Below are 57671 nucleotides of genomic sequence, written 5' to 3' on the forward strand. Positions count from 1 at the left end.
CTTCTGATCACCGCAACGCTCACCTGTCTCTCTGGCTTCGTCACTACAACTTCCACCGCCCACATGCTAGCCTCAATAACGCTCCGCCAATCTCCCGCTCCCCGCTTCCGGGGTACAACCTCCTGACACACCACAGATAACGCGCAGCGAAAGCGCGCTTTTCTCGACGTAAATTCCTGGATCTAAAAGGAGAGTTGATATTTTCAGATTTAAATTCTTTCCTTTGAGCGCGCTGGAAGGAAAATTTCCGTAAGTAGCGGAAAACAGGCCCCACGGAGAGGTAGGGGGTAGGGGGTACTCAAACCAACTCCGCTGAGAACGGAGAGATGCTACCTCCATCCTCCGCACTTTTCCCTGCAGAGATTCAGTACTGGATTGTTCTGGAGCTAAACCGCACGCTTGACGGAGTCGCTCTTCTTTCCGTTCTCGATGTTCGCGACCTTGCGACCGTCCTTCACCTTGTGATCCTGGTGCGAGATCAGGAGCGCCTCGATTTGCCGAAGCAGTTCCTGGGTGTTCATCGGCTTCACCAGGAGAGACTGCGCGCCGGAATTCTTCCAGTCGCTGCCCAGCGCGGGATACGCGGTGAGGATCGCCGTGGCGGGATCGTACTCCTGCTTGCGTGCGGCGCGGATCACGTCATAACCGGCAGTCTCGGTCTCCATGCGCATGTCGGTGATGATCATGTCGAAGCGACCCATATCGAGCTTTTGGATGGCCTCGCGCGCCGAGGCCGCGGTTTCGACCTCAAAACCGTTCATCTCGAGGATAGCTTTCAGTGTCAGTAGAATCGCCAATTCATCGTCAGCGAGAAGGATGCGGCGTGTCATAGAGTCTCCCAGGGGATTTCCGGTGACTGCCGACGTATGATGCCGGCAGATATCAGGAAAGTTGCTGAATAGCGCTGAAACTCAGCAGGCCGCGTTAGCGGCGCACTCCCCACCCGTATAATTGTAACCGTGGATCGCAGTTTTTATCTGGAGAATTTTGGCTGTCGCGCGACGCAGGCCGATGGAGCCGCCATTGAGCGTCAGCTACTTGACAAAGGACTGGCGCGCGCGGAGGACTCCGCGGATGCCGATGTCGTTGTGCTCAATACCTGCACGGTAACGTCCTCGGCCGACCAGGACGCCCGCGCTACCATCCGCCGCATCCACCGGGAGAACCCCGGCGCCACGATCCTCGTCACTGGCTGTTACGCCCAGCGCGCACCCGAGGAAATTGCCCAGATTCCGGGCGTTTCCGTGGTCGTAGGGAATTCCCACAAGGGTCAACTGGCTGACATTGCGGGACGGCAGGGCTTTGTCTCGCTGCAAAGCGTCGGTTCCGCAGCAGGCGAAATCGTCGTGGGCGATATATTCGCCCACACCGAACTGATGGCCGCTCCGGTCTTCGACGCCGATACCGCCAGCGAAAAGACCCGCCCTAACTTGAAGGTCCAGGACGGCTGTAATAACCGCTGCTCGTTCTGCATTATTCCGTATGTTCGTGGCAAGAGCCGGTCGCTAAGACTCGATGAAGTGATTCGAGAGACACGGGCCTTGGTTGAGCTCAAGTACAAAGAGATCGTGCTGTCGGGGATCAACCTCGGACGTTGGGGGCGCGACCTCGAAGGACACTCGCGTTTCGCCGATCTCCTGCGCTCTATGCTCGGCGAAACCGACGTCGAGAAGATTCGGATCAGCTCGGTCGAACCCATGGACTGGTCCGACGATTTGATCGAACTGGTCGCCTCGTCGCCGCGCATCTGCAAGCACGCGCACGTACCGCTGCAATCCGGGAGCGATCGCATTCTACGCAAGATGCACCGCAAATATCGTCCATGGCATTACGCCGATCGCATCCAGAAGATCCGCGCCGCCATGCCGACCGCGGCGATCGGCGCCGACGTCATGGTCGGCTTTCCGGGCGAGACCGACGCCGATTTCGAAGAGACCCGCGCGTTCATCGAATCGCTCCCCTTCACTTATTTGCACGTCTTCACTTATTCTTCGCGTCCCGGAACGCCCTCGGCCGCAATGCCGAACCAGGTTCGCGGCGACGTCACCCGCGAGCGCAACCGAATCCTGCGCGAGCTCGCCGTACGCAAGAAGCGCGAATTCCAGGAGCAGTTCATCGGGCGCGAGTTGCAGGCCATCACGCTGACGAATTTCGAGAACGGGCGAACCGAAGCGCTGACCGATAATTACCAGAAGACGTGGATTGAGGGTCGACACGAGTCGAATCAGTCGAAAATCATCTGTATCAACGGTATCGAGGGGGAAGCCTTCGTTGGAAATATCCTCTTTTAGATACTTGTGTCCCTTCGTGACCTTCGTGATTTTCCGTCCGATGGCGCGATGCACGATCTCAGCCCCCTCGACCGATGGCACTATGGCGTCATGCTATAATTTTTAGGTTTATCAGGATCTTCGGAGGACCGTATCGACAAGCGTTTTATCCGCACGAATGAGCGTATCCGCGCCAGAGAACTGCGCGTGATCGACGATCAAGGGGGACAGTTGGGCATCCTCGCACCCTTTGAAGCGCTCAAAATTGCCAGGGAAAAGGGTCTGGATCTGGTCGAAGTTTCACCCACCGCGCAACCTCCTGTCTGCCGCATCATGGACTTTGGAAAGTACATGTATGAACAGGAGAAGAAGGAGCGGCAGGCCAAGAAGAACCAGAAGACCTTTGTCGTCAAGGAAGTCAAGTTCCGCATCAACGTCGACGAACACGACTACCAGACGAAGAAGAATCACGTTCTGCGATTCCTGGAAGAGGGCGACAAGGTGAAGGCCACCATCTTCTTCCGCGGACGCGAAATGACGCGACAGATGCTGGGACGCGAGATTCTGCAGCGGCTGATCAAAGACATTTCCGATAAGGGGATCGTAGAGAACATGCCGCGGCAGGAAGGCAACACGCTGCACTTGATCCTGGCGCCTCCGAAGAAGTAGTACCCGCTGGCCGCGTCCAGCGGCCGGAGATCCGGAACAAGTTTCAATTGTTTGAATAAGAAGTGAGTACACGACTATGCCAAAACTAAAGACGCACTCCGGCGCCGCCAAGCGCTTCAAGAAGACGGGAACGGGCAAGGTGAAGCGCGGACGCGCTTTCCAGCGCCACATCCTGACTTCGAAGGACACGAAGCGGAAGCGCCAGATGGATATGGGCTCGATGGTGGACAAGGCTGACCTCCCCAAGGTCAAGCGGATGATCCCGTACTAGATCGCACCTCGGCGGATAAAGCCGCTGTGGGCGATGATCCCGGCGGCACGCCTAAAGGCGTGCCCTGATACGAACCGGGCTGGTACAATTGAGCAAGCTGTTACCGCGGACTCCAGGTCCGCCCTAGCCCCGGCCCCTCGGAAGACCCGAGAGACGGTTGGGCTCGCGAGTGAAGAGGCCATAGTCCTGTGACTCCTGCCTCCAGCCGCGAAACAAAGAACGCAAAAAAGGAGCTAAGCAATGCCTCGCGTAAAACGTGGTACCAAGCGCCGCCAGCGTCGCAGAAAGATATTGAAGCAGGCGGAAGGCTATTTCCTTACAAAATCAAAGCTCTACCAGGCAGCGCAGGAGTCGGTGCAGCGCGGCTTGAAGTTTGCCTATGCCGGCCGCAAGCAGAAAAAGCGCCAGTACCGCTCCATCTGGATCGTGCGAATCGGCGCAGCGCTGCAGGACCAGGGCATCAGCTACAGCCGATTTATCAGCGGCCTGAAGAAGGCCGGGTTCGAACTCGACCGCAAAATCCTCGCGGATATCGCGGTCAACGATCCCGCCGGCTTCAAGGCACTGGCCGATAAGGCCAAGGCCGCCGCAGCCACGGCGTAGCAAAAGTTCGCTACGAAAAGCTGAATCGAGGGGCGGCCGAGAGGCCGCCTTTTGTGCTTGGAAGTTCCCGGCTCTCGGTTAAAGCTGATACATTTCGCTTTTACTGGCAACCGACAGCCGGCGACAATTCGACACAGTGCGCGAAGCGCACGGAAGATGATAGCCCCGGGCGTAAGCCCGGGGTTAGGCGCCCGATAATTTTCCAGAGCCGGCTTTAGCCGGCGACACAAACCAGCGAGGGCGTAAGCCCAAGCGAACTTTGGGAACATGACTACCACATATACTGTTCCAAAACTCGAAACCTTCACACCCGACACACTCGACCGAGCGACCGCCGAACTTTTAGCAGCGCTCGAAGCCGAAGCTGCTTCCGTAGCAAACGAATCCGACTGGCGCGCTTTCCGCGATCGTTGGATGTCGCGCAAGAGCGGCGTGCTCGCGCAGGTGAACGATTGGCTAAAGGCCGCGCCCGGCCCGTCGAAGCGTGATGTTGGCCAGCGCGTGAATCAGTTGAAAGCGAAGGTCGAGGAGACCGTTGCTGCCGCGGAACAGCGCATCGCCGGCGGTGCCGCGACCGCGAAACTTGAAACCGAGCGCGTCGACGTCACTCTGCCCGGCATTCGCAAGCAGCTCGGCCTTAAGCACCCGGTGCTGCGCACGCTCGACGAACTCGTCGACGTCTTCGTGAAGATGGGCTACTCGATCGCCGAAGGACCCGAGGTCGAGAGCGATTACTACAATTTCGAGGCGCTCAACTTCCCGCCGAACCACCCGGCGCGCGACACGCAGGACACGCTCTTCATCGCCGACCAGCAGAAGAAGGCGCAGCGCGACCGTCTCGTCCTGCGCACGCACACATCGCCGGTGCAAATCCGCGCCATGGAGAAGATGCGGCCGCCCGTGCGCGTCATCTGCCCCGGCAAGGTTCATCGCTATGACACAGTGGACGCCACGCACTATCCGGTCTTCCACCAGATCGAGGGTCTCTGCGTCGACACTAACATCACCTTTGGCGACCTCAAGGGCACGCTCGACCACGCCATGAAAGCCATGTTCGGCTCCTCGGTGAAGACCGCCTTCCGCCCATCGTTCTTCCCGTTCACCGAACCGAGCGCCGAAGTCATGATCAGTTGCCCCTTCTGCGGCGGCAAAGGCTGCCGTCCGTGCAAGCAGAGCGGCTGGATCGAACTGCTGGGCGCAGGCATGGTCGATCCCAACGTCTTCAACTTCGTCGACTACGACCCGAAGAAGTACTCGGGATTCGCCTTCGGCATGGGCATCGAGCGCGTCGCCATGATGAAGTACGGGGTCGACGACATTCAGCAGTTCTATCTGGGAGATGTAAGGTTCTTGGAGCAGTTTGGGTAAGGAAGGATCAACGGAGAGGACGCTGAATGAGCGACAGAGAAAATCCCGAAGAGCTAAGAGTTCCTGGGATCATTTTTCTCGGAGAACAAGACGGGGGGCCAGAACGAGAACTCAAGAGCGCTCTCCAAAACGTTTTCTCCAGCTTACCAGTAACTGAAGCATTTCTGGCAGACATTAGATACGAGAACGAATCGGAGAGTCGCGTTGCGCTCTGTCTAGTTGCGACCGAGGATGAAAAGATCGTCGAGGCTATATCTCGGGTTTTCTGGAACATGTTTCGGTCGGACGTTAGCTTGGACCTTGTGTTCCTTGATGAGAAACAAAGGGAAGCAATAGAACAAGTGTGTCGCTGTTTCTATCAGGTTGAAAAGGCTTAATGAAAATTCTTGCCAACTGGATTCGCGATTTCGTGACCATTTCTGACGACGATCGCCGTCTTGCCGAGCGCCTGACCGAATCGGGCGTTGCGGTTGAGGGCTTCTACAACGATGGTCACGACCTCGCCTACGAGGCCGAGATCACGACCAACCGCCCCGACGCGATGAACCATTACGGTGTTGCACGCGATGCCTCGGCGGTGTACGACGTTGACCTGAAACCGATCACGCCGAAGTTCTCTGAGAAGAAGGGACCCGACTTCCCGATCCTCATCGAAGATGCCGAGGGCTGTGCGCGATACACGGCCCGCGTCGTTCGTGGCGTGAAGATTGCGCCGTCGCCGGCGAACATCGCTCGTCGGCTGGAGTTGATCGATCAGCGGCCCATCAACAACGTTGCCGACGCCAGCAACTACACGCTGAACGAAATGGGGCACCCGACGCACGCCTTCGATCTCGACACACTCGAGGGCGACAAGATCGTTGTGCGCCGCGCACGCGCGGGCGAGACCATCGAAACTCTCGACGGAGAGACCCGCAAACTCTCGCCGGAAGACCTCGTCATAGCCGATGCCGTGAAGCCCGTTGCAATCGCCGGCGTCATGGGCGGCCATGACACCATGATTACGGATCGCACCCGGAATGTGCTCATCGAATCCGCCTGGTTCGATCCCGCTTCCGTCCGCCGCACCTCGAAGCGTCTCGGCATGCACACCGACGCCTCGCACCGTTTCGAGCGTGGCGCCGACTACGGCGCTACTCCACTCGCCTGCGCTCGTGTCGCCGAGCTAATCGTCCAGACCGCCGGTGGCCAAGTCGAACAGGAGATCGATGCCGTCGCAGCCAAGGTCCCGCGCCCCGAACTCACGATGCATGTCTCGGAGGTCAAGCGTCATCTCGGAACGGACATTCCGTCACAGGAAATCGCGCGTATCCTGACGAAGCTCGGTTTCGGAATAAAGACGACCTCGGATAACACCTTCGCCGTTCAGGTCCCCACCTGGCGTCTCGATGTAGATCGCGAAATCGATCTCATCGAAGAAGTCGCACGCATCTACGGTTATAACAAATTCCCGAACACGCTCCCTGCATTCGCCGGCGCGGTCGTAGAACTTCCGAACGCGCGAAAGCAGGCGCGCCTGCGCCAGACGCTGCTCGCTCTCGGCTACAACGAAACTCTCTCGTCGACCTTCATCCCGATCGATGAAGGCAAGCAGTTCGGCGCGCCCAATGCCGTTCGCCTGGAGAACCCTCTGAGCGAGGAAGCCGCTTACATGCGCACTTCCCTGCTGCCCGGGCTCGTCGACCAGGTCGGCTACAACTTGAATCGTGGCAACAGCGACGTTCGGCTGTTCGAACAGGGACACATCTTCGAGAGTTCGGGCGACAAGGTGGATGAGCGTTCGTCAGTCGCATTCGTTGCCACCGGAACTGCCGAGCCGTTCTCCGTGGAGAAGAAGGCCCGCACTTATTCCTTTTTCGACATCAAGGGCGACATTGAGGATTTAGTCGGACAGTTCGAAGCAAAGAACGTCTACTTCGATTCGCATACCACGCCGTGGCTGCATCCCGGTCGTTCTGCGCGTGTCGTGGTGGACGGAACAACCGTCGCCCGTTTCGGACAGTTGCATCCTGAACTCGCTGCGGAGCGCAAGCTGAAGCAGGAAGTGTATGTCGGCGAAATCCTGCTCGAGCGGCTTTATCAGCGCGGCCTGCGCGAACCGCATTACAAGCCCATCCCACGCTTCCCCGCCGTCGAGCGTGACTTCTCGTTCGTATTCGACGACAAGGTCGTATTCGAGCGCATGCGCGCGGCGGTCGAGGGGCTCGAAATCGCAGAGTTGCAGAGCTTCCAGCCGGCCGAGATTTTCCGCGGTGGCAAACTCGCGGCGGGAACGTACTCAGTGCTCCTCCGGGCCGAATTCCAGGCGCCGGATCGCACGCTCACCGACGATCAAGTCGCAGGATGGTCGCAGCGGGTGATTGAAACACTCACGAAACTCGGTGGGACGCTCAGGGCGTAGTACGCCGAATCAGTCACAGGTTACAGTCACAGGTCACAAGAGAGTGGCTTTGCGACCTGTGACCTGTGACCTGCAATGCCATGATCCACGCTTTTCCACCCCTTTCCACAACTTCGTGCGCTATACTCGCGCCAGAAACACACTTCTCCCTCGAGGTTGAGAGCCAGATGTCTGTCAAGGCGGAACAGGTTGTCATGGAAGGTACCGGCGGCGAATTTCTTTCGCTGGAAGAGAAAGTCTATCGCACAATCGAATTACTCAAGAGCGCGCGCGAAGCCAAAGTTGCGGCCGAAAAGGTCGCGGAGCGTCTGCGCGAGCAGCTTGAGACCGTGGAAGAGGAGTTGGCGTCCGCGAAGTCGCAGCTCATCTCGCTGAAGAAGGAACGCGAAGAGGTTCGCGGCCGGATCGAGAAGATGCTGGGCCAGATGGATGCGCTGGTCGCCGAGGGAGAATAGCACCAGAGCGGGCCCACATGTGTTAACTGCGACAGATGTGGGGCACCGGATGTATCAAGGAGATACTGAGTGGAACAGGCGAATTCCAGCATTCGCGTTGAGATTTACGACCAGACCTATCACCTGCGTGGTTCGGACCGCGAGTACGTACAGAGGTTGGCCGAGTACGTTGACGGCAAGATGAGACAGGTTGCCGCCCAGACTTCGACGGTCGATTCGTTGCGGCTGGCCGTTCTGGCGGCCCTGAACATTGCCGACGAGCTACAGCTCATTCGCGGCAAGTACGACAACGTCGCAACCGAGTACACGCAGCGCGCGTCACACCTCCAGTCGGCGCTGGATTCGGCCCTCGACGAAGTGCTGGCGGACGCGCGAAAAGCAGGATAGATTCCGCGGTCGGCAAAATTTTGCGGCGGCATCGCACAAGCGGTGCCGCTTTGCTTTTTGGGTCCTGGGCACAGGGTACTGGCACCTGCAAGGCATGCTCCCAGTACCAAGAACCTGGTACCGAGCACCTGCGTAGCATTTCATCTTCCAACAATTTTCGCTGGGTCTCTTGCGCTACTTTGGTCTCCTGCGTAGCATCTAACTCACCATAGCCGACCTGCAAAGTTGGTGATGGGGTAATAAACGCTGCTGAACCTGTTTCTTGTGAAAGGGAGCTTGACTCGAAGATTGGTCTGGTGTGCCAGTGCCCAGTCGCATAGGCCTAAAGGACCACGGCGGGCGCCCACCTTGTTGAAAGGTTCACAAGCGACCTACCCCACACGGCCCCGCGGGTCGGCATTAATGCGCCCGGCAACTTCGGACCCACCTTTGGGTTAACCTAAAGGAACTTCCATCCAGATAGAATAGTACCGTGCATCCCAACCTGATTAGCCTCGGACACTTCCACATAGCCACTTACGGCTTTCTCGTCGCCCTGGGCATGTTGCTCGGGCTGACAATCGTGCTGCACCTCTCGAAAAAGCAACACCTTGATCCTGACGAAATGTGGAATCTCTGCGGGCTCGTGATCCTTGCCGGGATCATCGGCTCTAAGGCCCTCTACATCATCACCGACTGGGGTTATTACTCGGCTCATCCCGGCGAAATTTTCAGCCTTGGCACGCTTCAGGCCGGCGGAGTGTTCTCCGGTGGTCTGGTGCTCGCTCTTGGCACGGCAATCTGGTATCTCCGCAAGCACCAGATTTCGTTCCTGAAGGCCGCTGACGTAATTGCTCCCGGACTAGCATTGGGCCACGCTGTTGGACGTCTTGGCTGTTTCTCGGCCGGTTGCTGCTACGGCAAGCCGACGAATGAGCCTTGGGGCGTCGTCTTCACCAATCCCCTGGCGAACGCAATTGTGGGGACGCCGCTGGGGGTCCGTCTGCATCCGACGCAGCTTTATGAAGCCTTCGCCGAGTTGGTTAATTTCTTCGTTCTGTACTGGGTTGTTACGAAGAAGAAGAAGTTCGAGGGTCAGGCGATCGGGCTTTACATGGTCATGTATGGGATCGAACGTTACGTGATCGAATTCTTCCGTGGCGATCCCGGCCGCGGAAACATTTGGGGCGTTATGAGCGGCACACAGTTGATCTCCATCTTCCTCGTAATCGCCGGCGCTATCATCTGGATGGTCCGGATACCAATGCGCGCGCCAGTGAAGGCCGCGGCACACTGAGAATCATCTCGGTTCCGGCAAAAATAATGGCGAACCGCCCAGGCGGTTCGCCATCTTAACTTCTTGCCTTAATCCACTCAGTCCCCATCATCGCGTCGCTGCCACACGAACGAATCGACCTCGCGGTGGCTCGCGTCGAACAGTATCACACGCGCATCCAGGATCACTCGCTCCCATCCCCTTGGAATGGGCGAGAGTTCGGCTGTGCAGGCGTACGGGATGGGTGCGTACCCGGCTTCTGCCATCTTTCTTGCGTGTCCCGGCGGAACCTTTCCCTTCTTTGCCAATCCCGGGGGCAAGCGGTAATTCGAGACCAGGCAACGGCTCAGATAAGCTCGGTCGTGATCCGTGAATCGAACGTTGCGATAGCCGCGGTCATCGCTACGATAACGGTCATCGTCATCGCGATAGCGATCCTCCTCACGGCGGTCGCGATCGCGGTAGTCGTCGTCACGGCGCTCGGCCATTTCATCGCGATAGGACGACCTCTCCTCTACGCGGTTGTCGCGTGCCTGTCTTGCGGTGTTCAGCCGCACGTTCCAGGCGATCACGGCTTCAGGCTCAATCACAGCTTCGTGGCGTCCGGTGGCAGCGGCACCCACCGTGCCTGCTCCAGCACCAACCAAGGCGCCAATCGCAGCGCCCTTTCCACCCCCGGCAATGCCGCCGAGAATGGCGCCCGCACCTGCGCCGCCACCAATCAGTACGGCATTCTTCTTCGTGTGCGAGCGGCCCTCGAGCACGATTGGGTCAGCAGAAACACCAACTCTGCGACCGTGGCACGAAATCCAGGTTGGCTGCAGTACCAATTTCCCTGAGCTGCTCAATCGTCCCGAGCGCTTGGACTCGCTCACGACGCCACCCACTGGACTGCCTTTCGCGCAGTTCTGTCCACCAATGCGCACCGAATTCATTAGGACGCCATCGAACGCGGCTCCAGATGGAGTGCTCTCGCTCGAAAGCCGCGAGTTGATCCGGACTTGGATCTGCTGTGCGGAGAGTAACCCTGCGAACAGCAGCATAGGAAGTAAACGAACGGCAGATTTCATCGTGGCTAACCTCATACTTTCATGGACCATGATGGTATCGCCCGCGGGTCGAGACGGCAGCTTACGACCGGGCAGCGACAAACGTAACGATCCCGGCTGCAGCACAGGAGAATGCGACTGGTGCTCAGGCGCGTGCTCAAGGAAGCCGGAAGCCCCCGATTGCTCCCCCATTCTGCAAAACGCGCAAAATTATTTTACGGTGAGATTACCCCCCTGTGCGATGGGCTTTCGTACGCTCACTTCCGTTGTACGAGCACGAACTTTCTACTGTCGGTTTTTTGCCAATGCGCGTACCCGCATAAACACTGGGGCAAACACAGTCAGACCCGAAATTAATAATATCGATATATGTCTAAGTTAAGTTTGCGCCCTCGTTCTCTTCTTCGGGAGAGTCTACGTGGTGCTCGTGAGCGCGGCAGGAAAACGATTTTTTCGCTTGACTTGAAAATTCAATCACCGTATACAACTTACAAAATCGTAACTTTTATAGTTGCGATGATTGAGTCATAACTCAAAAGGGAGAATAGTAATGGCAACCAAAAAGGCAGCTAAGAAGAAACCGGCCAAGAAGGCCGCGAAGAAAAAGAAGTAACTGCAAGTACCGCACGGGGGACGCGGCTAGCGTCCCCTAAACTTTTACGGGGGACGCGCGAGCGTCCCTTTTCATTTGTCACGCCGGGGTTGCGCTGCACGTTTTAGTTGCCGGTATTTTGTATGATGGCGAGAGCGGCGATGGCCGCTGTCTCCGCACGAAGGATGGTTGGCCCCAGAGATGCATTTTGCCAAGCCGCCTCGGCGAATAATTTCAGTTCATCCGTGGCCCAACCGCCTTCAGGGCCAACCGCCAGGGCGATGTCATCGCCTCCGTCACAGATATCGCGCAGTTGAACCTCCGTTTCGTTCTCCGCGAGGACGATTTTCTTCGCGGCCTGCTCTCTCGCGACGTATTCGCGCAGCTTCACGGGGATGAGAATCTCCGGCACGGCAAGCCGCCGTGATTGTTCCGAAGCTTCTTGCGCGATGCGGCGCCAGCGTTCTGTCCGCTTCTCCGCCGCTTTCGCGAGATGCGCATCGGTCCGGCGCGTTATTACTGGGGCAATACGCAACACGCCCAGTTCTGTACACTTCTCGACCGCCCATTCGAACCGCTCGAACCTGAATACAGCCAGCGCAATCGTTATCGGCCGCTGCGAATGGGTTTCCACGGCCTCTCCTAATTCGAAGATAACCCGGTCATCCTCGACGCTCACGATGGTTCCTCGGCGCACCGCTTCGCCCAAGGCGATGTCGAACTCCTGTCCGATCCGCGCTCGCAAAACGCGGGAGAGATGCGCAGCGTGCGCCCCGGTCAGTGCGGCGCGATTGGACTCAACTTCGTCGGCAATGAAACGGCGACGGGTCATTTGATGAAGTACAAGGTACAAGGTGGAAGATATCAGCAGCAAGTCTCATCCATATCGCAAAACAAAAGGCCGCAAATGCGGCCTCTTGCGCCCTGAACCGTGCACCTACTGGAAGATTTCCTTCACCCTGCTCATCAAACTTCGCCGTTCGGGCTTGTTGTCGATCTTGCCGATACCGTCGAGTTCCTCGAGCAGTTCACGCTGCCGCTTGGAAAGCTTGGTTGGAGTTTGCACCTTGATTTCGACGAACAGATCCCCGCGGCCACGACCATTTAATACCGGTACGCCCTTCTGCCGCAGGCGGAAGCTTGTGCCGGTCTGTGTTCCTTCAGGAACCTTCAGGAGCGTTTCGCCCTCAAGCGTCGGGATATGGATCTCCGAGCCAAGCGCTGCCTGCGAGTACGAAATGGGAACGACACAGTAGAGATCTTTGCCTTCCCGCTCGAAGAATGGGTGCTCTTTCACGTGGAGAACCACGTACACGTCGCCGGCAGGGCCGCCATGCACTCCGGCGTCACCATGCCCGTTGTAGAGAATGCGTGTGCCTTCTTCCACGCCCGCGGGAACCTTCACGTCGAGCGGTGTCTCCGTCGCGACCGTCTGCTCGCCGCGGCACTTCGGGCACGGGTGTTCGATTACCACTCCGGCGCCGTGGCACACGGGACAGCCGCGCGCGATGCTGAAGAAACCCTGTTGATAGCGGACCTGGCCGCGCCCATTGCACTGCTTGCAGGTAACTGGCGATTTCCCGGGTGCCGCGCCAGTACCCCGACACTGCGGACACATTTCGCGGTGACGAACCACGACCTTCTTCGTAACGCCGAACACGGCTTCTTCAAACGTGAGAGTCAGGTCCTCGCGCAGATCGTTACCACGCTGCGCGCGCGAGCGGCGGCGACCGGTGCCAAAGACGTCGCCGAAGCCGAACAGGTCCCCGAAGATATCGGAGAAATCCTGGAAGTTCGAAGGATCGAATCCGCCAAATCCGCCCGGACCGCCAACGCCTGCATGTCCGAACTGGTCGTAGCGCGAACGCTTCTCGCTGTCGCTGAGGACGGCGTAGGCCTCGCTGCATTCTTTGAACCGCTCCTCGGCATCTGGATTGTCGGGATTGCGATCCGGATGATACTGCATCGCTAGCTTGCGGTAGGCGCTCTTGATCTCGACCTCAGTCGCGGTGCGACTTACGCCAAGAACCTCGTAATAATCTCGTTTCGTGTTCGTCGCCAGGGGGACTTCTCCTAAAGCTGCTCAGCTTCTCAGCAAAGAAAGTCATTCACAAGCGAAGTTGCTTTGCTGAGGAGCCAACTGGCTGAGCAGCTGAGTCGCTATTTGTTCTGCGCCACTCGCACCATTGCGGGCCGCAGCAGCCGATCTTTAATCTTGTAGCCACGCTGCAATTCGTCGATCACGTGGTTGTCCTCAACCTCATGCGTCTCGACCATCTGGATGGCCTGGTGGAGATTGGGATCGAATGGCTGGCCCGCAGCCGCGATCGGCTCGACGCCCAGGCGCGACAGCACGTCGTGGAACTGACGGTCGATCAGTTCTATGCCTGACCGGAAGTCTTCTGCAGACGCGTTCTCCGTCTTCAGGGCGCGATCGAGGCTATCGAGAATAGGCAGGACCTGTTTCAGCGCGTCAGCGAGCGCGTAATCGCGAAATTCCTGCTGTTCACGCGTGCTCCGCTTGCGGTAGTTGTCGAACTCAGCCTGCAGACGCGCCAGACGGTCCAGATACGATGCCTTTTCTGTTTTCAGGTGCTCAATCTCCGCTACCGCGGAAGAAGCCTGAGCGTTCTGTGTCGTGCCTTCCGCTTGCTCTTCCTCTGCCTGTGGCAACTCGTGTTCGAGGTCGAGGCGGCTGGCGTCGCCATTTCCTTTGTTGTTTTTCACCATGGAAACTTCCTACTCCGAATCATTCAAAAGGCGGTCGAACAGCCGGGCGATGTAGGACACAGCGGTGATAGTGTGCTGATAGTCCATGCGGGTTGGCCCAATCACAGCAAGCCGGCCCAGAACTTCGTCCCCGGAGCGCGCCGGAGCGCCAATCAGAACGAAGTTGCTCAGGTCCGGCATGGCCTCCTCGAGACCGATGACCACGCGTACCGCTTCCTGGCGGGTATCGAGATAAGCGGAAAGCAGTTCAATAATCCGCTGCTTCTCTTCAAGGGTCTTCAAAAGCTGCCGCAGGCGCTCCGAATCCTGGTCATCGATGACCAGGTTCGCAGTGCCTTCCACAAAGACGTCCGGCGCCGCGGCGTCCTCAAGCGCGCCCTGCTTATACAGATGCTCGAGCGAAGCCATCAGCTTGTCATATTCGCTGCGTTCCTGCTCGATACGCCGGGCCAGTTCGCGCTGGATCGACTCCATCGTCCAGCCGCGGAAATTGTCGTTCAGGTATCGTGCGGCCAAGTCGAGTTCGGGTTGAGAAATATCTCGCACCACTCGCACCACGCGATCACGTACCAAGCCGCTGCGCGTGACGACCACCGCGAGAATCTTGTAATCGCCCAGTCGCTGGAAATGCACATGTTCCAGCGCGTTCCTAGGCCCATTCGCAGCTACCGCTACTCCCACGCCGTGCGACACCAGCGAGAGAACATGCGAAGTGCGCTCGAGAAAGTCCTGCACGTCGGCAGTTCCATGGAACACCTGTTGAATGCTCTGTTCCTGCTCGGGACTGAGCTTGGTCTCGCCTGTCATCTTCTCAACGTAGTAGCGGTAACCCTCAATACTGGGGATCCGTCCCGCAGAAGTATGCGGCTGCTCCAACAACCCGGCCTCGGCCAGATCGGCCATCACGTTGCGGATGGTGGCTGCGCTCAAACCTTCACGGTTCGCGCGCGAAAGCGTACGAGACCCCACCGGCTCGCCTGTCGAAATATAGGTCTCGACAATGGCGGTCAAAATCTCCTGTTCGCGACGTCCAATGAGGGAGCGATTGGCCATACTGCCTCGCTAAGTCCGGCACCCGAGAATCGAGCCCGGTCTCCACATCTCCTTTAGATGCAGAAACTTAGACCAAGGACTCCTAAGTAGTTGCCCGGCTAGATTTTAGGAAGCCGGATTCTCACTGTCAATATTAGCACTCTCGGCACGAGACTGCTAAGTGAGCGGGAAGAGGGAGCGTCGATAGCTGAAAGTCGAAAGCTCAAAGTCGAAAGTCTGAAACAGGTTCCGATTCATGATTTTCAGTTTCGACTTTCGACTTTTGACTGATTTTCGGTTTTCGACATTCGACTTTCAGTCGATGGTTATTACGCTCTCGCCTTCGCTCGCGGTCAGTTCCTTCACTCGCTCCTCAACCTTGTGCGCAAACGCGAACATCGACTTCGCATGTTCCGAACTCTCACCTTCCAGTGTGACCGGATGACCACTGTCGCCCCCCTCGCGAATGCGCGGGTCGAGTTCGATCCGGCCGAGGAAGGGCACTCCGAACTGGCTCGCCATCTTCTCCCCACCGCCCTTGCTGAAAATATCGATCTCCTGGTGGCAATGTGGACAGACGAAATGGCTCATGTTTTCGACAATGCCAACGAGTTCGACCTTCACCTGCCGGAACATCTCGATTGCCTTGCGTGCATCCTGCAGCGCGACATCGGAAGGCGTGGTGACGACAACAGCGCCAGTCAAGGGAACCGTCTGAGTCAACGAGATCGCGACATCGCCGGTACCCGGCGGCAGATCGATAACGAGGTAGTCGAGTTCGCCCCATTCGACCTGTCCAAGGAACTGTCCCATGATCGAGTGCAGCATCGGGCCGCGCCAGATCAGCGGCTTGTCCCCGGGGTTCAGGAACCCGACCGACAATACACGCAGTCCAAAACGCTCCACTGGGAGAATGCGATTTTCGCCGACCACGTGCGGAGCTTCGTTGGTCCCGAGCATCAGCGGAACGTTAGGTCCGTAAACATCGGCATCAAGGAGTCCGACCTTGTGGCCCAATCGCGCGAGCGAAAGAGCAAGATTGACGGCGATCGTGGTTTTTCCCACACCGCCTTTGCCGGAACCGACGGCGACAATGGCTTTTACGCCCGGAATAGGCTGAGGTCCCTGCTGCTGCCCTGGATGCGGATGCTGATGATGAGCCACGAGAGTTCCTTATTGGTTCAGAAGGTCTGGTGCAATCTTTGATTATATAAAAAAAGCACCCGGCATCCCGACTGAATGCTGAGTGCTGATTGCTGAATGCTGCTTTTAGTATCCGTGCTCTCCCGTCCCGGACAGATCCACTTTTCCCCGGAACATCCGGTAGAGAAACACGAAGTACCCGATGGCGATGATGATCCCGAAACTCCACCACACCAGCGCGACCTTCATCGCGTACTCGCTCGTCACCGAATTCGCGATGGTCAGGTTGAACTCTGAACCGGTGCTCGCCGGAAGAATAATCGGGTAGAGCGCGAACGCTACACCCACCAGCATCATCGTCAGGTACGCTGAGGACGCCAGGAACGCGGCTTTCTCGTTTCCCTTGCGCCCGAACAGGAACATCAGGACGATGCTGCCAAAGACAACCAGAGGAATGATGTAACCGACCGGCGCCAGATTGAAGTTGTTCAGCACCTCCGGACGGATCGAGAGGGTTGCGATGAGGCTGACAAGGGTGAGCACGAAGAGCGCCGGCGAAAGCGTCACGCCGATATTGCGCGCCCGCTGCTGAAGAGGTCCATCGGTCTTCAGCGCGACCCAGTGCGCGCCGTGAACCGCAAGCGCCACCAGCGCCACTACACCGCTCAGCACGGTGTACCAGTCGAGGATGCCGGGATGCGGACCCACGCGCCAGTTTGTCCACAGCGGCAAGAAGAAGTAGTGATCGGCGCCGAGCGGCACGCCACGAACCACGTTGCCCAAGGCCGCTCCGTAGAAGATGGCCAGCAGAATGCTGGAGATCGCGAAGACGGAGTCGCACAACTTCTTCCACACGCCGCCTTCGATGTGTGATCGGAATTCCAGTCCGATCGCGCGTCCCATCAGCATCCACAACACCATGATCAGCGGCAGGTAAAATCCGCTGAAACTTGAAGCGTAGAGTTGCGGAAACGCAAAATAAAGCGCGCCGCCGGCTGCCAGGAGCCAGACTTCGTTTCCATCCCAGACCGGACCGATCGAGCGAATAACCTTGCGCCGCTCCGTATCATCTTTCGCTACGAAGAGGTGAAGGGCGCCTGCGCCAATATCAAAGCCGTCGAGAATGACATACGCCGCCAGCATTACGGCAACAATACAGAACCAGAGTGTCGCCATGACTATTTCACCTCCCCGACGAGAATCTTCGGCTCGGGCGCAACGACCTTGGCCGGAACCATTTCAGGTCCATGCGCGATTTCGCGCGTGATGAGGAAGAAGAACAGCCCCGAAAGGATGGTGTACATTCCAAAGAAACCCAGCAGCGTGAACCACCCATTGCCGGCCGAAACCGTCTTCGAATAGCCCTCCACGGTCCGCATCAGCCCGTACACGAGATATGGCTGGCGCCCGATCTCCGCCGTCATCCATCCCGCCGTATTAGCAATGTATGGGAACGGGAAGCTCAGCATGAGAATCCAGAGCATCCATCGCGCGTTCCACAGCTTCTTGCGCCACAGCAGCAGCGCCGAAACAGTCATGATCGCCATGAAAATAGTCCCGAGGCCGACCATGATGTGGTAGCTGTAGTAGAGCAGCGGAATGTTCTGCGGCCACTCCGACTTAGGAAAGGCATCCAGGCCCTTCACCTCTGCGCTCCATGAGCGATAGCTGAGCAGACTGAGAACTTTTGGCACCTCGATCGGATTGTCGATTTTCGCGTTATCCACATCCGGCTGTCCGATGATCACCAGCGGTGCTCCGGGCTGCGTCTGGAAGAGTGCCTCCATTGCTGCCAGCGTCGCCGGTTGATACTTCACCAGGTTGCGTCCCTGCCCGTCGCCGGTTGGCCCGATCAGCAGGATCGCCGAAATCAACCCGGCCACGATTCCCGTCCGCACGAAGATCTGCCCGTGCTCTTCATGACGATGGCTGAGCAGGTAGAACGCTCCCACCGCTGCCATCACGAACGCTCCCGTCAGTACCGCGCCAGCCATGTTGTGCGCGTACTGCCACAAGGCCCAGGGATTGAGGACCAGCGCCCAGAAACTCGTCAGCGCAACCGAACTGTCAGCCAGTTTCGTGTAGCCCTGCGGGTGCTGCATCCAGGCGTTGGTCGCGACAATGAAATACCCCGAAATCCACGCGCCGGCGAACACCGCAAAAGCCGACCACCAGTGCGCCTTCGGGCTCAGCCGCTTCTCTCCATAAAGAAACAGCCCGAGAAACGCGGATTCGAGGAAGAAGGCAAACACGCCTTCCATCGCCAGCGTCTGGCCGATCACTCCGCCGGCAAAGCGCGAAAAATGTGACCAGTTGGTTCCGAACTGGAATTCCATCGGAATACCGGTAATTACTCCGATGACGAAGTTGATCCCGAAAATTTTCGCCCAGAAACGGGCCGATTCGTTGTAGCGCTCATTGCCGGTGCGGAGAGCGAGAGTCTTCAGAGCCACGATCAGGGGCGCCAGCCCCATCGTTAACTGCGGAAACAAGTAGTGATAGGTGACGGTAAACGCAAATTGCAGGCGGTGAACTAAAAGTGCACTGTCCATAAGGTCCTCGTGATGGGTAGCGCAGAACGCTCCGGACGCTGTATCGCGCCCTGGCCTGCTGAGCCGTCCTTTTGCGCTGGATGGTTACCCGTCACGATTCTCAGGGTTGGCCGTCAATTGACGCTGTGATTTGGATCACATCGAAATGGTTATTCAGCGGGAGGCTTGAGGCACCAACATTCTCTGAGCCTGACGGTACTGAACTAGTCACGATACACGACCGTGATCCGATCAGCCTCTACCCTTCCGGAGCGCCATCTCCTTGCGTCGGTTCTCCCTTCTCCGCAGCGCGCCCTCGTAGCGTCGCTTCTCATCTTCGGTCTCGGGGATTACTGGGGGTACGTGACGATGACGCCCGTGCCGGTCGACGGCTACAAATGTGAGGTACGCCGTACTGACGTGCCGACGCTCACCCGTAATGTAGCTTTCCACCCAGACCTTCACTCCTGTCTCCATCGAGGTATTGAAGGCGCGGTTCACCGACGATCGCAGGATAACGAAATCACCCACATGCACCGGGACAAGAAAATCGAGATGATCAATCGATGCTGTCACTACGTAGCTCTTCGAGTGACGATGAGCGGCAAGAGCGCCGGCTACGTCGATCCAGTGCATCAAGCGTCCGCCAAGGAGGGCGCCTAAGGGGTTAGCGTCGTTCGGCAGAACGATCTCGATCATTTCCGATTGGCTCTCGCGAACCGGACGGGGAGCTAAATTTGCAGCGGACTCTTCCATGGCCGCCATTATATTTGTGAGTTGCCAATCCGTGCACCCGCACCAGCGGTTTACGGATGGCGGACCAAGCGGTACTGTTGTTCGCCCTTGCTGGCTGCTAATGGCTAATGACTGTCTTTTTGAATAGCGTACAATCACGGCATTTGAGCAACCATGACCTCTGAATCCGCCGCGAACCTGCAATCTTCCTCCGGCCTGACCCGGCGCCAGGCCTGGCACGCCATGGCTGCCAGCTATCTGGGCTGGACGATGGACGCCTTCGATTTCTTCGTCATCGTCTTCGTCGTCGACCGCCTCGCGCACGATTTCCAAGTCGCAAAATCGCTCATCATCCTGACCTTCACGGCGACGCTCGCCATGCGGCCTCTCGGTGCCTTTATCTTCGGCATACTCGCGGATCGTTATGGCCGCCGCAAGCCGCTGATGGCGAATGTCATCTTCTTCTCCGTAATCGAACTCCTGTGCGGCTTCGCTCCGAACTACACGGTATTCCTGATTCTGCGGACGATCTATGGCATCGGCATGGGAGGCGAATGGGGAGTGGGCGCATCGCTCGCCATGGAAAGCTCTCCGAAGCGCTGGCGCGGAATCCTCTCAGGCATCCTCCAGAGTGGATACTCCACCGGGTATCTGCTGGCTGCGCTGGCAGCACGCTTCGTGCTCCCCGCCTGGGGCTGGCGACCGATGTTCTGGCTCGGCGGCGTTCCCGCGCTGCTCGCTTTCTACATCCGACTGCATGTGGTCGAGCCTCGGGCATGGAAGCAAAATCGCCTTGGAAGCGTCCGTGACATCTTGCGAACGGTTGGCAGTCACTGGAAGTTGTTCGCCTATCTCACCGTTCTGATGACGCTGTTCATGTTTCTCTCTCATGGAACGCAAGATCTCTACCCTGATTTTCTGAAGACCGAGGCCGGCATTTCGGCGGCCCACGTTTCCTACCTCGCGATCCTCTACAACGTGGGCGCGATCATCGGAGCAGTGATCTTCGGATTGTGGTCGGAGAAGTTGGGTCGCCGCCGCGCGATCGTCGCCGCAATCTTTCTCTCTATTCTCGTCATTCCGGCCTGGGCGTTCGGAAATTCGCTGATGACCCTCGCGGTCGGTGCCTTCCTGATGCAAACCGGCGTGCAGGGGGCCTGGGGAATCGTTCCCGCCCACCTCAACGAACTCTCTCCCAATGCTGTCCGCGGACTGGTCCCCGGGCTCTCCTACCAGTTGGGAATTCTCTTTGCCGCCCCGACGAACTCGATCGAATACGCATTACGGAACTGGCTCGGCTATCGCTGGGCGCTGGCTTCGTTTGAAATTGCGACGATTGTGCTCCTGGCTATCGTCATCATGCTCGGGCAGGAGCATCACGGAAAGGATTTTGCCGCGACAGCCGACTAGCATTTAGTTCGCGGTGAGCGTCTCGGTTCGGTGCGACTCGCCCCTTTTCGCGAAATAAGCCTCCAGGAAACGCTCTGCCATCTGCTGCAATACCGGCTCCGGATGCTGTGCACGCCAGCCGAAAGATCGCGCAAATTCCAGCGTCCCGTGCGCAGCGTGCGCGTGGTCTTTCACCAGCAGCCAGGAGACCCGAACGACTCCGTCACTGTCGCCACTGACACAGAAGTGCACGGCGTCGGCCGCACGATCCTGCGGCAGATGCGGACAATCCCGCGCGTAGCCAAGATTGCAGTACTGGCCGAGTTCCTGGTCCGAGGGCCTCGCGCTCTCATGTCCCGGCGCGGTGCAGTGCCCGGCAAAGCCGTCGCCCAGCGGAAGCCGGCGGCGGTGCGGCCACAGTTCGGCATCGTGCCGAACAGTCGGAAAGAAGTATGGACAAGCCAAGAAACTTCGCAATGATCGGAATGCGCGGTCATTGTAGACCGGATTGCCCTGTTGAAATCCGCGGAAATTGCAGGGTTGAAGCCGGGACCACATCTCCTGCTACTATCTTCGTCATGGCCGATGACCGAATGGCGATGCTGCAGCAAATCCTCGCGCAGGATCCGGGCAACAAACTCGCAAGGTATGGCTTGGCAATGGAACTCTCGAACGCGGGCCAAACCGATGCAGCAGTCGCGGAATTCCAGACCCTGATCACGCAGGACCCGACTTACGCCAACGCGTACTTCATGGCCGCCCAGGCACTGCAGAAGGCCGAACGCGCCGACGAAGCCAAAACCATGCTGGCTCAGGGCATCGCGGCCGCCCAGAAGACCGGGAACCGTCACGCCGAGAGCGAAATGCAGGCAATGCTGGATGAACTGGAGATCGGCTACTAGCAGCGCCTCAGGACAAGTCCTTCATCTTTGCTCGCATCGCGTTCTCAATCACCCTGGGAAACATGCGATAGGCGAGGATCACCAGGTTGTAGAACCACGGAACGACGATTTCTCTTTTATTGCCGACATAGCCATAAAGTGTCGCACGAGCCACCTGTTCCGCCGAAATTCCCCGCTGGTTCGCTGCACGCATCTTCTTGCGGTCCGTTCCGCGGATGGCGTTCGCCGAGAACTGCGTCTCTACGAATCCGGGGCAAACGTTGAGGATGCGGACGCCTGTTCCCTGGAGTTCGACCCGCGTCGCTCGCGAGACACAGTTTAGTGCGTGCTTGGTCGCGCCATAAGCTGCCATGTAGGGAACGCCGATGAACCCCGCGACACTGGAAACGTTGATGATGCAACCGCTTCCCTGCTGCCGCATGACCGGGATGACATGCTGAATGCACTGGATGGTGCCGAAGAGGTTTGTATCGAACATCTTGCGACACGCACTCATATCCATTCGCTGGATCGAGTCCACCAGTCCGAAACCGGCGTTGTTCACCCACACATCAACGCGTCCGAAGCGATCGAGCGTCGCACGCAACAAGCCCTCGCTCTGCGCCGGGTCGGAAACGTCGCATTCGACCGCCAGTGTGCCCGCCAAGTTCCCGATGCGAGAACGCGCAGCCTCGACCCGCTCTAAACTCCGTGAGGAGAGGACAACCTGCGCGCCCTCTTCGGCAAACACCTTCGCGATCGCCTCGCCGATGCCCATGGAGGCGCCCGTGACCACCACAACCTGCCCGTTCAATCGCATGTCGTTGCTTCTACTTTCCGGAGAGGGCAAAGTCAAGTTGCCACCCGAAGCCTTACAGATCGCGCAACGCTGAAGCGGTTTTGCTCGTCCAATCGTAGTATCCGCGCTCATCACAGGTAACTGTGACGTAATCGGCGTAAAATCAGTCCCAAGGATGGCAGCGCCGCGGGATTATGCCTGCGGCGCGGAGGTTCCCCGTGAGCAATGTTCCCCGAACACTTGGCGAGTTGAGAAAAAGCCCGTTTTCCGAGCAGCGACTGCGGAGCCGTCGCGTGAAGGACGAGATGCGCCAGAACCTTGTGGCGCGCTTGCGCCAGGGCAGCCCCATCTTCCCCGGCATCATTGGCTACGAAGACACCGTGACGCCGCAGATCGTGAACGCGATTCTCTCCCGCCACAATTTTATCCTGCTCGGCCTGCGCGGACAGGCCAAGAGCCGCATCCTGCGCGCTCTGACGACGCTTCTCGATGAGCAGATGCCCTATGTAGCCGGCTGCGAAATTCGCGACAATCCCTACGATCCTTTGTGCCGGCGGTGCAAGGAACTCGTCGCACGCGAAGGCGACGCGACTCCGATCGCTTACATTGCAGCCGACGATCGTTACGTCGAAAAGCTCGCGACCCCCGACGTCACCATCGCCGACCTGATCGGCGATATCGATCCCATCAAGGCAGCGAAAGGCGGGCACGAACTCGGGAGCGAATACACCGTCCACTACGGGCTGCTTCCGCGCGCCAACCGAGGAATCTTCGCCATCAACGAACTGCCCGACCTCGCCGGGAAAATCCAGGTTGGCCTGTTCAACATCATGCAGGAAGGCGACGTCCAGATTAAGGGATACCCGGTCCGGCTGCCGCTCGATGTTGCACTCGTCTTCAGCGCGAATCCTGAAGACTACACCGCCCGCGGGAAGATCATCACGCCGTTGAAGGATCGTATCGGCTCGGAAATACGCACGCATTATCCGGCCACAGTGGAAGAGGGTATCTCGATTACCTCGCAGGAAGCCTGGACGCGCCGCGATGGCGACCGATTGCAGGTACCCGGATTCATGAACGAACTGATCGAGCAGATCGCCTTCGTGGCGCGCGAGGACAAGCGCATCGACAAACGCTCCGGAGTTTCGCAGCGGCTGCCGATCAGCGTCATGGAGAACGTCGTGTCCAACGCGGAGCGTCGCAGTATCAGGGAAGGGTCGAATTTCGTCGTCCCCCGCGTGGCGGACGTTTACGCGGCAATGCCGTCGATCACCGGCAAACTCGAACTCGAATACGAAGGCGAGATCAAGGGTGCCGACACCGTCGCGCGAGAAATCATCCGTACGGCCATAGCCCAGGCCTTCGACAAGCATTTCGGAAACGGCGACCTGAAGCAGGTCGTGCAGTGGTTCGAACTTGGCGGCGAAATCCAACTCGCCGAAACCGCTGCCGATGCGGAGGTCCTGAAAGGGCTAAAGAATATTCAGGGCCTGATGGAGAAAACGTCGGTGCTGAAGTTGGAGAACGCCAATGCACCCGAAGTGCAGATCTCGGCCGCGGAGTTCATCCTCGAAGGCCTGCACGCACACAAGCGCATAGGTCGCACCGAAGAGCGCGTCTTCACCGCAGGTGAGAAGACGCCCAAGCGCCCGACCGAGCGCGATTTCCGCCGCGATGACCTCGATGAGGAGATGGAGTTCCGGAAAAAGAACCGACGACCGTTTAACTAGTTACGAATGCCAAATGCGGTTAACTGGGAACTGAGAACGGGCAACTGAGAACTGCTTTTTCATGAAACGTGTTCGCTATTCCAAATACGTCCCTTCTCTCGCTGATGAACTCAGCATGGAAGACCTGATGGGGGCCCTCTCCGATTTCCTGCTGGAAAGCGGATTCCAGGACATGTATTCGCGCTTCTACCAGATGGGCGACGAAGATCGCTCAATGGAGGCGCTGAAGGAAGCCATCCGGAACGCGCTGCTCAATGGCGACCTGTTCGACGAGGAAATGCGCGAGCAACTCGAGCAAATGCAGACCGAGGGCCGCATGGAGGAGTTGATCGAGCAGATCATCGAGCGCATGCAGCAGGAAGACTACGTCTCGATCACCGAGCCTCCCGATCCCTCGAAGCCGTCAACAACTCCCGGCCAGGTCGGGCAGCAGCAGGGGGAAGTTAAATTCGAGGTCACCGACAAGGGGCTGGATTTCCTGGGCTACCGCACGTTGCGCGACCTGCTGGGATCACTCGGCAAGTCAAACTTCGGTCGTCATGATACGCGCGATCTCGCCACCGGCATCGAAGCGTCGGGTGCGAGTAAACAATACGAATTCGGCGACACGCTAAACCTGGACATTACGGCAACACTTTCGAACGCCATTCAGCGCGAGGGGCTCGGCCTACCTCTGAACATCGAGTACAGCGACCTGCAGGTACACCAGTGCGAGTACCAATCCTCATGCGCGACCGTCCTGATGCTCGACTGCTCGCACTCGATGATTCTTTATGGCGAGGACCGTTTCACGCCCGCGAAGAAAGTCGCAATGGCTCTCTCGCAACTCATCCGCACGCAATATCCGGGTGATTCGCTCTCGTTGGTACTGTTTCATGATTCCGCGGAGGAGTTGCCACTGTCGCAACTTGCGCGGGTTAAGGTCGGGCCCTATTACACGAATACGCGTGAGGGTCTTCGTCTGGCACAGCGAATCCTGCAGCGCCAGCGCAAGGACATGAAGCAGATCGTCATGATCACGGACGGCAAGCCTTCGGCCCTGACACTCGAAGACGGCCGTATCTACAAGAACGCCTTCGGGCTGGATCCGCTGGTCGTCAGCAAAACGCTCGAAGAAGTTTCAAAGTGCAAGCGCGCTGGCGTCATGATCAACACGTTCATGCTCGCCAGCGATTACGGCCTTGTTCAGTTCGTCCAGAAGGTGACCGAGATGTGCCGCGGCAAAGCCTACTTCACGACACCCTACACCCTCGGCGAATACCTGCTGATGGACTACATGAGCCGAAAGATGAAGACCATCCACTAGTTCGGCCCTAAGTCCTGCGAAATGAATAGCGCGCCGGTTGTGGCGCGCTGTTCACTTCGGCGGCAATTTGTTTCAACCTTTGGCGGGACTGCTTGCGGTGGGGTTGTTCTCCACTGGCTTGGGCTTTTCGTGGACAACTGCTGCTTCGGCCGCCTGGAAACCGATCTTCGAGTGCGTGCCGTCACAAAACGGCTTATTGATGCTGCCGCCGCAACGGCAGAGCGAGAACGCCCGTTTGCCTGTCAGGTCATACTTGTTGCCATTGGCGTCGAACAGCTCGATTTCGCCCTCTTCACACTCCAGGCGATAGGGCCCATTCGGGCGTATTGTGATCTTTACCGCCATGACGTCCTCCGTGTCCTACTCAGTTCGATGCTCAACAGCTGGGCAGAGAAACACGCTAGTATTCTTCAATACACGCTTCGTGAGAAGCCCCTGTCAAGTCTGCAGTGCTAATTGGCTTCTCACAAAGCCTCAACTTTTGTTTGAGCAGCGTCCAGATTGAGGATACAGATGACCAAAGCTACGGTCCGTTTCGGAATCATCGCAGTCGTTCTTTTCAGCGCCATGGCAGCTCTGCCGCAACGGTCATGGCTGAATTCGTCGCAAAAGGCTATCGCTGACATCGAAGAACGCTGGTTGCAACACATTGACGACCCTGCTGTCCTGGAATCTATCCTGGCCGACGATTTCGTGCATGTGCTGCCGTCGGGGTTCATCACCAAGCAGCAGCATATTGACTATGTCAAGACGCATCCCAGGTCGCCGCAAGAGACTCGCCAGTTCGAAACTCTCACAATTCGTGTTTACGGGGATACCGGGATTGCAGACGGAATCGTATCCGTGAGTAATGCGACGGGCACGCACAAGAGCGTATTCAGCGATGTATTCGTGAAACGCAACGGCCATTGGCAGGCAGTGAACGCCCAGGAGACTCCTCAGCAACCGCAGCACTAATTCTTTCGGAATGCCACATTGACAGCCAGTTTGTCGCCTTCTACGTCTACGACGTTGCAGTAGGTTCGATGTCCCCGGCGCGTGAAATCCAGTCCTACGCGCGAATTCCCGACGCGCAGGTTGCGAAGGTGCAGCCAGTCGAGCCACTCCGGCAATTGCGGATTAATGATGTTCAGCTCTTTGCGCGGTGCCGATGGCCGAATTCCAAGGACTGATGTCAGGATCAGGAACATTGCTCCCGAGGCCCATGCCTGTGGTGAGCACGAGACAGGATAATGCACCGGTTCGTCGTTCTCGCGGCGGTGAACCCCGCAAAAGAGTTCCGGCAACCTGCAATCGCGGAAATTCAATGCAGCCTCGAACAGCGTAGTCAGGATTTGAATGGCAGGCTGACGGAGTTCATGCAATGCCATCCCATGCGCGATCAGTGAATTGTCGTGCGGCCACACCGATCCGCGGTGGTAGCTGAGAGGATTGAAGACGAGTTCGTCGGCCGACATGGTTCGCCATCCCCAACCGCTGAACATGTCCTGGCGCATCATTCGCTCGGTGACGGCACGCGCTCGGTCGCGGCTAATGATGCGGCTGAACAGCAGTTGGCCCGCGTTGGAGGCGATCACCTCCATCGGCTTCTTGGCAGAATCCAGGCCCATGGCGTAAAAACAACGTTCCGGCATCCAGAAGGTGCGCTCGAATCGCCGCGCCAGTTCGTGAGCCTCGCGACGCAACTTGTCGGCCCGTTGAGAGTCTCCAAAAACCTTCAGGAGCGACGCCATCCGATACTTCGCGTCGTAAACGTACCCCTGTACCTCGGCGAGCGCGATCGGCGGTTCGGCGATTTTGCCATCTCGGTGAATGTTGGCGTCCCAGGAATCTTTCCATCCCTCGTTGACGAGACCCTTGGGAGAGCGGCGCTTGTACTCGACGAATCCATCGCCATCGAGATCGGCGTATTTGTCGATCCATTCCAATGCCTTATATGCGGTCGGCAACAGTTCGCGAACGAGGGCATCATCCGCCGTCCAGTTGTAAGTTTCGCTGAAAAGTATCAGCCACAGCGGCGTTGAGTCGATCGAACCGTAGTAGGGACCGAACGGCATCTCGCCGCAAAGCGTCATCTCCCCTTCGCGAAGCTCATGCAGTATCTTGCCCGGCTCTTCGTCCTGCCAGTCGTTGTACTGCGTCCCCTGGTAGCGCGCGAGGACACGCAGGGTATCGATCGCGAGTTCCGGATTCAGTGAAAGTGTCTGGTAAGCGGCAATAATCGAATCGCGCCCGAAAATGGTCGCGAACCACGGGATCCCTGCCGCAATAATGTGCTCCTCGCCTTCGGGAATCCGCAGGGCGTGGAAGTCTTCCGTCGCAGTATGAACGGCGGTATCGAATACTCCGTGGCTGGTGTGGAGATGGGTCGAACGCGACTCCCATTCGCGAAACGCCTCGCGCCGATACCGCAGATTCTTTGCAAAATCCAGCTCGCCGGTGCGTTGGGGACGGTTTTCCTGCGAAGGAATCACCCTCACGTCAATATGAAATTTCTTCAGCGGCTCAAGGTGCAATTCCCACCGTGCGCGCCGGACTTCAATGCTGACGGGCGCTGGCTCGACCTCAATCACAGTCTGTCGAAAGATATTATCCAGGCCGCGATAGCAGAAGATCAGCCGGTTGTCCTGAATGATGGGTTCGTAATACTGACCATGGACGCTTCGCGCCACACCACGCACCTGGAAGACATCGACAAAGTCCGCGTCAAAGATAATCTCAGCGGTGACCGTAACCGGCTTAAGGTTGAAATTCTCGAAACTAAAGTAGTCGTAGAAGATATCGCGCGAGAGTAACTGTTCACGGCGGATGTGAACCGTATTCTCCGGCAGATCGAAGGAGTCTCGTAGGGTGATATTGCCGGTCGTCAGCTCGACTTGCGACGCAAACGTTTTTTCCGTACTGGACGAGAGAACGACAGCGCGATGATTGTCGATTCGCAGTTCGAGGTGACTCAGGAACCTGGTGTCGAGGTGAAAGAAACCGACGTCGGGCGCGCTCGGCGGATAGATGTCGCCCGCGACCGATGTGGACAAGAAGGTCTTGCCATCGATCAGCGTAAGGTTGTTGACCTTGCGCGGCTCGAACTGCTGGTATGCAATCCGCGGCTCGAGGTGCGGAGACTCGATGGGCACCAGGGCCTGTTCTGGAACCACCAGTTTCGTACTCATGCCACCGCCCGAGGCTCCTCGGGTTCATTATCAGGTTCTGCCGCTTCCCTGGCGATCAATTCCCTTTCCAGGGCGATGTCAGGAATAAATTCAATCTCGGAATCGGCTGTAACTCCTGCAGGTTTGCGCGACGGATACGCGATTTCATTGTAGAGATCCGCATAGTGCCCGGCCATGCGTTCCACCGAGAAGTTTTCTTCCGCATAACGCCGCACTTCCGCGGGAGAGAATTTTCCCTCGATCCCCTTCACGGTGGCAACCATATCGTCAATTGACGTGCAGACATGGCCCGAGACTTTTTCTTTAACCACTTCCGCGACCGAGCCGCCCGCGAATGCCAGGACTGGTGTCCCGGTGGCCATCGCTTCAACCATCACGAGGCCAAAGGGCTCATTCCACTGAATTGGGAAAAGCAGAGCCGCCGCATTACCAAGCAGGTCGTTTTTTGCGTCGAGGTCGGCCTCGCCCACGTATTCGATGAATTTGCCGTCAATATGTGGCTTGATGCGACTCTCGAAATAGTCGCGATAAAGCGGCTGAACCTCGCCGGCGATTTTCAATGACATGCCGCTCTTCTTCGCGATCTCAATTGCGACGTGAGTTCCTTTCAGTGGGGCAATTCTGCCGAGGAAAGCGAGGTACGGTTTCTTCTGTTCCTGGAGTTTATAGGGCGACATCTCGACGCCGTGGTGAATAGTGCGAATGAGCGGCTGCCTCTCCAGCGCCTGCTGAAATCGGCTTATGCAGACGAAATTGACTTGCGGATGGTGCGAGTAGAATTCGCTCAACCCGTCGTGATGGGGGTGGTGGATCGTGTACACGAACTCCGGGCCATCGAACCGAGAGAATGCCAGCCCTGAAGCACTGTTGAGATGAATGATATCGGCGTCATTCCAGGCATCGCGGATCGCCCAGGCGCAATGATTCATGTCTTTCAGGTTTGAGTAAATTTCACCATCGATCGGCCACTGATTCTCCGCATAGAGCCAGCGCAGCTCTGTGTTGACGCACGATTGCCCATTGGCATAGACCACAACGTCGAAGCCAAGTTTTTTAAGCGCCTCTGCGAGCTGCGCAACGAATAATTCCGTTCCGCCGTATCTGGTGGGGGGAACACTGATGAAAGGTGAGGCAATCAACGCGATCCGCATGAGACCTCTGTGCCGCAACTGGATTTGATAATTCGGAGGATCGTCCGCCCAAAAGGATAGGATGCGATGCTTGGAACTGAGGTTTGCGAAGGAGAGCTCAAATCGAGAGCTGGCGCCTATTTGCGCTAACGCAGGGCCAACTGCTGCGGTGGATTCCGCAGAACCCCAGAGTTCTCCTTTCTCCCGTTTTCAACAGCACGCTCGAACTCCCGCGCGCGGATAGCACTCGTATGCTCCGCGAGTACCCTTTCCTGGGCTGCCCGCCCGATGCTGTAGAGTTCGCCAGCCGAAAGCTCACGAAGATACCGGACCATCTCGGCGGAAGATACCGGCAAAAGAATTTCGCGACCCGGTGTGAAGAACGTATCGAGCCCGGGCCAGTTGTCGGAAGCGATCGTAGCGCCGCACGCGGCGGCTTCAAAAAGCCGCACCGATGGCGAATATCCGGCCTGCACCATGTCTCGGCGGGTAACGTTGAGAGTGATCCGCGACGACGAATAAAAGTGCGGATGCCATCGGGGGTTCAAATGCATGATCCGCCGCACGTTGGAAGGCCAGCGGACCTCGCGCGGATACTGCGGTCCCGCGACGAGGAACTTCGACGCCGGTAACTGGCGCGCGGGTTCACACAGCAACTCTTCCAGCTTCGGCTGGCGATCGGGCGCGTACGTTCCCATGTAGCTGAGATCGCACGCAAAACGCTTCGCAACCGGGTACGTGTGATAACGCTCAGGATCGAAGCTGCAATACAGCGGAACCGCACGCGGTGCTCCGAATTTTTCTTCCAGGATGCGCAGCGCCGGCCCGCCCGTGAAACTGAAGTAGACATCCAGACCGGCGATCTGGCTGGCAAGCAGGTAAGCGGTTGTTCCCGTCTCGTTGAGTTTGGCGAGGGTGATCGGCGTATCGATGTCGTAGTAGGTCTTTACCCGCGCCCCCGAGTCGAGCATTTCCTGAACCGCCGCAACCCCATCCGGGAAATACGACCCAACCATCGCCACGTCAGCGCGGTTCAGTTCGGCACGCAGTCTCCGAAGGATGCTCTTCCATTCTCGGAAGAGGACGACACGGCAGAACGTCGGTTCGGGCAAGTCGCGGTTCGAGGCGTACCACTCGACATCGCGCTCGAAGAAAACGATCTCCCACCCGCGCTCGTACAAGGCTCGCGTGAGGGCGCGGAAAGTGGTCGCATGGCCGTTCCCCCACGATGACGTAATCGATAGCCCACAGATGACCAGTTTCACCCGTGCATCCTCCCTACGCAGTCCGCTCCACCGGGAAATCTGCCGTTTGCAGATGCGGCGCGCTCACACGCGCATGTCGCGCCTCCATCAAAATTGCGTCGACCTCCCTTGCGCGCGAAGCATAGGCATGTTCCTGCAGAGCGCGCTGGCGCATGCGAGTCCCGATTGCGTCCCGTTGGGCGGAAGAGGTTTCACGAAGGTAGCTCACGATTTCCTGTGCGTCATGCGCCACCAGGATTTCCTCTCCGGGCTCAAAGAATGTTTCGATGCCTCGCCAGTAGTCTGTGATCAAACACGCGCCCGCGCCAGCAGCCTCAAAGATGCGCGTCGGCGGCGAGAACCCAACGTCGGCCATCGAATCGCGATTGATGTTTAGCACCATCCGCGCCGAGCAGTTCAGTCGGTTGTGCATATTCGTGCCAACGTGACCGATCCACAGAACATTGGACGGCAGACGCTTGGATCCCCACCCTTCCCCACCCAGGATGAACTTCATCTCCGGGGCGAGCTCGGCGGCTCGCACGAAGAATTCCTCGACGCGACTCTCGCGGTCAGGTAGTCGATTGCCTACGAAAACAAGGTCGCAGGCCAGGGACGGGTCCGCTGCTATGGGAAAGTGCATCTCCGGATCAAGTGCGTTATAAATCGGGTAGCAGTTCTGTGCGCCCAACTCCAGATAGTGCTCCACGACCGGCGCCCCGCCGCCGTAGGTGAAGACGAAATCGTATTGCGGGATCAGCATGCGAAAGGGATTCGTAGGATCAGCTTCAACACTGGCAAGAGTCGCCGGAGCATCGACATCCCAGAACGCCACCATTCTTCCGCGCGAGCGTATCTCGAGTACACGCCGTTCCAGCACGGCGTCATCGGCGCCTATCCCACTGTGCTTAATGATGAGATCTGCCGTAGCTGCCAGTCCGAGAAGGTCGTCGAGGTCTCTCGGTGTCTGGTAGACAATCACTTTTGCGTACTCCACCTCGCTCAGATCGCGGTTCTGCTGGCGATTGTAGATATCGGGTTCCGCAAACGTGATGTCGTGCTCGAGCGCAGCCAGATTCCGATAAATCCCGCGATAATATGTTGCTGCTCCGTTCCAGTAAGAGGACGTTATGCTGGAACCGAAGACGAAAATTCTCATCGACCTAGCTCCTCGGAGATTTCGAGCAACTGCTGCGCACGGTGATGACATGTATGACGTTTGCGGATGGTCTCCAACCCGCTCCGCGCGATCTGCGCACGTGCCGATTGGTCCCGCGATAACTCTTCAATTGTCGCCGTCATGCGATCGCTGTTGCTGGCGATGACGTAGTCCTCGCCGGGCCGGAAGAGACCTTCGGCATCGTTCCATGGAGCGCAAACCAATGTAGCTCCGCAAGCCAGCGCCTCGAATACACGAATCGTCGGAATCCCGCTCAGACCGTTTGTATATTGCCGGCGAGGCACATGTAGCGCCAGGCGCGAATGGGCGTAGGCCACCGGCGCCGACAAATTAGGCAGATAACCTCGGTACTCAATGCCCGCCTCTTTCAAGACCCGAACGCCGGCGTCCGGATAACGAACACCATGCACGAGGATCTTCCGGTGCGGCAGGTTATGCGCAGGACCCACAAGGTATTCCATTAGTTCCCGGGTTCGCTCCTCGTCACCCCAGTTTCCGATCCACAAGAGGTCCCATTCCTTCTCAAGATCAAGAGGCTTAAACACCGATGTATCCGCCGCTTCATGGAACGTCCAGACGTTGGGAATTCCAAACCCATCCTGGTAGATCCTGCGAATCGCATCTCCGAAAGCGAGCACGCCATCAACTCGGTGCAGTTGAAATTGCAGAATTTGCCCTGCCGCGGTATAGGCCCTGTGATGCGTATCGTGCAGCAACACGCGAAATCCGAACCGATCTTTCCGCTCGAGCACGGCATTCACCACTTTCGGATCGTTCCACTCGTGCAAGATGACGATATCGGCTCCGCGAAGTTCGGCATCGAGGAAATGATCGAGCGTGTCATCCTGCTGATAGAAGTGAACGTCGAGTTCGGGATAGGTTTGGCGGAAGGTATCGATGGCTTCAACTGCCAGATCTTTTTCATTGCTGACCAGGCTCTTCAGAGACCACGCCCCGAGTTCCTCGTAACAGCGTACTTCGTGACCCAACTTGATAAGCTCGCGCACGAGTCCACGCAGGAAATGCGCATTACCGTGATTCCAGTCGCTCACCCACGAATGTGCAAAGAATCGGAAATGCAGGCGTTGTTTCATGCCGCGTGTGCCTCCACTCCCGCGAGCGTTCGGTAGAGATCCAGATAGTCGTTCACCATTCGGTCGGCTGTGTACCGGGCACGCGCGCGGTTGTATGCAAGATTGGCATAACGAAGTCTCAACTCGCGGTTGCCCTGTAACCGCTCAAGTTGCCGTTGCAAACTCACCGGATCGTTCGTCCGGAAATAACATACCGTCTCTCCCCAGATTTCGCGGAAGCTCGGAATGTCGTTGGCGACGATTGCACAACGGGAGAACGCGGCCTCCAGCGGTGCCAGCCCAAATGGTTCGTACACCGACGTGGCAGCATACAGGGCTGCGCGCCCAAACCAGTGCCGCAACTGTCCTTCGCTCTGCGACCCCTTCAACCGCACCGCCGCCGGCGCATTTCCGACCGCCGAAACGCCTCTTAGCGCAGCGTCCGCGTGCTCTTCAGCACCGACAATGAACACCGGCGACGGTGGCGCGATTCTCGTCAGCAGCACAGCCTGTTTGCCACCGTCCCACAACCTGCCTACGGATAGAATGTAATCGTCCTTGCTGATATGGGGATTAAACAACGTTGGCGTTCGCCCGTTATAAATCACCCGGCCGCGTTTCATCGGCGAATACCATGTGTAGATTTGCCGCAACATCCAATTGCTCGGCGCAATAACCGCTGTTGCTCCGGCAAGCCCCTCTGATACTGCGCGACGATACCATCGGATCCACTCGAAATCTTCGGGCTCTTCGTTCTTGACCGTGGCCCACCAGCTGACGACATCGCTATGTGCGACGACAATCTTCGGAATGCTGACCGGGAGGTTGCCGTAGCAGTACTGGTTGAGGTGCAGCACGTCGGGCCTCGTCTCTTCTATGATTGACATCAGGAAGTCGCGCGAGGCCTCGACATCGCCCTCGGCTTCCTGCATCCACTCCAGGCGAAACGCGGTCGGGCGGAAATCAACCAGCCGCAGCGGTTCAATCCAGTCAGCCTGCGCCGGGGGGGGAATATTACCGAAACTCACAAGCGTGACACGGACGCCCCGGCGCACCAGTCCTGTCACCAGTTCCTTGGCGTAGCTCCAGACGCCGCCCACCGTGTCTGCGGTTACCAGTACGTGCATGCTGCCTCAAGCAGTCAAACCATAGGACGCCAACTGTCGCGATGCCTCGCCGACGCGATCGGTCGCGGTTTGCGAACGAAGCCACGACACCAACTCACCCACACCATCGCGGAAACCGAACTTCGGTGCGTAGCCCAGAACTTCGCGAGCACGGGAGATGTCCGCATAACAGTGACGAATGTCGCCCACCCGATACTTCCCCGTGATCTCGATAGGCACGTTCCCCAACGCTTCGCTCAGACTCGACGCGACTTCACGGATCGTGATTGGCTTCCCGCTACCGATGTTCAGCGCTTCGCCATTTGCCTCTTCACTCTTAAGGGCCAGCAAATTCGCCTGTACGACGTCGTGAACACTGACAAAATCGCGCATCTGGCTGCCATCCTCAAAAATCATCGGCGCACGATCGTTCAACAGCCTCGAGCCGAAAATCGCCGCAACCCCCGTATACGGATTCGAGAGTGCCTGCCGTGTGCCGTAAATATTGAAATACCGCAGCGCTACCACCGGCATGTCGTAAGTGCGACCGAAGAGCAGCACCATCTCTTCCTGGTCCTTTTTTGAGAGCGCGTAATACGACGTGTATTGCAACGGCTTCTCTTCACTCGTCGGCAGCGGGCTCAAGGCGCGTGCACATTCTGGACAACGCACCTCCCAGTGTTTCTCGCGGAGTTGCTGCATAGGCCTCGGTGGCGGAGCGACCTTGCGGTGTTCCGGACACTCATATTGCCCTTCGCCATAAATCGACATCGAGGATGCGACGATCAGTTTCTCGTATTCGAGTTTGCAATCCAGCACGGCCTGAAGCAGGTTCGCGGTGCCTTGCGTGTTCACTTCCATGTACCGCGCAATCTCGTACATCGATTGACCGACACCTACAGCAGCGGCGAAATGGTAGACCACGTCCACACCGCGAACGGCCCTTATCACCGCCTCGATATTCCGCATATCGCCCCGCTGGAACTCGACTTCCTTCGCGAGATAAGGCGGTACGCCGTCACCGTGGACCTGCGGGTCGAGATTGTCGAAGACGCGAACGGAATGGCCCTCGCGCAGCAGTGCATCCACTGTATGCGAGCCCACAAAGCCCGCGCCGCCAGTGACCAGCACACGCTTCCCGCTCATTGTCGCGCCCCCACGACCGCTCCGTCTCTGGGCGAGGATGACGGACTCTTTCTCATCGGGACATATCGTTCTACCGCCCATGCAGCGAACTGGGCAAAATCGTTCGGATCCTTCGGAGGGCTGGTGTAGTGCGGCGAAATGCCGAGGTGTTCGGGCGTGAAGCAAAGTGTCAAGGTAGTCTCGAACTCCTCCAGCGCCGACATCTGCCGGTCGAACCACGGTTCCGCGTTCGGACGAAATGAATCCGCCCAACTGATCCCGGTTCGCAGGTAATTCACGCCCAACTTCCGGAGCCACTCAACGCCGAGGTCAAGCCGGTGATCTTCGAAGTGGAACCACTGGCAAATTCCCAGGCCGGAAGCGAAGTGATCCGCCGCCGCTTTCGGGGAGCCGTCCTCGCGCAACAATCCCATGTAATAGTGCCGGTAATACGCGCTTCCTTCTGCTTCCTTGTGGCGGGTTGTTGCCGTCCATGTCTTCGGCAGGTCGAAAAGGCTGTACCAGTGCGCGCGTTCGACGATAGGTAGTAGCAACTCAGCGGTCCGCTCCAACCCGAAAACCTGGACCTCTTCGGCACCAAATGAAGACGCGCCGACCTCTGAGACCCAAATAGGCTTGCCCTTTGCAACTGCCTTGATTTCTTCAATCTTGTTCGGCCACTCGTTGATGTTCCAGTGGTTCCAGTCCAGCGGAAATCCGTGCACGGCGACGATGTCGACGACGTCGAGCACACCGTGCGAATCGAGCAGCTTTATAAAATTCGGATCAATCGGGGAGATTCCGCCCAAAACCAGTTTCACTGTGGGATTCACGCGCCGGATGGCATGAGCCGCTGCCAGCACATTGCCGGCGAACATCTTCCAGTCGGGATCCATCTTGAAATCCCAATGGGAGAGGTTGTTGGGCTCATTCCAGAGCATGACTGCTTCGACCATGAACTAGTCCCTTCCAATTCAAATTCTTCTCTCTACAACTTGCCCGTAAGTTCTAGATCGACGATGTACTGCTCGTTCCGCTGCACCTCACGAGGCTCACATATCCATGTCTCAGGCTCTGGGTGGGCGACAACCTCCAGCCCTGAACTGCGCACCATCGCCTCGGCGCAAGCGCGATTGGGGATCCACCAGTTCGTGTAATCGTTGGCATAGCGGTTCTCGATGAAGTGCATGCGCGGGAACTCAGGGCTTTCGAAGATTTCCTTATTCCAGAAGTGATAGTTCTCTTCCCACTCGCGCGTCTCTTCCGAGCCTCTCAGCATGGTCTGGAAGAGCAACTTCCCGCCGACTTTCTTCACCACCTTGTCCAGTGCATACAGCGGGTACCTCAAGTGGTAAAGCACTCCCATGAAGATGACCCAGTCGAACTGTCCGGCGATTTCGGCGACCTCGTACACCGAGCGCCGTTCGAATTCAATATCGAGCCCCAGCGTCTTTGCCGCGTAACGTCCCTGATTGAGGTATCGATCGTCAATGTCGATCCCGAGCACTCGCGACGCCCCGCGACGCTTCATCTGGATGGAATAAAATCCGCCGTTGCAGCCGATATCGAGTACCGTCGCACCCGACAGGTCATTCGGGATCACCTTCTCGATATGCTTCCACTTGACGTTCGGAAAATCGCCCAGGAAGTGATCGGGTGCAGTTGGGACCCCGAACAGATCGATGTTGTGAAACCAATCTCCAAGCTGAGAAATCTCACGGGCGAGCACCTCCCGGTCGGGGGGATGTGATTCGACAGATATGCTTCGCGGTATGTTTTGGGTTCTGCTGGACATGTCAGGGCACGGACTCTAAGGTCCGTTCAGCGCAGATTAGATGCGGCGGAGGTACTTGGGTTGGCCCGAACCCCAGCAGAACCAAGGTTTGGCGGGAATCGGCGTGCACGTGCAGAGGAACATCCGCCAGAATTCTTCAGTCGTGGGTAAATACAAATATGCCCCGCTGTTGCTGGGGCATGCTGGTCGTAGACTTCTTCGGGTGCTAGGCCGTGCGGCGGCCCGTCACCAGGCTGATGATAGCCACAATGATCGCCAGCACCAGCAGAAGGTGGATCAAACTCCCTGCAACGTGAAATCCCCACCCAAGAAGCCAAAGAATGAGCAAGATCGCAAAAATGGTCCAGAGCACGGAAATCTCCTGACGGCCGCAAGGATCACGGGCCGTGAACTTTGAGAAGCGGAGAGCGTCTGCAAGGGTTGCCGCACAAAAACGGCAGCCGCGGGCTTTCCGGGCACAAATACCTTCACTGTTCGGTCGACGAGTCGAGGCACATGGCCGGAAATCGCGCTCAGGAGGGACGCGATACCCGGCCATCGGCCACATCAGCTTACTGTACTGTCTCTAGCCTCGATCGAATCTCCGCTGCAAGCTGACATACCGAACGCATCTTGTCCGCGGCTTCGCCCGGCAAGTCAGGCGTACGCAGTGCGAGTTCGGTCGAGAGCAAGATTCCCGTCACTGCGCCGCGCAGCTCCGTTCTTAACAGAGATTCCGCGGCCCGAATCGCAATCAGGCGCGACTCTTCCTGTCTGCGCAGCGTGAGCTTGACCTCGCGCACAACTCGCTGCGGACCGCTGATGGCCAGGTTCACATAAACCGGAACTGCCATTCCTGCGTGTCGCAACAACATCTCGATCGCTTCCGGTTCTGATTCGACGAAGGCTTCGTCGATCACAACGGTCGAGTACTCGCCATTGCGTAATTGCGCCAGTGCTCGCTTCGTCGTATCCGCAATCTCCGCTTCTTCTCCAACTTCATGTTCAAGGGTTACCACGTACTCTGGCGCCCGCTTCGATGACGTAATCAGCAGAATCATGTTTCGTCTCCCGGAGAGGTTCGGTCCTTCTTGGACACACGTCTCCTGTTTGCGCTCCAACCGCTGAAGCACGCTTCTGAATTCAGGCGCCGCTAAAACGCGGCGCCGTATTCTTTCAGTTTTCGATACAGGGTAGTTTTGCCGATTCCGAGGACCTTGGCCGCTTCCATCTTGTCTCCATGCAACTGGTCGATAGTCTGCAGAATGGCATTCTTTTCGATTTCGGCAAGGGTCAGTGCTCGCCCACCGAGATCTTCACCCGAAATATTGGGTTGCGTCTGCGCCTTCCATGTCTGGATCGATGTCGGCAGATCAGAAACGTGAACCGTCGGACCCGAAGTCAGCGCGCAGGCTCGTTCAAGGCAGTTCTCCAACTCGCGGATATTGCCTGGCCACTCGTAGGCAAGCAGCAGTTTTAGCGCTTCGTCGCTGATATTGCGCTGCACACCCGTCGCCCGCGCCAACCGCTCCAGGAAATGTCCCGTCAGCAGGGGAATATCCTGCTTACGCTCGCGCAGCGGCGGGATCCGCAGGGTGAGAACGTTCAAACGGAAGTAAAGATCACGCCGAAAAGTTCCTTGGGCAACACACTGTTCCAGGTCCTTATTCGTCGCTGCCAGAATTCGGATATTGATGGGTATCGACTTCGTTCCACCCACGGGACGAATCTCTTTCTCCTGCAGCGCCCGCAACAGTTTCGCCTGCAGATCAATGGGCAGTTCGCCGATTTCATCAAGGAATATCGTGCCCCCTTCCGCAATCGCCAGCAGCCCATCCTTCGACCGCACAGCACCGGTGAACGCACCTTTCACGTAGCCGAATAACTCACTCTCAATCAAGCTCGGAACCAGTGAACCGCAATCGACAGGAATAAACGGCTTATCGTGATATACACCCGAGAAGTGTATGGAACGTGCGACCAGCTCTTTTCCAGTGCCGCTTTCGCCAAGTATCAGTACAGGATGAGTACTATGTGAAGCTTTGGAAATGATCCGATAGAGTTTCTCCATCTCGGGAGAGCGGCCAACGATTGAGCCGAAACCCTGCTTCGATTTAATCTGTTCCCGTAACAGCCGGTTTTCGCTGGTCAACTGTAGATGACCGACAACTCGCTCCAGCAGCAGACGAAGTTCTTCGAAATTGAAGGGTTTAGTGACGTAGTCGTACGCGCCGTGCTTCATCGCTTGCACCGCTGACTGCACGGTCGCATACCCGGTGATCACGACAATTACGGTGTGGGGACGGCGGCGCTTTACCTCGCGCAGGATATCCAACCCTCCCGGGCCTGGGAGCCGCAGGTCGAGTAGCAACACGTCAATGTTGGCAGTCTCGATAATGCGGAAGGCGTGTTCCGAATTATCGGCGACATAGGTCGTAAAACCGAGCGACTGTGCAACTTCTCGACAGCCGTCGCGAATAGAGCGTTCATCATCAACGATTAACAGGTTCAGCAGATTCATTTCCGCGGGACGCGCTCCCGCTGCAATGGACGCAATCGTTGCCGTCGAGTTCTGACTAACTTCGGGCACATCGGGGCCTGGAATACTGCTCATCGTGTGCCTCTCGTGTTCTTGTATTGGAATCGCATGCTCCCTCCTAAAACCAGATCATCGGCAATTGATATTTCACTACTCTTCAAGCGGCGTTTCCGCCGGCAAGAGGCTGCGAGCCTCGCTTACCAGCGCCGCGCCTCGTTCGCCTCCCTCGCAGATATCGGCAGCGTGGTGTTCGCGGGCATCGCCGCGCAATCCCAGGCGCAATAATCCGCCGCTTATCAGCACACCTGTTATCACGTTGCTCAGCTCGTGCAGGATCGAACGCAGTCTCTCCTGCTCGCTGTCTCTCACGATCGCCTCCGATCCGTGATGCACAAAGACAGCGTTGCATTCGATGGACCATTCCTTGTGCGAGGCGCAAAAGCAGCGCCAGTCAAGGAGTTCTTCAATTTGGCCAGATTCCGCGAACGGAACTTCTTCGTGTTCACTTTCCCATTTCAGGACACGAAACGACTGAGATGTCTCGTCAATCGGACCTATTCAATTTAAGTACAGGAACTTGCAGAATTGGGAGGAAAATCTGTTTTGTTCCTAAAACAGAACAAAGACAGAAATCGGGAAAGTCTACTCCAGAAATGCGTAGCGGGCTGCGAAGGAAAATATTTGGCGCAAAACAGAACCGCCGGAACTCCATGTCCGGCGGCTGTCTTCGGGAAGTGTGGTTCGGACTCTCGGGGCTAGCCCTTGACCGTGACCGGTTGGGTGATGCGGAAGGTCAAGCGACGCTCCACGCCGAAGCCAACGTCCTTCTTGCCGGTGGCGTAAGCTGCGGTGGTTCCGCCGCCCGCGCCGACCATGCTGCCGATGAGGGCGCCTTTTCCTCCGCCGGCGAGACCGCCGATCAATGCGCCGCCTGCGGTCGAACCGCCGATCCAGGCGAGGTTGCGCTTCTTGTGGGAGGTGCCGCGAGCGATCACGCTTGAGGTCGTTACCGGAACTGCCTTGTTATTGATGGTGATCGTGTCGAGCGCGATCTGGATCATTCCAGGATGCTGAAGGTGACCAGATTGCTCGGCCGCGACGACTCTGCCGGTGACGGCGGCGCCTGCTGGCGCTATGGTCTTGCCGTTGACCACGAGGGGAGCGTCGAGGACGGCGTCAAAGCGATCGCCTGCCTGATTGCTGGCCGACGAGACTGCGGTCGAGAGACGGACTGTTACGGGCGTTCCGGAAGGAACCGTCAGATCTTCGGCTTTGCGGCTGAACAGTCCCTTATGTTCGCTGCTGGGCCTGTCCTTATCGCCGCTGAACGGAAGAGCGCTACTGCTGCCGCTGTTGTCTGCTGTGGTCGCGGCCGAGCTGTTATCGGCCGATGCGTTCGCGTTGTCAGGCATGTGGCTGCAGGCGGAGACAAACAACATCACCGAGATGGCCAATGCGAGAACCAGAGTTCGTTTCATTTCGTCCCCCGAAATAGCTTGATCTTTTGACGAGTTTCAGTATCCAGAGTGCAGCCTGAGTGCCAATCTTTGCACTTTGTTTTCAATGAGATACGGTTACGTAAGGCCCTTCACCGTATGTAGAAATTGCATTGAGCAGAGTAGAAGGACCCCACCCCCTTATGTGCCGATCTCGTGTTTTCAATAACTTACGGAAATTTCTCCGGTAAGATTTTGAAAACAAGCAGCTTAAATCTGAAAACCCGGCTTGACAGGAAGAGCCTTGAAATTGGGCTGCGAGCGGTGGGGGTCACTGTGGGAGAGTGCCCGCGACGAGTTCTCCAGGCCGGGAAACTGAACGGCAGAGCCGTCGGTTGGAACTGCCGACCCTCTCGAGTTCAACTGCGCGCGAGATAGGGTAGGGACGATACTTCGGTTGTCCGAAGCGCGCACGTTAGCGTCCAACCGCGGGACGCGAACGTGGGGCACAAACGTTTATGAGATTCGTGGGCGACCTGGCGAAAATCCATGCTGCAAAAAGGGTATCGCCAACAGCAGAATTATTCCTTCCGCAAAAGCAAAAGGGCTCCACTCAAGAATGCCGACGTTCTTGGTTGTGCTGAGAAGTCGCTCGAATACCAACCACATCAGCAGAACGTGCAGTCCGAAGCAGGTGATAACGGCCAACCAAAACGACGGGCTGCTCCATTTCCGTTTCAGAGCCCAAATGCTTCCACCGAACGCAACAGCAGTTCCGACTATAGCTGCGTGCCACTTCTGCGACATGCCGTTTCTGTCGAACAGAATAGCGATTCCGAGAGCAATAGTCCCGAAGACGAACACGTAGAGATTTTCGGAAGTCCTGAACTTTCGCAATGCCGATTGCCTCCCCCTCACTGTATTTGGCTGGTGGCGCACCCTTTCGAAACGAGTCTAGCTTCTTCTACTTTGGGACGCGAGTGAATTCTCGTGCCCTACCCTTCTCGCGCTGTTTGCGAGAGGGTGGGGCAGTCCCACTCTGGGAATGACAAGACTTTTTCTACTCTCACCACGAGTTTGCCGATCTTATTCTGTTCTTATGCCTTGGAGTCTTCATCGCTTTCAGCAGACCGACGATCCCCATTTCGTGACTTTCAGTTGCTACCGCCGTCGACCGTTGTTTCAGCCACCAGCTTCACGCGACTTCCTGGAAGCGACACTCGAACGAATTCGCAGGTGGTACGGAATTTTCATCATGGGATACGTGATCATGCCGGAACATGTGCACCTACTGCTGAGCGAACCAGAGCGGACAACGCTTGCAGTCGCGATCCAGATGCTCAAGCAGATTGTGGGAAAGAAACTCTCGCCGGCCGATCGCTCGCCGTTCTGGCAACGTCGCTACTATGACCGCAACATTCATCGGCACGATGAATTTGTAAATGCTCTCAACTACATTCACTACAACCCGGTGAAGCGAGGTTTGGTGAAGGAGCCGGACGATTGGCGCTGGAGCAGTTGCCGACATCACCTGACAGGGGTTGAGGGTGTAGTTGAAATTGAGTCTGAGTGGACGGCACGAAAACGTGAACAGGTGGGGATATTTCCAACAGTCAGATTGAGCTAGGAGGAGAACAGCCCCACCCTCTCGCAAAAAGCGCGAGAAGGGTAGGGCACGAACCAAAGGGTGGGCCACCCGTCGATTTTCGGTGTGGTGGAGATTTGAAGGAAACTACCCCGCCCTAGCGGAGCTAGGACGGGGCACCCGGTGCGAAAGATAACTAGTTTTTAGAGTTTCAAGATGATTCCCGCCCAATTGACCCAGACGTTCGTGAGCGACAGTCTTGTCGCAAGCAGGGTGATCAAGACCAGGGCGGTGTAGCCGACGACAAAATCGCGATCGAGGCGGCGGGTCATCAGCCAGCGGACGATCAAGAGAAGCGCTCCGAGGGCAACAACGGGGCCGAACAAGGCCGTCCAATGGTGAAATCCGAAGATCGAATTCAGGAGCGGTATACGACCAGTGGCTCCGGTGAGAATGGAAAGGCTTGCCAGAAGCATCATGGGACGGTGAATGCGGGGACGTTTGCGGTTGATGACTCCGAGGGTGACGAATGTCGCGAACAGCGCCATCTCCGTGTAGAGAATCAACAGGAACTGCGGTCCGGGCCAGTCGAAGACAGTCGCGCCCGGACGGAGGCGTATCGAGCGGATCGCCACCAGCGGCCCAGTCACGGCGACCATTGTGGCGATGACGAGCACGCTCCAGCCGAGTTTCATGTGCAGGCGGCGGTTCTGCGTGGAGATGAGCAGGGACTGCACGAAAAACAGCACGTACCAGACGAAGATCGACGAACTGTGCGCCACAACCGTCGCCAGCATCGACGGATCGATAGGCGTACCGTCAACGTGCCTGCCGGCGAAAATGTAATGTTGGAAGCCAATGACGACGAGAATCAGGAAGATGGCCCCAGCGGCGGTGTAGAAAAGGCGCTCAACTTTCATGCGGAATCTGCTCTCACCCCAGGAATGGCGCTGAATCGTAGCCGCATTTCACCTGCTTGTCAACGCGATCCATACCGAGATAGAGCGCTGTTTTGAAACCACTCTCGAACGCGGGCTTCCCGCTGAGTTGGGGAACCCGGTAATCGCGGGAGAATGCAGGTCCCCTCGACTGCGCCGCAAACAACACGGTTCCGCTCGGGATGACGGGGTTTGGGAATATACCGGTGCGTGAGGGATTTTCAGGTTGTGGGAGATTTGAAGAAAACTACCCCGCCCTAGCGGAGCCAGGACGGGGCACCCGGCATGGTGAGGAACAGCCCCACCCTCTCGCAAAAAGCGCGAGTAGGGTAGGGCACAAATCACGCGGTGTTATCGGCGGACGGTGGGGAGAATTTCACGGAGGGCCCAGTCGATGCGGTCGACGGATGCGCGAATGTCGCGCAACTCGTCGCTCTCGCGGGCTTTCGGGTCCATCCTGTAGACGATTACCTGCAACGCGTTTCGGATGTGGTGATTCATTTCCTCGATGATGACCGCGGAATGTTGCTGGCGTGCGAGTTCGCGTTCGTGCTGCAGTTGCAGAATGAAGACGAGCACGCCCGTAAGAATGGCCAGGAGGAAGTCGTCAACATAGGTTGCTTCGGCGTGCAGTCCGAACCGGGCGAGGACACGATCGAGGAAGAACACGGCCGCGAACATTCCGAGCGCGGCCAACGCTGTGACAGTGTACTTGCGTGACATCGCGATGCGCTCTCTGTCCTCAGTCTAAGGCTTCGGCTGTTTCGCCGGCGGATTTCCGTGTGAGGGCGCCATGGAGCCTTGGTGCGGATTGGGGCCGGTCGCAGGCGGCATCTCCATTCCGCCGTGAGGATTTGTGCCGCCCGTGGTGCCCATTCCGCCGTGCGGATTGTCCCCGCCCATTGTGCCCATTCCGCCCATGGAACCCGCGGAGTAGCAGGTAACGCGGCCGCTGCCGGCGACGCGGATCTCAGCGGGACAGGGCGTGCTGTCTACTTTGCCGGCTTCTGACTGGATGGCGAAGAGTTGGCCCTGGGCATTGCCGGCCATTGCCGTCGTCATGCCGGGCAGATCGTAGCGGACGTAGAAGGCCTGCTTCGTCTGGGCAGCCTTGAGCGCGCAATCGGTGGCGGGCTGCACATCGGCGGGCTGCTGCGATTTGGGTGCGCCGCAGTTCGTCGCACCGCTGCCAGCGAGTTCAACGAGTTTCTGCTGGACGGCGTCGGAAGGCTGTGGGGATTGGGCGGTCTTAGCGGACTTGCTGTTGCAGGCGGAGAGGGCGAGCACAGCGACGAGAGCTACGTTGAAGGTGTGTTTCATGACGGAAGTATTGTACAGAAACCGAAGAACCGAACGTCCGGCGAACCGGAGAACAAATTCGAACGGCTCGACTACCCGGCACTGGCGAAGTTAGGACAGGGCACCCATTTCGTTCTCTATCGACACAAACAAGAACGCGAGCCGCAGGGCTCGCGCTCTCGTGCATTCGAATCAACTTCCTTTTGTCTTCTGTGTATCCTCCCTTGCCGAAGTACTTATTTGTTGCCACTGCTGCTGCCGGATGCTGACGCCCGCGGCTGTGCGGACGCAGTTTCCGACTGCGTTTCAAGAACCATGAGGCCGTTATAGGCGGTGGCTGCGACGAGTTTGCCGCGCAGGTCGTAGGCGCCACGCAGGAACATGCCGGCGTCGGGCGTGCGGGACCAACTGCGTCCACCATCGCGGCTCTGCCAAACGGTGCTGGAATTGGCGGCGGTAGCGAGCAGTCGCCCACCTGCGGCGTCGACGGCAATTCCGGTGATGTTGTTCGGCGGCAGGCCTTCCATCGCGTGAGTCCAGTTGCGGCCCTGGTCGGTGCTGCGGAAGGCACCTTCGCGGGTGGCGATCCAAAGGGTGCGATCGGGAGCGAAGGTCACGGTGTGAATCAGCGAGATGAATGACGGCATCGCAGCGGCGGCCCAGGTTTTGCCGTCGTCGTTGGAAAGCATGACGCGTCGATAACCGGCGGCGGCGATGCTGTCGCCGAAGCTATTGACGTAGATGAACGTCGATTCGCCGAGAACCGGTCCGCCCATCCACGTCCTGCCCTGATCGTGGCTGACGAAGACACCGCGACTGGTGGCGGCGATCCAGCGATTGCCGTCAATATCGATGTGCGCCACGCGGCCTGCCAGTTCAGACTTGACGACGCGCGGCGGAATCGCCTTGGCGGCGACGAACTTGCCGGATTTCAAGCGGCGTGGTTTCGGCTGTGGGACCGGTTTCAGAGTGACAATCATGTTTGCCGGGCGCCACATGTCCGAGTGCGGGACGAGCGTGAACATTCCGTTGTTGGTGCCGGCGACGAGTGTTCCGTCGCTGGCCTGAGCGAGGTTAAACACGTCGCGGCCAGCGAGGCCATCACTTACCTGTGACCACGAGGCGCCGGCGTTGTGCGAGACGAAAACGCCGCCGAATTCCTTGTCGTTCAGCACAGAGGCGTAGATGGTGTTGTGATCGTGATTGTCGGCGACGAGGCTTGAGACCTGGCGATGGCTGAAGCCGGCATTCGAGGCGCGGAAGGTCTGTCCGGCATCGTTGCTGGCGACTACGCCATAGCGGTCGGTCGCGACCAGAACACGCGATGGATTACGCGGATCGATCATCACGTCATTGACGATGAAGTTCGGAGGAGAGATCAGCTTGAAGGTCTTGCCGCCGTCAACGGTCTTCCAGAGACCCTCGGTGGTTCCGGCATAAACGACGTTCGGGTTCGCCGGGTCCTGCTGCAACACGCGCGTACGGCGGGCGGTTGCGGGGATTCCCTGAATCTTGTGGAAGAGCATTCCGGCGCTTTCGCTCTTGTAGATACCGGAGCAGGCGCTGGCGTAAACGTTGTTGGTGTCGCTGTGGTCGATGATGATGGAGAAGACGTCTGAGTCGTCGATAACGCCCTGCTTAATGTTGGTCCACGTCTTGCCACCGTCGGCGGTCTTCCAGGGCAGGTGCCAGGTTCCGGCGTAGATCACGTTCGGATCGTGCGGATCGACAGCGATTGACTCGATGTTCTTGATGTCCGGGTGTCCCGGAGGCGAAATCTGCTGCCAGGTGTCGCCACCGTCGAAGCTGCGGAAAACACCTTCGAGTGCGCCGGCGGTCAGAATTTTCGGATTGCTCGGCGCGAGTTCGAAGGCGCGGATGCTGCGTCCACGCATGCCGGGAAGCAACTGCCAGGACTTGCCGCCATCCTTTGTGCGGAAGAGGTCGCCGTTGTTCTGTTCATCGACGCTCCAGGCGGCCACGTAAATGATCTTCGTGTTGTTTGGATCAAAGGCGATGTTGTCCAGGACGTAATGCTCACCGGGGCCAAGGTGGACCCAATGGCGCCAGGAATTGCCACCGTCTTCGGAGAGATAGAGTTGTCCGGCGCTGGTGCCGAGAATGATTCGATTCGGATTGCTTGGATCGTAAACGAGGGAGCGAACGTCGCCGCCCTCTGGACCAACAGCCTTCCACTGAGCCATCGCTGCGGGGATCAGGATGACGATGCATGCCAAAACAACGAGCAACTTCGTCGCGCGAGAGGACACGCAGTGATCCTTTCTTGTGACCGAATAGAGGTTCCAGTAACACTGGAAGGTTGCCACCGCGCCGGGGCGGTCACAAGGTTACCAAAGAAAAGGGACCATGGGACCGGGACTTCCGAGCAATACGTTTACTGCGAAAGGTCAGACGCCAGACACCAGACGTCAGCAAAATCAACCAGTTGCTGAAGTCTGACGTCTGGCGCCTTGTCTTTTACCGCAAGGTTCCGTTACTGCGCCGCGGGCTTTGCTTTCTTGTGAACTACCCGATGCACAGGTTTCTTGGCGAACATGCTCTCGTCTACAACCGAGGTATCTTCACCGGTGAAGGTCGCGCCGGGCGGAACGATCCAGATCTCCGCCTTCTGCCCTTCGCCGGTGCTCGTGCGAAGTTCGATGCGGGACGGATCGATACCCTTTTCCTTGGTGAGGTACTCCTTGGTGTTGTAGGCGCGTTCTGCCGCCAGGTCCTTGTTGGCTTTCTTCTTGGTTTCTTCCGGAGTCGCGAATCCGACGATGACTGCTTTCGCATCGGCATCGCGCTCAAGTTTCAGAGCCACGTCGTCGAGGATGGCCTTAGCGGCGTTGTCGACACGCGCCGGACGACGCTTATCCGGGAAGTTGATTTCGTTCAGCTTGCTGGCGGTCGGCGGCGGCGGCGGAACTTCGACGTTGACGGTCGAAGAACAGCTAGCCGTCAGTCCGCGATCGTCACTGACTGTACCGTTGATGGTGATTGGGCCTGCGGGCGCTCCGGCTGTATCCAACTGGACGGTTTGCCCGGTGCCGGTAATCTGGCCACCGCTGGTGTTCCAGCTGTAGGTAAGCGGACGATTGTCAGGGCTGCTCGCCGTGGCGGTGATGGTCGACGGCTCACCCGACTTCAATGTGGTCGGGGCGGCCGAACAGGACATGACTGGCGGATGCTTCGGCGGCTCCTTGACCGTGAACGTGGAGGTGCAATTCGCGGCCATCATGTGCTTACCCTTGCCGTTGTCATTCACCTTGCCGGTGACAGTGTAAGAGCCGGGAGCGAGCCCGGTGGTGTCAACGGTAGCGTTGCCTTCGGTGTGCGTTACTTTGCCGCCGGTGGTTTCAAAGGCGTAGGTGAGCGTGCGCTTCGGGTTGAAGTTGCTCGGGGTCAGTGTGACCTTGATCGGCTCGCCCGCCAAAACCTCGGATGGTTCGGCGGTGGAGCAGGCTGCGCTGACAGGCAGCGGCTTCGCCATGCCGCCGAATGTGAATACAGCGCCACCCTGAACGCGCGCACCGTCCCAACGTGAAGCAGTGGAGTCGAGGACTTTGTCCTTGTAGGTCGTGTAAACGTAATCGGCCTGCAGGACGCGCCACTGGAAGTGGTCGTTGATCTTGTAATCGAAGCCGCCGCCGCCGATGAACATCGGCGAATTTTTGTCGGAATAGATTGTGCGTGGCCCGATGTGGGCAACGCCTACAAGGGTTTCGAGAAAGGGCGTAAACGGCGAATCACTGCGGATCTTGAACTGGGGGCCGAAAGCGAAAGTTGTGACATTCGCGGGATCTTTGTAGTGTCCGCCAATGTCAACGGTGATACCCACCCACTTTTTGAAGTTGAAGGTGCCAGCGGCGTCCCATCCTTTGGGGATTCCCGGCAGCTTGCCGAAAGTAGAAAGCCGGCCACCAGGGTTGTACCAGGAATAGCCGCCGAACAACTCCACCTTCGGATAGTTGTCGTTGTCCTGAGCGGCAGACGAAATGGGCACAAGCGCAATTACGAGGAAGAACGCCAACAGTAGAAGAATCGTACGTGTTACAACCTCATGACGACGAAGCGACATGGAAATTCCTCCGAACCTCGGCAATAAAACAAGTTTTGCAAAAAACGAAATCCGAAACTGAGAGACACGACAGAACTGCTCAGGAGCTAACGTGAACCCCTGATTAGGCAACAAGGAATTTTACGCCCAGCAGAGTACGAGAGCAATGCAGGCACATTGAAGAGGAAGGGGTTATTCGACGCTCACTCGCAAAATGAGACGCGTGCCACTTTCGAGTCTTAGGTTTTGCGAGCTCGGGCGAATCACTGAGCCGTTCGCAGCAGGACGAGGCAGCAGCGTCGAGCTCAAGATTTTTGAGACCGATGATACCGGTGGCGGCCGCGGTCAATCGGGAGTCGCCGGGTGCTCGGGTCGCCGAGACGTTGTGAAGGGGTGCTGAGAGACAGTTACTCTCGTCGGATTCGTCCGCCAACATGACGGGCGGGGCGATCGCCTGAATGGTAGCTGTCAGGCGTACTTCGCGGCCATCACGCATGAGCGCCCGGTCTGAAGATGATCCAGAGCGTGAACTGACCGTTGCCCATGGTCTTGCGCTGCCCCTCGGCCAGGTGACCTATCAGCTTTGAATTCTTAGGGATGCGGATCTCGCCCTGCTCACGAAGTTGCTCATACACTTGGCGAGTACCGGATCGCCGACCTTGGCTTTGCGGGCATCTATCCCGTGCGTCAGCTCAGCCTTGAGTGCGGCCGATGCATTACTGTCAGGAGTCTGGGCGGCTAGAGGTGCAAGAAGAGTCACAACGGTGGCAAGAACCAGGAGGACGAACGGGAAAAAAGCCGCCTTCATTGTGGTCCCCTTTGGGGCCAGCATCAGGATACTGCTCCGGATGGAGCGCAACGTGCTTCTGGTTGAGTGGGTAACCTCGACCTGAGATGCTGGCCGACGGCCAAAGTAAGCCCGAACAATGAAGTTTTTCGCCATTACGAAAGTACCTGTCCGAATTTGGCATGGAAAAAGTTACATAGTTGGAAGATTCTGCATCTTAGGAATTAGGACTTTTTGGGCAGCACGAGAACTCATGCTGAGAAAATTTCATACCTGAGCGAACCGGAAGACCGACATGAATATTGAAAAGATCCTGATCGTGGAAGACGAGGAGAACGAGCGTACAGGCCTGGCTGAACTGGTGGCGGCTTGGGGATACCGAACGGAAACGGCGCAGGACGGGCTTGAGGGTCTGGAAAAGATTGAGACGTTCTCACCCGGGATCGTGATTACCGACCTCAAGATGCCGCGCATGGACGGCATGGAGTTGCTGGAGCAGATATCTGAGAACCCGGCCGAGATAGCAGTAATTCTCCTGACGGCGCAGGGCAGCATCGACGCTGCGGTGGCGGCGATGAAGCTGGGGGCTTACGACTTCATCGAGAAGCCGGTGAATCCGACGCGGCTGCGCAATATTCTCCAGAACGCGTCTCGTCAGCGCGGGACCGATCGCGAACTGGAAGTCACCCGGCGCATGCTGCGGGACACCGGGCAAATGGGTCTACTGGTGGGCTCCTCGAAGAAGATGCAGGAGGTCTTCCACCTCGTCGAATTGGTGGCGCCATCGACAGCGAGCGTGCTGATCACGGGCGAGAGCGGCACCGGGAAGGAACTGGTCGCGCGCACGATTCACGACCTGAGCCCGCGGAAATCGAAGCCGTTCGTCGCGATCAATTGTGCTGCGATTCCCGAAACACTGATCGAGAGCGAAATCTTCGGGCACGAGAAGGGCGCATTCACGGGAGCGTTGGAGCGTCGTACCGGCTGCTTCGAACTGGCGGAGGGCGGCACCCTGCTGCTGGACGAAATTGGCGAGATGCCGATCGCGACGCAAGCCAAGCTGCTGCGAGTCCTGGAAGACCGCAAGCTGCGCCGGCTGGGCAGCAAGGTCGAAACCACGGTCGATGTGCGCGTGCTTGCCGCCACAAACAAGATTCCGGAAGACGCTGTGAGCCGCGGTGAGCTGCGCAACGATCTTTTCTACCGCCTGAACGTCTTCAACATTCACATGCCTCCGCTGCGAGAGCACAAGGAAGATATTCCGGACCTGGTACACGCGCTGCTGAAGGAAATGAGCGCGAAGCACAACCGGCAAGCGCGAACGGTGAGCGAGCCGGTGATGCAGGTTTTCCAGCAGCATTCCTGGCCGGGCAATGTTCGCGAGTTGCGCAACACGCTGGAGCGGGCGGTGATCGTGTGCGAGGGATCGATGATTGAGCCGAGGCACCTGCCGCCGGGCTTCGGGAACGTGGTTCCGCGACCGGTGATAACGGAGGCCAACGCGGTGCGCGTTTCTGTGGGAACGACGGTCGACGAGGCCGAGAAGCAGCTCATTCTAAAGACGTTGGAATCTACCCACAACAACAAGACGCGCGCGGCGGAAATCCTCGGCATCAGTTTGAAGACGCTGCACAACAAGCTGAAGGAATACCGCATGGGCGCGCCGGAGACGGATACGGCGGCGGCGGTGAACGAGTAGCAACTCTCTTGACAGGGTATAGGGCAGCGGGAGCAGGGCAAAACGAGAACCCTTCGCCTGACGGTTTCGCTCACTATCTTCGACAAGCCACCTGGTCGATTGCCCTTCCCAAGTCTGCCGCCTTGCGCCTGAGTGGCGCTTGCGCGGATACTTCTAACAGGAATCTCAGGTGGGCTATCAAGCCCGCACTCACGTGCGGGGCTATATTCTCAGACCCACGTCGTTCTCGGACCCATTTCGCACGAAGCGAAATTGTATTGATTTCGCGCGAATTGGACCGCATGAAACCCTAAGGTGCTCAAGATGCCCCGGCTGCGCCTCAAGACAAAACTCGTGCTGGCCATGACCGCCATGGTGGTGGCGCTGGTGGGTGTGCTGTCATGGATCTACATTTCGCAGCTGATGCGGCAACGGATTCGTGAGACGTACCAGAGCGCGGACTTCATCGCTCACGAGGTACTGAGCGGCGCGCGGCAGGCACTGGAAATCGATCTTGAGAGCACGAAGATTGACCTTACCGATCCAAAGCAGGTTCGCGCCGCTGTAGCCGATATCCTGCAGTCCGATCCAGGATTGAATTCACTGCTGCAGAGTGTCATCGGATACTCGCCGACGATTTATGACGTTTCCATTGTCGATGAGCAGGGGCGGGCCATGATGCACACCGACGCCAGCCTTATTGACAAGGAGATGCCAAATCGGCGTGACCTCTCGGAATTGCGCGACGGTTCCTTCCGAGAGCAGATCGACGCCGTTTACGGCAATCCGCGGGTTTACGACGTGAGGCTGCCGATCCAGTTGCGCAGCGGCGCGCCCTTCGGGGAGATTCGAGTCGGCGTGTCGACGGTCTTCCTGAAGAGCGAATTGCAGCCGCAGTTGAATCGCGCGCTCATCTTCTCCGGAATCCTGATCCTGGTCTCACTGCTGCTGGCGGCCGGATTGTCGAATATCGCGTTGCGTCCGCTGGAAGCTATCGGACGGCGGCTCGATGCCATGACCGGCGGGCCCGAACATGCAGCGGAGCACGAGGTCGCCGCGGGCAGTGATGAATTCGGGGCAGTCAACACGAAGATCGATAGACTGGGCAGGCAGATCCGCGATGTGAAAGAAGTGTTCTCGGCGTTGAAAGAGAATCTCGACCAGATCATGGGGACGCTGCAGGACGGTCTCATCCTGTTCACGAAGGACGCCCGCATCGTCCTGGTCAGCGCATCTGCTGAACGCTTCGTAGGCAAGCAGCGCGGCGATATTCTGGGGGAGACGGTGGAAGGCGTTTTCAACGATTCCACACGGCTGGGACAGATCGTTCTCGACGCCTTTGCCTTGAGGCAGGCAGTCCCGCAGCGGGAGATCGAACTGGACCGCGGGCGGCGAATACAGTTGTCACTCGACTTCATTGCCGAGGGAGGTGAGCAGCTTGGAGCGCTGCTCACGATGCGCGACTCGGACTCAGTACGGAGAATCGAGAATGAAATCGAGTTGTCGCGTAGACTCGCGGCGATTGGGCGGCTGACTTCTGGCGTGGCGCACGAGGTGAAGAACCCGATCAACTCGATCGTCGTGCATCTCGAGGTGTTGCGCGAAAAGCTGCTGCAACTGGATCCTGAAACCAAGCGCCACATGGACGTGATTGGCAGCGAGATCCATCGCCTGGACCGAGTGGTGAAGACGCTGGTCGACTTCACGCGGCCAGTGGAACTCAAGCTCAGCGAAGTCGACCTGCGGCAGATCGTCGATGACGTTGTTGCGCTTGCTGCTCCCGAAGCCGAACGGCAGGGAGTGAATATTTCGGCCGTACTGGATGCGGAACCGCTGACGGCGAGGGTAGATGGCGACCTGATTAAACAGGCGCTTTTGAATGTGGTTTTGAATGGTGTGCAGGCGATGCCCCAGGGCGGTCCCTTGAACGTAACCGCCGACCGCGTGGGCGAAACAGCTCGCATCGTAATTGAGGACCACGGAGAAGGAATTCCCCCCGAGGTTCGTGACAAGATTTACAATCTGTACTTCACGACGAAGAAGAGCGGATCGGGCATAGGGCTTGCCATGACGTACCGCGTGATGCAATTGCATAATGGGGCGCTGGATTTTGATTCCGAGCCAGGCCATGGGACGACATTCCGAATGCTGCTCCCGATCAGCGACGGCTACATGCTCGAGGCGCCGAAATTCACGGAGATTGGACGTTCATCTCAGTCATGAAGGGCTGGCTATCAGAGCGCTGCGGCTTGCGACTCGTGTAAAAGAATGCGTATGCGGATAGGCCGAAATCTTCTGCTGGCGACGGTAGCGCTCGCGCTCTCGATGGGGACGGGGTGTCACCGGAGGAAACCGAAGATTCCAGTGAAGGCTCAGCCTCCCACCATTGAACAGCCGACGATACCGCCAGTGGCGTCGCAACCCGAGCCGACGCCTCCGACGGTCACGCCCGGCGAAGCACAGCCTCTTCCAGCGGAACCCGCTCCGGTGAAGACCAAGAAACCGAAACGGCATCGCAAACCGCTGCCGACGACGGCGAATACCCCGCCACCAAAGCCTGCTCCAAAGCCGGAAACGCCGCAGCCTGACACTGGTGTACAAATCACGGCGGATATTCCGCAGAACGTGGCGAACGAGCGGCGTCAACAGACGGAAGGGCTGCTGCAGGCAGCCGAAGGCAATTTGAAGAGGATCAATCGCACGCTCACCGACGGCGAAGAGTCCATGCAGCGGCAGGTTCGGAACTACATCACGCAGTCGCGGCTGGCGATGCAGGATGGCGACATTGATCGCGCCTACCAACTGGCGTATAAAGCGCAACAGCTTTCGCAAGAACTCGTAAAATAAGCTTCACACGATTGAGAGGTTTGGCCCCGCAACTCTGCGCAGTGGAGCGGGGTTCCACCTTTAGCTTCGCCTGGAGAACTTATGACTGTCCGTGGCATCCTGTGCCTGTCCCTGCTTGTGTCCGTTACATTATTTGCGCAGCAAGAACCTTCGACGACCACCGCCCACACCCCTTCGCATGAGCCGGCGGCAAAGAAAGGGCACGTCGCGGATGATGAGGCCAGCAAGACGGCCGATATCCACCGGTTGCTGGAACTGACGGGCACGCGCGAGATGGTGGAACAGATGAAGTCGTCGATGATGGAGCAGTTCCGCAGGAACGCGCCGGGGATTCCGCCGGACATGTTCAACGAGATCATGGCGGAACTGAAGGCGGACGACCTGATGGACTCGATGATCCCTGTCTACTCAAAGCACTTTACGGGCGAGGATATCAAGCAGATGATCGCGTTCTACCAGAGCCCATTCGGACAGAAGGTGCTGCGAGAGATGCCACAGATCATCTTGGAATCCAACGAAGTGGGAACGCGCTGGGGTGACGGCGTCGTAACGCGGGTCGCAACACGGTGGCGCAACCAGGGAAAAATCTCGCAACATGCGTATGAAGAGTTGATGGACACGATCGGACCGGAAGACGAGCACTGATGCCTGTCCGGAATTCCGAAAGAATACCTCGGAATTTACGCGCGCAGTAAGAGGACGGTTGCGTGCGGCAGAGCCAACTGTCATGGGGTACTTGTAAGCCCCGCCGCACAACTCGCCGGTCCGGGTACCGGCGAGGGAGCGCCTGAGACGCCGCTTAAACTGCGCCCGCCCAATGGCAGTCTCCCGGATCGCAGTGTGCATCGCCCTATCTGACAAGATCGCATTGCTGCCGAACCAGCTGAATCCATCCGAGGTTGTACAGTTTCCTACCAAGGTCGTAGTCTGAATGGAGCGCTTGCCGCCGACGGGCTGCCTGTGCCCGGCCTGGCGGGCCCTTTGAGGCATAATAGGGGCCGCGAAATTTTCCCCAGGAGCTGCACGTGTCCACGACTCGCAGTGCAAAGCCCCAGGCTGTACGCATCGTGCTGGCCGATGATGATCCCATCGTCCGCGATGTACTTCGCCACCTCCTGACCCCCGAAGCAGGATACGAAGTAGTGGCCGAGGCCCTCGATGGGCGGCAAGCGATCGATGCCGTAGCCAAATTGCATCCAGACATCCTGCTGCTGGACCTGCTGATGCCCAACATGCCGGGATTGGAAGCGCTTCGCGAGATCACGGACAAGGACGCGAAGTTGCGAACCATCGTGCTGACGTCGTCGATCAGCAAGCGGCAGATCGTCGAAGCGCTGCAATTGGGGGCGCGCGGCATCCTGCTGAAGAGCACGCTCGACCAGTTGTTCCAGTGCATAACGGCGGTTCGCATGGGAGAGTACTGGATTGACGGCCAGCGGACCTCGAATGTGATGCAGATCCTGCAACAGCTTTCGCAACAGGAGCGCGTGGAGAGCAAGAACAACTACGGGCTCACGGACCGCGAGATGGAGGTCGTGCGGCTTGTTTGCGAGGGCCTGGGGAACAAGGAGATCGCCGATCGACTGCAAATCGCCGGAGAGACGGTGAAGCGTCACATGACGAACATCTTCAATAAAGTCGGGATGTCATCGCGGCTGGAACTGGCACTTTTCGCGATCGATCATCAGCTGGTCAGCCGACAGTAATCAGAAACAATGAAGGCAGGAGGACACAGAGGTTTTTGAGCCTTCTTCTTCGCGCCTTTGTGTCTTAGTTCTGTGCAGTTACTTTGCGAAAGATGCGGCTGCAGTGTGCTCGTCGGGGTAGAACTCGAACATGGTGTCGAGGCGGATCAGCGCAAGCGCATGCAGGATAGAAGCGCGGGCGCCGACGATTTTCATTGCGCCGCCCTCTTTGTCGAGCGCGGCCTTGCAGCGCACGAGATTGCCCATTCCGGAAGAGTCGATATTGGGTACGTTGGTGACATCGAGGATAATCTGGGTACAGCCTGAAGCGACTGCGCTGGTCCAGCGGGCGCGGAAGTCTTCCAGGTTTGGCCCGTGCGATAACCGCCCGTCCACCTTGATAAAACCGTTGATGCCTTCTTTCCTGAACTCCACAGCCATCCCGGAGACATTAGTACAGTGTTGGAAAGTTCGCAACCTCGGGCGCATTACAATCGTAACTGTCGTAACTGTGTGAGGTTGCTATGGCCGATTCCCTTTACCTCAGCTTGTGGTTCCCCAGTTTTGACGCGGAAGAGATGCTGCCGCGAGTGATAACCGTCCTGAAGCAATTTCCGTTTTCGGCGGCTTCGCCGGGCATTCGCTACGCGGCTGTCCATCCGGTGGACTGGTCGGAAGCAACGGTCATGGAACAGCGATTTATGCCACCAGTAGTGCCGGATGAGCTGCCGGCGGCGCTGTCGGAATTCACCGAGCCGGACTACGCTCTCGCGCTCGAGGCTTACTGGGATTTGTGGTCTCCGGATGAGCGCGGCGAATGGACGCTGCAACCGACCAAGGCCGATTTCCTCGTAAATGGAGTGGAGTTCGATGACGGTGCGTTTCGGGACCGCGGCCACATCGAGATCGACTTTGGACTGGACTCTCCTTTCCTGTACGAAGAACGCGACCTGACTCATGCCGACGAGGAGCGCGTAAAAGCGAACGTGGCGAAACTCATCGGTTTCACGCAGAATCTGGAGAAGACTGCCGGTTTACGAGGGCGCGTGCTTTGGTCGGAGAGCGATGAGAACCTGGCGCAGAAGCTGATCGCGAGATTGCAGAAGGTGCAGTGAGGCAATTGACGATTGACGATTTTCTCATTGGCGATTGGATGGCAATGAAGAATGTCGGAATGACGAAAACCAGACCCCGAAAGATCCGTGTTTTCTGATCGTCAATGAGAAAATCATGAATCGTCAATTTTGGATTTCATTCGTCATTTCGACATTTCGGCATTCGTCATTTCGCTCGTGCTATTCTGTTTCACTTGCAGCTCACGTTTTGGAGGATTCTGTAGAGGATGTCGCATTCCCTCGAGGGACGTAATGTCGTTGTTTTTGGAGTAGCCAACAAGCGCAGCATCGCGTGGGCGATTGC

Annotated in this window: 58 protein-coding genes and 1 other RNA gene (1 of these 59 running past the window's edge); 25 read left to right on the forward strand and 34 right to left on the reverse strand. The window is 57.8% G+C overall.

Annotated features, from left to right (window positions below; genetic code table 11):
- Positions 1-140, forward strand: a 140-nt coding sequence (locus tag ROO76_21470; GenBank protein ID MDT8070739.1) for an integrase core domain-containing protein, incomplete at its 5' end; no start/stop codon positions are given.
- 246 nt (positions 141-386) lie between these two features.
- On the opposite strand, the gene ROO76_21475 is transcribed toward ROO76_21470, so the two are convergent.
- Positions 387-830, reverse strand: a complete 444-nt coding sequence (locus ROO76_21475) for a response regulator (protein ID MDT8070740.1) — start codon at positions 828-830, stop codon at positions 387-389.
- Positions 831-959: 129 nt separating this feature from the next.
- Here ROO76_21475 and mtaB point away from each other — a divergent pair, with 129 nt between their 5' ends.
- The 11 genes from mtaB to lgt all read left to right on the forward strand — a co-directional run bounded on the left by mtaB (position 960) and on the right by lgt (position 9700).
- Complete coding sequence (mtaB, locus tag ROO76_21480; GenBank protein MDT8070741.1) at positions 960-2291, forward strand: tRNA (N(6)-L-threonylcarbamoyladenosine(37)-C(2))-methylthiotransferase MtaB; 1332 nt, start codon at positions 960-962, stop codon at positions 2289-2291.
- A 132-nt stretch (positions 2292-2423) separates the two neighbouring features.
- Complete coding sequence (gene infC / locus ROO76_21485; protein ID MDT8070742.1) at positions 2424-2939, forward strand: translation initiation factor IF-3; 516 nt, start codon at positions 2424-2426, stop codon at positions 2937-2939.
- A 76-nt stretch (positions 2940-3015) separates the two neighbouring features.
- A complete protein-coding gene (rpmI, locus tag ROO76_21490; protein ID MDT8070743.1) occupies positions 3016-3210 on the forward strand; it encodes a 50S ribosomal protein L35 in 195 nt (64 codons plus the stop codon).
- Between the two features lie 240 nt (positions 3211-3450).
- A complete protein-coding gene (gene rplT, locus ROO76_21495; GenBank protein ID MDT8070744.1) occupies positions 3451-3813 on the forward strand; it encodes a 50S ribosomal protein L20 in 363 nt (120 codons plus the stop codon).
- A gap of 267 nt (positions 3814-4080) precedes the next feature.
- Positions 4081-5181: a phenylalanine--tRNA ligase subunit alpha gene (pheS, locus tag ROO76_21500; protein MDT8070745.1), complete on the forward strand. Its 1101-nt coding sequence runs from the start codon at positions 4081-4083 to the stop codon at positions 5179-5181.
- A 26-nt stretch (positions 5182-5207) separates the two neighbouring features.
- Entirely contained in the window at positions 5208-5558 is a 351-nt protein-coding gene (locus ROO76_21505; GenBank protein MDT8070746.1) for an enhanced serine sensitivity protein SseB C-terminal domain-containing protein, read from the forward strand.
- Positions 5558-7582: a phenylalanine--tRNA ligase subunit beta gene (gene pheT / locus ROO76_21510; GenBank protein ID MDT8070747.1), complete on the forward strand. Its 2025-nt coding sequence runs from the start codon at positions 5558-5560 to the stop codon at positions 7580-7582. Before ROO76_21505 ends, pheT begins: the two co-directional genes overlap by 1 nt.
- A 167-nt stretch (positions 7583-7749) precedes the next feature.
- On the forward strand, positions 7750-8037 hold the full coding sequence (locus ROO76_21515) for a hypothetical protein (protein ID MDT8070748.1): 288 nt from the start codon (positions 7750-7752) through the stop codon (positions 8035-8037).
- A gap of 69 nt (positions 8038-8106) precedes the next feature.
- Complete coding sequence (locus tag ROO76_21520) at positions 8107-8424, forward strand: cell division protein ZapA (GenBank protein MDT8070749.1); 318 nt, start codon at positions 8107-8109, stop codon at positions 8422-8424.
- A 211-nt stretch (positions 8425-8635) separates the two neighbouring features.
- Positions 8636-8823: non-coding RNA, 6S RNA (ssrS, locus tag ROO76_21525), on the forward strand.
- Positions 8824-8896: 73 nt separating this feature from the next.
- Entirely contained in the window at positions 8897-9700 is an 804-nt protein-coding gene (gene lgt, locus ROO76_21530) for a prolipoprotein diacylglyceryl transferase (protein MDT8070750.1), read from the forward strand.
- 77 nt (positions 9701-9777) lie between these two features.
- On the opposite strand, the gene ROO76_21535 is transcribed toward lgt, so the two are convergent.
- From ROO76_21535 to ROO76_21575, 9 genes are all read right to left on the reverse strand, one after another.
- A complete protein-coding gene (locus tag ROO76_21535; protein MDT8070751.1) occupies positions 9778-10749 on the reverse strand; it encodes a hypothetical protein in 972 nt (323 codons plus the stop codon).
- A gap of 695 nt (positions 10750-11444) precedes the next feature.
- On the reverse strand, positions 11445-12152 hold the full coding sequence (locus tag ROO76_21540; GenBank protein ID MDT8070752.1) for an RsmE family RNA methyltransferase: 708 nt from the start codon (positions 12150-12152) through the stop codon (positions 11445-11447).
- A 105-nt stretch (positions 12153-12257) separates the two neighbouring features.
- The gene (dnaJ, locus tag ROO76_21545; GenBank protein ID MDT8070753.1) at positions 12258-13382 is read right to left on the reverse strand and encodes a molecular chaperone DnaJ; all 1125 of its coding nucleotides are present in this window, start codon (positions 13380-13382) and stop codon (positions 12258-12260) included.
- 98 nt (positions 13383-13480) lie between these two features.
- Positions 13481-14050 (reverse strand): nucleotide exchange factor GrpE, encoded by a 570-nt coding sequence (gene grpE / locus ROO76_21550; protein ID MDT8070754.1) that lies wholly within the window; start codon positions 14048-14050, stop codon positions 13481-13483.
- 9 nt (positions 14051-14059) lie between these two features.
- Positions 14060-15103, reverse strand: a complete 1044-nt coding sequence (gene hrcA, locus ROO76_21555; protein MDT8070755.1) for a heat-inducible transcriptional repressor HrcA — start codon at positions 15101-15103, stop codon at positions 14060-14062.
- A gap of 294 nt (positions 15104-15397) precedes the next feature.
- The gene (locus ROO76_21560; GenBank protein MDT8070756.1) at positions 15398-16246 is read right to left on the reverse strand and encodes an Mrp/NBP35 family ATP-binding protein; all 849 of its coding nucleotides are present in this window, start codon (positions 16244-16246) and stop codon (positions 15398-15400) included.
- A gap of 105 nt (positions 16247-16351) precedes the next feature.
- Entirely contained in the window at positions 16352-17401 is a 1050-nt protein-coding gene (cydB, locus tag ROO76_21565; protein MDT8070757.1) for a cytochrome d ubiquinol oxidase subunit II, read from the reverse strand.
- A 2-nt stretch (positions 17402-17403) separates the two neighbouring features.
- Positions 17404-18777: a cytochrome ubiquinol oxidase subunit I gene (locus ROO76_21570; GenBank protein ID MDT8070758.1), complete on the reverse strand. Its 1374-nt coding sequence runs from the start codon at positions 18775-18777 to the stop codon at positions 17404-17406.
- A 231-nt stretch (positions 18778-19008) separates the two neighbouring features.
- Positions 19009-19455 (reverse strand): acyl-CoA thioesterase, encoded by a 447-nt coding sequence (locus ROO76_21575; GenBank protein ID MDT8070759.1) that lies wholly within the window; start codon positions 19453-19455, stop codon positions 19009-19011.
- Positions 19456-19665: 210 nt separating this feature from the next.
- On the opposite strand from ROO76_21575, the gene ROO76_21580 reads away from it, so the two are divergent.
- On the forward strand, positions 19666-20901 hold the full coding sequence (locus ROO76_21580; protein ID MDT8070760.1) for an MFS transporter: 1236 nt from the start codon (positions 19666-19668) through the stop codon (positions 20899-20901).
- A gap of 3 nt (positions 20902-20904) precedes the next feature.
- Here ROO76_21580 and ROO76_21585 read toward each other — a convergent pair whose 3' ends face one another.
- Positions 20905-21345 (reverse strand): hypothetical protein, encoded by a 441-nt coding sequence (locus ROO76_21585; GenBank protein ID MDT8070761.1) that lies wholly within the window; start codon positions 21343-21345, stop codon positions 20905-20907.
- A gap of 113 nt (positions 21346-21458) precedes the next feature.
- Between ROO76_21585 and ROO76_21590 the strand changes: the two genes are divergently transcribed.
- Positions 21459-21782 (forward strand): tetratricopeptide repeat protein, encoded by a 324-nt coding sequence (locus ROO76_21590; protein MDT8070762.1) that lies wholly within the window; start codon positions 21459-21461, stop codon positions 21780-21782.
- A gap of 7 nt (positions 21783-21789) precedes the next feature.
- Here the strand turns inward: ROO76_21590 and ROO76_21595 are convergent, their stop codons facing one another.
- Positions 21790-22581, reverse strand: a complete 792-nt coding sequence (locus tag ROO76_21595; GenBank protein ID MDT8070763.1) for an SDR family NAD(P)-dependent oxidoreductase — start codon at positions 22579-22581, stop codon at positions 21790-21792.
- Between the two features lie 173 nt (positions 22582-22754).
- On the opposite strand from ROO76_21595, the gene ROO76_21600 reads away from it, so the two are divergent.
- A complete protein-coding gene (locus ROO76_21600; GenBank protein ID MDT8070764.1) occupies positions 22755-24290 on the forward strand; it encodes a magnesium chelatase in 1536 nt (511 codons plus the stop codon).
- Between the two features lie 61 nt (positions 24291-24351).
- Positions 24352-25596 (forward strand): VWA domain-containing protein, encoded by a 1245-nt coding sequence (locus ROO76_21605; GenBank protein ID MDT8070765.1) that lies wholly within the window; start codon positions 24352-24354, stop codon positions 25594-25596.
- 72 nt (positions 25597-25668) lie between these two features.
- On the opposite strand, the gene ROO76_21610 is transcribed toward ROO76_21605, so the two are convergent.
- The gene (locus ROO76_21610) at positions 25669-25941 is read right to left on the reverse strand and encodes a CDGSH iron-sulfur domain-containing protein (protein ID MDT8070766.1); all 273 of its coding nucleotides are present in this window, start codon (positions 25939-25941) and stop codon (positions 25669-25671) included.
- 168 nt (positions 25942-26109) lie between these two features.
- Between ROO76_21610 and ROO76_21615 the strand changes: the two genes are divergently transcribed.
- Positions 26110-26553 (forward strand): nuclear transport factor 2 family protein, encoded by a 444-nt coding sequence (locus ROO76_21615; GenBank protein MDT8070767.1) that lies wholly within the window; start codon positions 26110-26112, stop codon positions 26551-26553.
- On the opposite strand, the gene ROO76_21620 is transcribed toward ROO76_21615, so the two are convergent.
- The 14 genes from ROO76_21620 to ROO76_21685 form a co-directional block, all read right to left on the reverse strand.
- Positions 26550-28766: a glycogen debranching N-terminal domain-containing protein gene (locus ROO76_21620; GenBank protein ID MDT8070768.1), complete on the reverse strand. Its 2217-nt coding sequence runs from the start codon at positions 28764-28766 to the stop codon at positions 26550-26552. The two genes, ROO76_21615 and ROO76_21620, sit on opposite strands and share 4 nt — an antisense overlap.
- A complete protein-coding gene (locus ROO76_21625) occupies positions 28763-29917 on the reverse strand; it encodes a glycosyltransferase family 4 protein (GenBank protein ID MDT8070769.1) in 1155 nt (384 codons plus the stop codon). Before ROO76_21625 ends, ROO76_21620 begins: the two co-directional genes overlap by 4 nt.
- Positions 29918-30042: 125 nt before the next feature.
- The gene (locus ROO76_21630; GenBank protein ID MDT8070770.1) at positions 30043-31161 is read right to left on the reverse strand and encodes a glycosyltransferase; all 1119 of its coding nucleotides are present in this window, start codon (positions 31159-31161) and stop codon (positions 30043-30045) included.
- Positions 31162-31174: 13 nt separating this feature from the next.
- Entirely contained in the window at positions 31175-32299 is a 1125-nt protein-coding gene (locus ROO76_21635; protein MDT8070771.1) for a glycosyltransferase, read from the reverse strand.
- On the reverse strand, positions 32296-33414 hold the full coding sequence (locus ROO76_21640; protein ID MDT8070772.1) for a glycosyltransferase: 1119 nt from the start codon (positions 33412-33414) through the stop codon (positions 32296-32298). The genes ROO76_21635 and ROO76_21640 overlap by 4 nt, the downstream gene beginning before the upstream one ends.
- On the reverse strand, positions 33411-34520 hold the full coding sequence (locus ROO76_21645; GenBank protein ID MDT8070773.1) for a glycosyltransferase family 4 protein: 1110 nt from the start codon (positions 34518-34520) through the stop codon (positions 33411-33413). The genes ROO76_21640 and ROO76_21645 overlap by 4 nt, the downstream gene beginning before the upstream one ends.
- Positions 34521-34526: 6 nt before the next feature.
- The gene (locus tag ROO76_21650) at positions 34527-35645 is read right to left on the reverse strand and encodes an NAD-dependent epimerase/dehydratase family protein (protein MDT8070774.1); all 1119 of its coding nucleotides are present in this window, start codon (positions 35643-35645) and stop codon (positions 34527-34529) included.
- Positions 35642-36580, reverse strand: a complete 939-nt coding sequence (locus tag ROO76_21655) for a beta-xylosidase (GenBank protein MDT8070775.1) — start codon at positions 36578-36580, stop codon at positions 35642-35644. The genes ROO76_21650 and ROO76_21655 overlap by 4 nt, the downstream gene beginning before the upstream one ends.
- Before the next feature lie 32 nt (positions 36581-36612).
- Positions 36613-37419: a TIGR04290 family methyltransferase gene (locus tag ROO76_21660; GenBank protein MDT8070776.1), complete on the reverse strand. Its 807-nt coding sequence runs from the start codon at positions 37417-37419 to the stop codon at positions 36613-36615.
- A 205-nt stretch (positions 37420-37624) separates the two neighbouring features.
- Positions 37625-37771 (reverse strand): lmo0937 family membrane protein, encoded by a 147-nt coding sequence (locus ROO76_21665; protein ID MDT8070777.1) that lies wholly within the window; start codon positions 37769-37771, stop codon positions 37625-37627.
- Between the two features lie 199 nt (positions 37772-37970).
- Positions 37971-38459 (reverse strand): hypothetical protein, encoded by a 489-nt coding sequence (locus ROO76_21670; GenBank protein ID MDT8070778.1) that lies wholly within the window; start codon positions 38457-38459, stop codon positions 37971-37973.
- Between the two features lie 92 nt (positions 38460-38551).
- On the reverse strand, positions 38552-40012 hold the full coding sequence (locus ROO76_21675; GenBank protein ID MDT8070779.1) for a sigma-54 dependent transcriptional regulator: 1461 nt from the start codon (positions 40010-40012) through the stop codon (positions 38552-38554).
- Positions 40013-40087: 75 nt separating this feature from the next.
- Positions 40088-40306 carry a hypothetical protein gene (locus ROO76_21680; protein ID MDT8070780.1) on the reverse strand — a complete coding sequence of 73 codons (219 nt, stop codon included), beginning with the start codon at positions 40304-40306 and terminating at the stop codon, positions 40088-40090.
- Between the two features lie 386 nt (positions 40307-40692).
- Positions 40693-41415, reverse strand: a complete 723-nt coding sequence (locus tag ROO76_21685; protein ID MDT8070781.1) for a hypothetical protein — start codon at positions 41413-41415, stop codon at positions 40693-40695.
- A 1057-nt stretch (positions 41416-42472) separates the two neighbouring features.
- Here ROO76_21685 and ROO76_21690 point away from each other — a divergent pair.
- Positions 42473-43000, forward strand: coding sequence for a transposase (locus tag ROO76_21690; GenBank protein ID MDT8070782.1), 528 nt, complete (start codon positions 42473-42475; stop codon positions 42998-43000).
- A gap of 161 nt (positions 43001-43161) precedes the next feature.
- Here the strand turns inward: ROO76_21690 and ROO76_21695 are convergent, their stop codons facing one another.
- From ROO76_21695 to ROO76_21720, 6 genes are all read right to left on the reverse strand, one after another.
- Complete coding sequence (locus tag ROO76_21695) at positions 43162-43878, reverse strand: hypothetical protein (protein ID MDT8070783.1); 717 nt, start codon at positions 43876-43878, stop codon at positions 43162-43164.
- A gap of 369 nt (positions 43879-44247) precedes the next feature.
- Complete coding sequence (locus ROO76_21700; GenBank protein ID MDT8070784.1) at positions 44248-44619, reverse strand: hypothetical protein; 372 nt, start codon at positions 44617-44619, stop codon at positions 44248-44250.
- Between the two features lie 24 nt (positions 44620-44643).
- Positions 44644-45216, reverse strand: coding sequence for a hypothetical protein (locus ROO76_21705; protein ID MDT8070785.1), 573 nt, complete (start codon positions 45214-45216; stop codon positions 44644-44646).
- Positions 45217-45431: 215 nt separating this feature from the next.
- A complete protein-coding gene (locus tag ROO76_21710; protein MDT8070786.1) occupies positions 45432-47465 on the reverse strand; it encodes a transcriptional regulator in 2034 nt (677 codons plus the stop codon).
- A 224-nt stretch (positions 47466-47689) separates the two neighbouring features.
- Positions 47690-49276, reverse strand: a complete 1587-nt coding sequence (locus tag ROO76_21715; GenBank protein ID MDT8070787.1) for an OmpA family protein — start codon at positions 49274-49276, stop codon at positions 47690-47692.
- Positions 49277-49743: 467 nt separating this feature from the next.
- Positions 49744-49890, reverse strand: coding sequence for a hypothetical protein (locus ROO76_21720; protein ID MDT8070788.1), 147 nt, complete (start codon positions 49888-49890; stop codon positions 49744-49746).
- A 447-nt stretch (positions 49891-50337) separates the two neighbouring features.
- Between ROO76_21720 and ROO76_21725 the strand changes: the two genes are divergently transcribed.
- The 5 genes from ROO76_21725 to ROO76_21745 all read left to right on the forward strand — a co-directional run bounded on the left by ROO76_21725 (position 50338) and on the right by ROO76_21745 (position 56273).
- Positions 50338-51741, forward strand: coding sequence for a sigma-54 dependent transcriptional regulator (locus ROO76_21725; protein MDT8070789.1), 1404 nt, complete (start codon positions 50338-50340; stop codon positions 51739-51741).
- Between the two features lie 303 nt (positions 51742-52044).
- Positions 52045-53943, forward strand: a complete 1899-nt coding sequence (locus tag ROO76_21730; GenBank protein MDT8070790.1) for an ATP-binding protein — start codon at positions 52045-52047, stop codon at positions 53941-53943.
- A gap of 51 nt (positions 53944-53994) precedes the next feature.
- Positions 53995-54567, forward strand: coding sequence for a hypothetical protein (locus tag ROO76_21735; GenBank protein MDT8070791.1), 573 nt, complete (start codon positions 53995-53997; stop codon positions 54565-54567).
- 81 nt (positions 54568-54648) lie between these two features.
- Complete coding sequence (locus ROO76_21740; protein MDT8070792.1) at positions 54649-55212, forward strand: DUF2059 domain-containing protein; 564 nt, start codon at positions 54649-54651, stop codon at positions 55210-55212.
- A gap of 380 nt (positions 55213-55592) precedes the next feature.
- On the forward strand, positions 55593-56273 hold the full coding sequence (locus ROO76_21745) for a response regulator transcription factor (GenBank protein ID MDT8070793.1): 681 nt from the start codon (positions 55593-55595) through the stop codon (positions 56271-56273).
- A gap of 78 nt (positions 56274-56351) precedes the next feature.
- Here ROO76_21745 and ROO76_21750 read toward each other — a convergent pair whose 3' ends face one another.
- Positions 56352-56693 carry an STAS domain-containing protein gene (locus tag ROO76_21750; GenBank protein MDT8070794.1) on the reverse strand — a complete coding sequence of 114 codons (342 nt, stop codon included), beginning with the start codon at positions 56691-56693 and terminating at the stop codon, positions 56352-56354.
- An 83-nt stretch (positions 56694-56776) separates the two neighbouring features.
- Here ROO76_21750 and ROO76_21755 point away from each other — a divergent pair, with 83 nt between their 5' ends.
- Positions 56777-57367, forward strand: coding sequence for a hypothetical protein (locus ROO76_21755; GenBank protein ID MDT8070795.1), 591 nt, complete (start codon positions 56777-56779; stop codon positions 57365-57367).
- A gap of 227 nt (positions 57368-57594) precedes the next feature.
- Positions 57595-57671 carry the 5' portion of an enoyl-ACP reductase gene (locus tag ROO76_21760; protein ID MDT8070796.1) on the forward strand. The gene runs 694 nt beyond the window's last position, so the window shows 77 of its 771 coding nt (coding positions 1-77); its start codon is at positions 57595-57597; its stop codon lies beyond the right edge, outside the window.

This window comes from Terriglobia bacterium (assembly GCA_032252755.1).
GTDB lineage: Bacteria > Acidobacteriota > Terriglobia > Terriglobales > Acidobacteriaceae > JAVUPY01.

Bases quoted from the DNA above. Each gene is read 5' to 3' on its own strand.
- ROO76_21475 (MDT8070740.1), bottom strand. From the start codon at position 830: ATGACACGCCGCATCCTTCTCGCTGACGATGAATTGGCGATTCTACTG.
- rpmI (MDT8070743.1), top strand. From the start codon at position 3,016: ATGCCAAAACTAAAGACGCACTCCGGCGCCGCCAAGCGCTTCAAGAAG.
- rplT (MDT8070744.1), top strand. From the start codon at position 3,451: ATGCCTCGCGTAAAACGTGGTACCAAGCGCCGCCAGCGTCGCAGAAAG.
- pheS (MDT8070745.1), top strand. From the start codon at position 4,081: ATGACTACCACATATACTGTTCCAAAACTCGAAACCTTCACACCCGAC.
- ROO76_21505 (MDT8070746.1), top strand. From the start codon at position 5,208: ATGAGCGACAGAGAAAATCCCGAAGAGCTAAGAGTTCCTGGGATCATT.
- pheT (MDT8070747.1), top strand. From the start codon at position 5,558: ATGAAAATTCTTGCCAACTGGATTCGCGATTTCGTGACCATTTCTGAC.
- ROO76_21515 (MDT8070748.1), top strand. From the start codon at position 7,750: ATGTCTGTCAAGGCGGAACAGGTTGTCATGGAAGGTACCGGCGGCGAA.
- ROO76_21535 (MDT8070751.1), bottom strand. From the start codon at position 10,749: ATGAAATCTGCCGTTCGTTTACTTCCTATGCTGCTGTTCGCAGGGTTA.
- ROO76_21540 (MDT8070752.1), bottom strand. From the start codon at position 12,152: ATGACCCGTCGCCGTTTCATTGCCGACGAAGTTGAGTCCAATCGCGCC.
- grpE (MDT8070754.1), bottom strand. From the start codon at position 14,050: ATGGTGAAAAACAACAAAGGAAATGGCGACGCCAGCCGCCTCGACCTC.
- hrcA (MDT8070755.1), bottom strand. From the start codon at position 15,103: ATGGCCAATCGCTCCCTCATTGGACGTCGCGAACAGGAGATTTTGACC.
- cydB (MDT8070757.1), bottom strand. From the start codon at position 17,401: ATGGCGACACTCTGGTTCTGTATTGTTGCCGTAATGCTGGCGGCGTAT.
- ROO76_21570 (MDT8070758.1), bottom strand. From the start codon at position 18,777: ATGGACAGTGCACTTTTAGTTCACCGCCTGCAATTTGCGTTTACCGTC.
- ROO76_21575 (MDT8070759.1), bottom strand. From the start codon at position 19,455: ATGATCGAGATCGTTCTGCCGAACGACGCTAACCCCTTAGGCGCCCTC.
- ROO76_21580 (MDT8070760.1), top strand. From the start codon at position 19,666: ATGACCTCTGAATCCGCCGCGAACCTGCAATCTTCCTCCGGCCTGACC.
- ROO76_21590 (MDT8070762.1), top strand. From the start codon at position 21,459: ATGGCCGATGACCGAATGGCGATGCTGCAGCAAATCCTCGCGCAGGAT.
- ROO76_21595 (MDT8070763.1), bottom strand. From the start codon at position 22,581: ATGCGATTGAACGGGCAGGTTGTGGTGGTCACGGGCGCCTCCATGGGC.
- ROO76_21600 (MDT8070764.1), top strand. From the start codon at position 22,755: ATGCCTGCGGCGCGGAGGTTCCCCGTGAGCAATGTTCCCCGAACACTT.
- ROO76_21605 (MDT8070765.1), top strand. From the start codon at position 24,352: ATGAAACGTGTTCGCTATTCCAAATACGTCCCTTCTCTCGCTGATGAA.
- ROO76_21610 (MDT8070766.1), bottom strand. From the start codon at position 25,941: ATGGCGGTAAAGATCACAATACGCCCGAATGGGCCCTATCGCCTGGAG.
- ROO76_21615 (MDT8070767.1), top strand. From the start codon at position 26,110: ATGACCAAAGCTACGGTCCGTTTCGGAATCATCGCAGTCGTTCTTTTC.
- ROO76_21620 (MDT8070768.1), bottom strand. From the start codon at position 28,766: ATGAGTACGAAACTGGTGGTTCCAGAACAGGCCCTGGTGCCCATCGAG.
- ROO76_21625 (MDT8070769.1), bottom strand. From the start codon at position 29,917: ATGCGGATCGCGTTGATTGCCTCACCTTTCATCAGTGTTCCCCCCACC.
- ROO76_21635 (MDT8070771.1), bottom strand. From the start codon at position 32,299: ATGAGAATTTTCGTCTTCGGTTCCAGCATAACGTCCTCTTACTGGAAC.
- ROO76_21640 (MDT8070772.1), bottom strand. From the start codon at position 33,414: ATGAAACAACGCCTGCATTTCCGATTCTTTGCACATTCGTGGGTGAGC.
- ROO76_21645 (MDT8070773.1), bottom strand. From the start codon at position 34,520: ATGCACGTACTGGTAACCGCAGACACGGTGGGCGGCGTCTGGAGCTAC.
- ROO76_21650 (MDT8070774.1), bottom strand. From the start codon at position 35,645: ATGAGCGGGAAGCGTGTGCTGGTCACTGGCGGCGCGGGCTTTGTGGGC.
- ROO76_21655 (MDT8070775.1), bottom strand. From the start codon at position 36,580: ATGGTCGAAGCAGTCATGCTCTGGAATGAGCCCAACAACCTCTCCCAT.
- ROO76_21660 (MDT8070776.1), bottom strand. From the start codon at position 37,419: ATGTCCAGCAGAACCCAAAACATACCGCGAAGCATATCTGTCGAATCA.
- ROO76_21670 (MDT8070778.1), bottom strand. From the start codon at position 38,459: ATGATTCTGCTGATTACGTCATCGAAGCGGGCGCCAGAGTACGTGGTA.
- ROO76_21675 (MDT8070779.1), bottom strand. From the start codon at position 40,012: ATGAGCAGTATTCCAGGCCCCGATGTGCCCGAAGTTAGTCAGAACTCG.
- ROO76_21685 (MDT8070781.1), bottom strand. From the start codon at position 41,415: ATGAAACGAACTCTGGTTCTCGCATTGGCCATCTCGGTGATGTTGTTT.
- ROO76_21690 (MDT8070782.1), top strand. From the start codon at position 42,473: ATGCCTTGGAGTCTTCATCGCTTTCAGCAGACCGACGATCCCCATTTC.
- ROO76_21695 (MDT8070783.1), bottom strand. From the start codon at position 43,878: ATGAAAGTTGAGCGCCTTTTCTACACCGCCGCTGGGGCCATCTTCCTG.
- ROO76_21700 (MDT8070784.1), bottom strand. From the start codon at position 44,619: ATGTCACGCAAGTACACTGTCACAGCGTTGGCCGCGCTCGGAATGTTC.
- ROO76_21705 (MDT8070785.1), bottom strand. From the start codon at position 45,216: ATGAAACACACCTTCAACGTAGCTCTCGTCGCTGTGCTCGCCCTCTCC.
- ROO76_21715 (MDT8070787.1), bottom strand. From the start codon at position 49,276: ATGTCGCTTCGTCGTCATGAGGTTGTAACACGTACGATTCTTCTACTG.
- ROO76_21725 (MDT8070789.1), top strand. From the start codon at position 50,338: ATGAATATTGAAAAGATCCTGATCGTGGAAGACGAGGAGAACGAGCGT.
- ROO76_21730 (MDT8070790.1), top strand. From the start codon at position 52,045: ATGCCCCGGCTGCGCCTCAAGACAAAACTCGTGCTGGCCATGACCGCC.
- ROO76_21735 (MDT8070791.1), top strand. From the start codon at position 53,995: ATGCGGATAGGCCGAAATCTTCTGCTGGCGACGGTAGCGCTCGCGCTC.
- ROO76_21740 (MDT8070792.1), top strand. From the start codon at position 54,649: ATGACTGTCCGTGGCATCCTGTGCCTGTCCCTGCTTGTGTCCGTTACA.
- ROO76_21750 (MDT8070794.1), bottom strand. From the start codon at position 56,693: ATGGCTGTGGAGTTCAGGAAAGAAGGCATCAACGGTTTTATCAAGGTG.
- ROO76_21755 (MDT8070795.1), top strand. From the start codon at position 56,777: ATGGCCGATTCCCTTTACCTCAGCTTGTGGTTCCCCAGTTTTGACGCG.